Origin of the sequence: Tabrizicola sp., from assembly GCF_034366665.1 — a bacterium.
Classification (GTDB): Bacteria; Pseudomonadota; Alphaproteobacteria; order Rhodobacterales; family Rhodobacteraceae; genus Tabrizicola.
The window spans coordinates 1-54251 of sequence record NZ_JAXMMF010000105.1 but is presented as its reverse complement, the minus strand read 5'-3'; the positions used below and the strand labels follow the sequence as shown (position 1 = coordinate 54251).

62 protein-coding genes and 1 pseudogene (1 of these 63 running past the window's edge) are annotated in these 54251 nt (G+C 65.6%); 35 read left to right on the top strand and 28 right to left on the bottom strand.

The window, feature by feature from the left end; all coding sequences use genetic code 11:
• The 5 genes in view from U1E69_RS14465 to U1E69_RS14445 are tightly spaced (at most 55 nt apart) and all read left to right on the top strand, a layout consistent with a single transcriptional unit that may run on beyond the window.
• Nucleotides 1-56, top strand: partial view of an aminomethyltransferase family protein gene (locus U1E69_RS14465; protein WP_322245076.1) — the 3' portion only. 1081 nt of this gene lie to the left of the window's left edge; the window shows 56 of its 1137 coding nt (coding positions 1082-1137); its start codon lies off the left edge, out of view; its stop codon occupies nt 54-56.
• 55 nt (nt 57-111) lie between these two features.
• Nucleotides 112-738: a dimethylamine monooxygenase subunit DmmA family protein gene (locus tag U1E69_RS14460; protein WP_322245075.1), complete on the top strand. Its 627-nt coding sequence runs from the start codon at nt 112-114 to the stop codon at nt 736-738.
• Nucleotides 735-1697, top strand: a complete 963-nt coding sequence (locus U1E69_RS14455; protein WP_322245074.1) for a PDR/VanB family oxidoreductase — start codon at nt 735-737, stop codon at nt 1695-1697. The genes U1E69_RS14460 and U1E69_RS14455 overlap by 4 nt, the downstream gene beginning before the upstream one ends.
• Before the next feature lie 9 nt (nt 1698-1706).
• Complete coding sequence (locus U1E69_RS14450) at nt 1707-2777, top strand: DUF3445 domain-containing protein (RefSeq protein WP_322245073.1); 1071 nt, start codon at nt 1707-1709, stop codon at nt 2775-2777.
• Complete coding sequence (locus U1E69_RS14445; RefSeq protein ID WP_322245072.1) at nt 2770-3777, top strand: GlxA family transcriptional regulator; 1008 nt, start codon at nt 2770-2772, stop codon at nt 3775-3777. The genes U1E69_RS14450 and U1E69_RS14445 overlap by 8 nt, the downstream gene beginning before the upstream one ends.
• Nucleotides 3778-3814: 37 nt before the next feature.
• Here the strand turns inward: U1E69_RS14445 and U1E69_RS14440 are convergent, their stop codons facing one another.
• Complete coding sequence (locus tag U1E69_RS14440) at nt 3815-4675, bottom strand: DMT family transporter (RefSeq protein ID WP_322245071.1); 861 nt, start codon at nt 4673-4675, stop codon at nt 3815-3817.
• Between the two features lie 126 nt (nt 4676-4801).
• Between U1E69_RS14440 and U1E69_RS14435 the strand changes: the two genes are divergently transcribed.
• Nucleotides 4802-7171: an aminomethyltransferase family protein gene (locus U1E69_RS14435; protein ID WP_322245070.1), complete on the top strand. Its 2370-nt coding sequence runs from the start codon at nt 4802-4804 to the stop codon at nt 7169-7171.
• Between the two features lie 91 nt (nt 7172-7262).
• Entirely contained in the window at nt 7263-7646 is a 384-nt protein-coding gene (locus tag U1E69_RS14430; RefSeq protein ID WP_322245069.1) for a group II truncated hemoglobin, read from the top strand.
• A gap of 34 nt (nt 7647-7680) precedes the next feature.
• Here U1E69_RS14430 and U1E69_RS14425 read toward each other — a convergent pair whose 3' ends face one another.
• Genes U1E69_RS14425 through cbiB form a run of 3 tightly spaced genes read right to left on the bottom strand, consistent with a single transcriptional unit; the run spans nt 7681 to nt 10668 of the window.
• Complete coding sequence (locus U1E69_RS14425; RefSeq protein ID WP_322245068.1) at nt 7681-8586, bottom strand: glycosyltransferase family 2 protein; 906 nt, start codon at nt 8584-8586, stop codon at nt 7681-7683.
• Nucleotides 8586-9743 (bottom strand): lytic murein transglycosylase, encoded by a 1158-nt coding sequence (locus U1E69_RS14420; protein ID WP_322245067.1) that lies wholly within the window; start codon nt 9741-9743, stop codon nt 8586-8588. Before U1E69_RS14420 ends, U1E69_RS14425 begins: the two co-directional genes overlap by 1 nt.
• Nucleotides 9744-9768: 25 nt before the next feature.
• On the bottom strand, nt 9769-10668 hold the full coding sequence (gene cbiB / locus U1E69_RS14415; protein ID WP_322245066.1) for an adenosylcobinamide-phosphate synthase CbiB: 900 nt from the start codon (nt 10666-10668) through the stop codon (nt 9769-9771).
• A 223-nt stretch (nt 10669-10891) separates the two neighbouring features.
• On the opposite strand from cbiB, the gene U1E69_RS14410 reads away from it, so the two are divergent.
• Nucleotides 10892-11245 carry a hypothetical protein gene (locus U1E69_RS14410; RefSeq protein WP_322245065.1) on the top strand — a complete coding sequence of 118 codons (354 nt, stop codon included), beginning with the start codon at nt 10892-10894 and terminating at the stop codon, nt 11243-11245.
• Nucleotides 11246-11323: 78 nt separating this feature from the next.
• Here the strand turns inward: U1E69_RS14410 and U1E69_RS14405 are convergent, their stop codons facing one another.
• Together U1E69_RS14405 and U1E69_RS14400 are read right to left on the bottom strand one after the other, a co-directional pair.
• Nucleotides 11324-11857 (bottom strand): L,D-transpeptidase family protein, encoded by a 534-nt coding sequence (locus tag U1E69_RS14405; protein ID WP_322245064.1) that lies wholly within the window; start codon nt 11855-11857, stop codon nt 11324-11326.
• The gene (locus tag U1E69_RS14400; RefSeq protein ID WP_322245084.1) at nt 11854-13026 is read right to left on the bottom strand and encodes a MalY/PatB family protein; all 1173 of its coding nucleotides are present in this window, start codon (nt 13024-13026) and stop codon (nt 11854-11856) included. The genes U1E69_RS14405 and U1E69_RS14400 overlap by 4 nt, the downstream gene beginning before the upstream one ends.
• Before the next feature lie 205 nt (nt 13027-13231).
• Between U1E69_RS14400 and def (U1E69_RS14395) the strand changes: the two genes are divergently transcribed.
• The 5 genes from def (U1E69_RS14395) (at nt 13232) to U1E69_RS14375 (ending at nt 15970) form a co-directional block, all read left to right on the top strand.
• Nucleotides 13232-13744, top strand: a complete 513-nt coding sequence (gene def, locus U1E69_RS14395) for a peptide deformylase (protein ID WP_322245063.1) — start codon at nt 13232-13234, stop codon at nt 13742-13744.
• Nucleotides 13745-13807: 63 nt separating this feature from the next.
• Nucleotides 13808-14293: a peptide deformylase gene (gene def / locus U1E69_RS14390; RefSeq protein WP_322245062.1), complete on the top strand. Its 486-nt coding sequence runs from the start codon at nt 13808-13810 to the stop codon at nt 14291-14293.
• The gene (gene def, locus U1E69_RS14385; protein WP_322245061.1) at nt 14290-14793 is read left to right on the top strand and encodes a peptide deformylase; all 504 of its coding nucleotides are present in this window, start codon (nt 14290-14292) and stop codon (nt 14791-14793) included. The genes def (U1E69_RS14390) and def (U1E69_RS14385) overlap by 4 nt, the downstream gene beginning before the upstream one ends.
• Complete coding sequence (gene fmt, locus U1E69_RS14380; RefSeq protein WP_322245060.1) at nt 14790-15683, top strand: methionyl-tRNA formyltransferase; 894 nt, start codon at nt 14790-14792, stop codon at nt 15681-15683. Before def (U1E69_RS14385) ends, fmt begins: the two co-directional genes overlap by 4 nt.
• A 53-nt stretch (nt 15684-15736) precedes the next feature.
• The gene (locus tag U1E69_RS14375; RefSeq protein WP_322245059.1) at nt 15737-15970 is read left to right on the top strand and encodes a GlsB/YeaQ/YmgE family stress response membrane protein; all 234 of its coding nucleotides are present in this window, start codon (nt 15737-15739) and stop codon (nt 15968-15970) included.
• On the opposite strand, the gene U1E69_RS14370 is transcribed toward U1E69_RS14375, so the two are convergent.
• The 9 genes from U1E69_RS14370 to U1E69_RS14330 all read right to left on the bottom strand — a co-directional run bounded on the left by U1E69_RS14370 (nt 15963) and on the right by U1E69_RS14330 (nt 21250).
• Entirely contained in the window at nt 15963-16133 is a 171-nt protein-coding gene (locus U1E69_RS14370; RefSeq protein ID WP_322245058.1) for a hypothetical protein, read from the bottom strand. The two genes, U1E69_RS14375 and U1E69_RS14370, sit on opposite strands and share 8 nt — an antisense overlap.
• A gap of 370 nt (nt 16134-16503) precedes the next feature.
• Nucleotides 16504-17139: a trimeric intracellular cation channel family protein gene (locus tag U1E69_RS14365; protein ID WP_322245057.1), complete on the bottom strand. Its 636-nt coding sequence runs from the start codon at nt 17137-17139 to the stop codon at nt 16504-16506.
• A gap of 8 nt (nt 17140-17147) precedes the next feature.
• Entirely contained in the window at nt 17148-17606 is a 459-nt protein-coding gene (rnhA, locus tag U1E69_RS14360; protein ID WP_322245056.1) for a ribonuclease HI, read from the bottom strand.
• A 4-nt stretch (nt 17607-17610) separates the two neighbouring features.
• The gene (locus tag U1E69_RS14355; protein ID WP_322245055.1) at nt 17611-18072 is read right to left on the bottom strand and encodes a DUF3429 domain-containing protein; all 462 of its coding nucleotides are present in this window, start codon (nt 18070-18072) and stop codon (nt 17611-17613) included.
• A gap of 39 nt (nt 18073-18111) precedes the next feature.
• On the bottom strand, nt 18112-18594 hold the full coding sequence (locus U1E69_RS14350) for a hypothetical protein (RefSeq protein ID WP_322245054.1): 483 nt from the start codon (nt 18592-18594) through the stop codon (nt 18112-18114).
• On the bottom strand, nt 18591-19040 hold the full coding sequence (locus U1E69_RS14345; protein WP_322245053.1) for a YdeI/OmpD-associated family protein: 450 nt from the start codon (nt 19038-19040) through the stop codon (nt 18591-18593). Before U1E69_RS14345 ends, U1E69_RS14350 begins: the two co-directional genes overlap by 4 nt.
• Entirely contained in the window at nt 19037-19990 is a 954-nt protein-coding gene (ispH, locus tag U1E69_RS14340) for a 4-hydroxy-3-methylbut-2-enyl diphosphate reductase (RefSeq protein ID WP_322245052.1), read from the bottom strand. The genes U1E69_RS14345 and ispH overlap by 4 nt, the downstream gene beginning before the upstream one ends.
• Nucleotides 19991-20205: 215 nt before the next feature.
• Entirely contained in the window at nt 20206-20634 is a 429-nt protein-coding gene (locus U1E69_RS14335; RefSeq protein ID WP_322245051.1) for a YqaA family protein, read from the bottom strand.
• Nucleotides 20635-20674: 40 nt separating this feature from the next.
• A complete protein-coding gene (locus tag U1E69_RS14330; RefSeq protein WP_322245050.1) occupies nt 20675-21250 on the bottom strand; it encodes an NYN domain-containing protein in 576 nt (191 codons plus the stop codon).
• Between the two features lie 133 nt (nt 21251-21383).
• Here U1E69_RS14330 and folK point away from each other — a divergent pair, with 133 nt between their 5' ends.
• The 12 genes from folK (at nt 21384) to U1E69_RS14270 (ending at nt 31803) form a co-directional block, all read left to right on the top strand.
• Nucleotides 21384-21962 (top strand): 2-amino-4-hydroxy-6-hydroxymethyldihydropteridine diphosphokinase, encoded by a 579-nt coding sequence (gene folK / locus U1E69_RS14325; RefSeq protein ID WP_322245049.1) that lies wholly within the window; start codon nt 21384-21386, stop codon nt 21960-21962.
• An 83-nt stretch (nt 21963-22045) separates the two neighbouring features.
• Complete coding sequence (gene rpoZ, locus U1E69_RS14320) at nt 22046-22399, top strand: DNA-directed RNA polymerase subunit omega (protein ID WP_322245048.1); 354 nt, start codon at nt 22046-22048, stop codon at nt 22397-22399.
• A gap of 28 nt (nt 22400-22427) precedes the next feature.
• On the top strand, nt 22428-24545 hold the full coding sequence (locus U1E69_RS14315; protein WP_322245047.1) for a bifunctional (p)ppGpp synthetase/guanosine-3',5'-bis(diphosphate) 3'-pyrophosphohydrolase: 2118 nt from the start codon (nt 22428-22430) through the stop codon (nt 24543-24545).
• 39 nt (nt 24546-24584) lie between these two features.
• Complete coding sequence (locus U1E69_RS14310; protein WP_322245046.1) at nt 24585-25289, top strand: DUF2062 domain-containing protein; 705 nt, start codon at nt 24585-24587, stop codon at nt 25287-25289.
• 40 nt (nt 25290-25329) lie between these two features.
• Entirely contained in the window at nt 25330-26100 is a 771-nt protein-coding gene (locus tag U1E69_RS14305; RefSeq protein ID WP_322245045.1) for a pyridoxine 5'-phosphate synthase, read from the top strand.
• A gap of 49 nt (nt 26101-26149) precedes the next feature.
• Nucleotides 26150-26563, top strand: a complete 414-nt coding sequence (gene acpS, locus U1E69_RS14300) for a holo-ACP synthase (protein WP_322245044.1) — start codon at nt 26150-26152, stop codon at nt 26561-26563.
• A 115-nt stretch (nt 26564-26678) separates the two neighbouring features.
• Nucleotides 26679-27482, top strand: coding sequence for a signal peptidase I (gene lepB, locus U1E69_RS14295; protein ID WP_322245043.1), 804 nt, complete (start codon nt 26679-26681; stop codon nt 27480-27482).
• A 38-nt stretch (nt 27483-27520) separates the two neighbouring features.
• Nucleotides 27521-28207: a ribonuclease III gene (gene rnc / locus U1E69_RS14290; RefSeq protein WP_322245042.1), complete on the top strand. Its 687-nt coding sequence runs from the start codon at nt 27521-27523 to the stop codon at nt 28205-28207.
• A gap of 167 nt (nt 28208-28374) precedes the next feature.
• A complete protein-coding gene (gene era / locus U1E69_RS14285) occupies nt 28375-29286 on the top strand; it encodes a GTPase Era (protein ID WP_322245041.1) in 912 nt (303 codons plus the stop codon).
• 72 nt (nt 29287-29358) lie between these two features.
• On the top strand, nt 29359-29694 hold the full coding sequence (locus U1E69_RS14280) for a DUF1491 family protein (protein ID WP_322245040.1): 336 nt from the start codon (nt 29359-29361) through the stop codon (nt 29692-29694).
• A 109-nt stretch (nt 29695-29803) separates the two neighbouring features.
• Entirely contained in the window at nt 29804-30523 is a 720-nt protein-coding gene (recO, locus tag U1E69_RS14275; RefSeq protein WP_322245039.1) for a DNA repair protein RecO, read from the top strand.
• Between the two features lie 62 nt (nt 30524-30585).
• On the top strand, nt 30586-31803 hold the full coding sequence (locus tag U1E69_RS14270) for an MFS transporter (protein WP_322245038.1): 1218 nt from the start codon (nt 30586-30588) through the stop codon (nt 31801-31803).
• Between the two features lie 76 nt (nt 31804-31879).
• Here the strand turns inward: U1E69_RS14270 and U1E69_RS14265 are convergent, their stop codons facing one another.
• The 3 genes and pseudogenes from U1E69_RS14265 to U1E69_RS14255 form a co-directional block, all read right to left on the bottom strand.
• The gene (locus tag U1E69_RS14265; protein WP_322245037.1) at nt 31880-32890 is read right to left on the bottom strand and encodes an aldehyde reductase; all 1011 of its coding nucleotides are present in this window, start codon (nt 32888-32890) and stop codon (nt 31880-31882) included.
• 59 nt (nt 32891-32949) lie between these two features.
• A pseudogene (locus U1E69_RS14260) lies at nt 32950-34611 on the bottom strand (acyl-CoA dehydrogenase family protein).
• Nucleotides 34612-34722: 111 nt separating this feature from the next.
• On the bottom strand, nt 34723-35253 hold the full coding sequence (locus U1E69_RS14255) for a DUF3859 domain-containing protein (RefSeq protein WP_322245036.1): 531 nt from the start codon (nt 35251-35253) through the stop codon (nt 34723-34725).
• 54 nt (nt 35254-35307) lie between these two features.
• On the opposite strand from U1E69_RS14255, the gene U1E69_RS14250 reads away from it, so the two are divergent.
• Nucleotides 35308-36078, top strand: a complete 771-nt coding sequence (locus tag U1E69_RS14250) for a sulfite exporter TauE/SafE family protein (protein ID WP_322245035.1) — start codon at nt 35308-35310, stop codon at nt 36076-36078.
• Between the two features lie 76 nt (nt 36079-36154).
• Here the strand turns inward: U1E69_RS14250 and U1E69_RS14245 are convergent, their stop codons facing one another.
• Nucleotides 36155-37753, bottom strand: coding sequence for a phosphoenolpyruvate carboxykinase (locus U1E69_RS14245; RefSeq protein WP_322245034.1), 1599 nt, complete (start codon nt 37751-37753; stop codon nt 36155-36157).
• Between the two features lie 354 nt (nt 37754-38107).
• Here U1E69_RS14245 and U1E69_RS14240 point away from each other — a divergent pair, with 354 nt between their 5' ends.
• The 7 genes from U1E69_RS14240 to U1E69_RS14210 are packed head-to-tail and all read left to right on the top strand — an operon-like array spanning nt 38108 to nt 43472.
• Entirely contained in the window at nt 38108-38809 is a 702-nt protein-coding gene (locus tag U1E69_RS14240) for a response regulator transcription factor (RefSeq protein WP_322245033.1), read from the top strand.
• 12 nt (nt 38810-38821) lie between these two features.
• Nucleotides 38822-40516 (top strand): sensor histidine kinase, encoded by a 1695-nt coding sequence (locus U1E69_RS14235; protein ID WP_322245032.1) that lies wholly within the window; start codon nt 38822-38824, stop codon nt 40514-40516.
• Nucleotides 40513-40935 carry a serine kinase gene (locus U1E69_RS14230; protein ID WP_322245031.1) on the top strand — a complete coding sequence of 141 codons (423 nt, stop codon included), beginning with the start codon at nt 40513-40515 and terminating at the stop codon, nt 40933-40935. The genes U1E69_RS14235 and U1E69_RS14230 overlap by 4 nt, the downstream gene beginning before the upstream one ends.
• Before the next feature lie 18 nt (nt 40936-40953).
• Nucleotides 40954-41868, top strand: a complete 915-nt coding sequence (gene rapZ, locus U1E69_RS14225) for an RNase adapter RapZ (protein WP_322245030.1) — start codon at nt 40954-40956, stop codon at nt 41866-41868.
• Entirely contained in the window at nt 41865-42260 is a 396-nt protein-coding gene (locus U1E69_RS14220) for a PTS fructose transporter subunit IIA (RefSeq protein WP_322245029.1), read from the top strand. Before rapZ ends, U1E69_RS14220 begins: the two co-directional genes overlap by 4 nt.
• A gap of 9 nt (nt 42261-42269) precedes the next feature.
• Nucleotides 42270-42539, top strand: a complete 270-nt coding sequence (locus U1E69_RS14215) for an HPr family phosphocarrier protein (RefSeq protein ID WP_322245028.1) — start codon at nt 42270-42272, stop codon at nt 42537-42539.
• Between the two features lie 48 nt (nt 42540-42587).
• On the top strand, nt 42588-43472 hold the full coding sequence (locus U1E69_RS14210; RefSeq protein ID WP_322245027.1) for a lysophospholipid acyltransferase family protein: 885 nt from the start codon (nt 42588-42590) through the stop codon (nt 43470-43472).
• Between the two features lie 97 nt (nt 43473-43569).
• Here U1E69_RS14210 and U1E69_RS14205 read toward each other — a convergent pair whose 3' ends face one another.
• Nucleotides 43570-44034, bottom strand: coding sequence for a DUF1579 domain-containing protein (locus tag U1E69_RS14205; RefSeq protein ID WP_322245026.1), 465 nt, complete (start codon nt 44032-44034; stop codon nt 43570-43572).
• 11 nt (nt 44035-44045) lie between these two features.
• Entirely contained in the window at nt 44046-44921 is an 876-nt protein-coding gene (locus tag U1E69_RS14200) for a 3-hydroxybutyryl-CoA dehydrogenase (RefSeq protein ID WP_322245025.1), read from the bottom strand.
• A 166-nt stretch (nt 44922-45087) separates the two neighbouring features.
• Between U1E69_RS14200 and U1E69_RS14195 the strand changes: the two genes are divergently transcribed.
• Nucleotides 45088-45906: a DUF6473 family protein gene (locus tag U1E69_RS14195; protein WP_322245024.1), complete on the top strand. Its 819-nt coding sequence runs from the start codon at nt 45088-45090 to the stop codon at nt 45904-45906.
• Nucleotides 45907-45972: 66 nt separating this feature from the next.
• Here the strand turns inward: U1E69_RS14195 and U1E69_RS14190 are convergent, their stop codons facing one another.
• The 6 genes from U1E69_RS14190 to U1E69_RS14165 form a co-directional block, all read right to left on the bottom strand.
• Nucleotides 45973-46899 (bottom strand): electron transfer flavoprotein subunit alpha/FixB family protein, encoded by a 927-nt coding sequence (locus U1E69_RS14190; RefSeq protein WP_322245023.1) that lies wholly within the window; start codon nt 46897-46899, stop codon nt 45973-45975.
• Complete coding sequence (locus U1E69_RS14185; protein WP_322245022.1) at nt 46899-47660, bottom strand: electron transfer flavoprotein subunit beta/FixA family protein; 762 nt, start codon at nt 47658-47660, stop codon at nt 46899-46901. Before U1E69_RS14185 ends, U1E69_RS14190 begins: the two co-directional genes overlap by 1 nt.
• A gap of 144 nt (nt 47661-47804) precedes the next feature.
• Nucleotides 47805-48377 (bottom strand): cob(I)yrinic acid a,c-diamide adenosyltransferase, encoded by a 573-nt coding sequence (locus U1E69_RS14180; protein ID WP_322245021.1) that lies wholly within the window; start codon nt 48375-48377, stop codon nt 47805-47807.
• A 3-nt stretch (nt 48378-48380) separates the two neighbouring features.
• Complete coding sequence (locus U1E69_RS14175) at nt 48381-48584, bottom strand: twin transmembrane helix small protein (RefSeq protein ID WP_322245020.1); 204 nt, start codon at nt 48582-48584, stop codon at nt 48381-48383.
• 104 nt (nt 48585-48688) lie between these two features.
• The gene (locus tag U1E69_RS14170) at nt 48689-49519 is read right to left on the bottom strand and encodes an SDR family oxidoreductase (RefSeq protein ID WP_322245019.1); all 831 of its coding nucleotides are present in this window, start codon (nt 49517-49519) and stop codon (nt 48689-48691) included.
• 24 nt (nt 49520-49543) lie between these two features.
• Nucleotides 49544-50110, bottom strand: a complete 567-nt coding sequence (locus U1E69_RS14165; RefSeq protein WP_322245018.1) for an SH3 domain-containing protein — start codon at nt 50108-50110, stop codon at nt 49544-49546.
• A gap of 176 nt (nt 50111-50286) precedes the next feature.
• Between U1E69_RS14165 and parC the strand changes: the two genes are divergently transcribed.
• Nucleotides 50287-52599 carry a DNA topoisomerase IV subunit A gene (parC, locus tag U1E69_RS14160; RefSeq protein ID WP_322245017.1) on the top strand — a complete coding sequence of 771 codons (2313 nt, stop codon included), beginning with the start codon at nt 50287-50289 and terminating at the stop codon, nt 52597-52599.
• Nucleotides 52600-52683: 84 nt separating this feature from the next.
• Here the strand turns inward: parC and U1E69_RS14155 are convergent, their stop codons facing one another.
• Nucleotides 52684-54042 (bottom strand): cytochrome P450, encoded by a 1359-nt coding sequence (locus U1E69_RS14155; RefSeq protein WP_322245016.1) that lies wholly within the window; start codon nt 54040-54042, stop codon nt 52684-52686.
• Nucleotides 54043-54251 lie beyond the last annotated feature (209 nt).

Here is a 54251-nt window from a genome sequence, read left to right as displayed (position 1 = left end):
CCCACTCGCTGCCCTTCTACGACGTCGACAAGAAGCGCCGCACCGCAAAGGACTGATCTCAAGGGGCCTGCGCATCGGCGTGGGCCCCGTTCTACCCAAGGGAAGTGCCCCGTGAAAGTTGAACTGACCCCCATCGACGCCCCCTCGATCAAGTCGCGGCCGGTCTATGCGCCACTGGAACCGCGTCCGGGCAAGCAGCATGTGATCGTGGCCGACGATGCCGGTGCGGATGCTGTGGTGGGCATGCTGGCCAACGCGAACAATCGTTCGGAAATTCTGGCGGCGACGCATGTGATGTATTGCCCCGGCCCCACCGGGACCGACCTGTCCGCACAGCTGCAGGGTCTGGGAGCCGCCCAGTTCTTCCGCGCGCCGACCATTCCGGCGCTGTTGCCGCGGCTGGTGCGGGTGCTGGCGGACGCGCATATGGGGACGCAGTTTTACCTTGCGGGCACCGAAAGCCTGATTGGCCAGGCCGAACGCGAGATCATGGCGACGGGCTTTCCTTTCGCCTCGATCCAGAAGGAACAGCGCGGGTCCACCCTGCGCCGGGTGCAATGCGTGCACTGCAAAGGGGTCACCGAGAACGTGGCGACCGATCCGTTCAAATGCAGCCATTGCGGGCTTAACCTCTATGTCCGCGATCATTATTCCCGGCGGATGGCGGCCTTCCAGGGCGTCAACATCGACGCCGAGGACCCCGGCCAGGTGCCGGAAAGCGTGGTGAGGTTCAAATGAGCGGGGGCGCAAAACTTCAGGTCCGCGTGGCCGAGGTGGTGGAGGTAAACGAGCTGATCAAGCGGTTCCGCTTCGTGTCGCGCGACGGCTCGGCGCTGCCTCCGTTTTCCGGTGGCGCGCATACCGTGGTCGAGATGGATGACCACGGCACCCGCAGGCTGAACCCTTATTCACTTATGTCCGACCCCGAGGATCGCTCGGGATACGAGATCAGCGTCCGGCGCGATGACGTGGGCCGGGGCGGGTCACTTTACATGCACCGGCATGTCGTGCCGGGGATGGAGATGACGCTTTCCTATCCGGTCAACCTGTTCCCACTGGACAACCGGGCGAAGAAGCACCTGATGATCGCCGGCGGGATCGGGATCACGCCATTCCTGGCGCAAATCGCGCAGATCACCCATTTCGGCGGCAAGTTCGAGCTGCACTATTCGGCGCGTTCCAAGCCGCTGGGCGCCTACATGGATCGGCTGACCTCGGCCCATCCGGATCGGGTGCATTGCTACTTCGACGACCAGAAGCAGATGATCGATCTAGGAAAGGTCTTGGAAAATCAGCCCATTGGCACGCATCTCTATGTTTGCGGGCCGAAAGGGATGATCAACTGGGTGCTGTCGACGGCCGAAAGCATGGGCTGGCCGAAGCAGGCGCTGCACCATGAGGAATTCCTGGCCCCCGGCACCGGCCTGCCGTTCCAGGTGGAACTGGCAGCCAGTGGCAAGACCATCACCGTGGGCACGACGCAAAGCCTGCTGGAGGCGATGGAAGCCGCCGGGGTGGATGCGCCCTACCTCTGCCGTGGCGGGGCTTGCGGGCAATGCGAAACGAACGTTCACAAATGTGACGGCACCATCCTGCACCGCGACCACTGGCTGTCGCCGGAAGAGCAGGCCTCGAACCAGAAGATCATGCCTTGCGTCAGCCGCTTCGAGGGCAAGACCCTCGTCATCGACCGATAGGAGACGACGATGAGCCTCGATTTCAAGTTTGCGCCCGACAACTTCGGTGGCTTCTTCCGGGACGAGACGTTCCGCGAGACCTTCACCTACACCAACAGCAATCCACGCCGGTTTCCGTTCCCGTTCGACCGTGACGACTACATGTATTCCGTCAACATGGAGCCGCATGTCCCAGGCAAAAAGGGCACGGCGTTCGAGCACACCTTCGACGTCGACGAACACTACGTTGCCGAGATGATCGACCGCGCCAAGGTGCTGGCCGAGGACCCGCTCCGCTGCCAGTCGCTGCCGCACATGACCTTGGCGGGCTGGGACGTGCTGGAACTGATCATGGAGACCAAGGCTCGGGACTATCCCCAGTGGTTTTCGCTGACCAAGGACGGCAACCGCTGGCATTGGGTGAACCGGCCCCTGGGTATCGAACAGTCGTTCACATTCCTGGATGAAAGCACGCTGCCCTATCCGCCCTTCGAATACATCATGCGCCAGACACAAGGCGACTGGACGCTGCAGGACGACCGCGACGGGACGCTCTGGATGGACGCGGGGATCGCGACCAGCCAGGCCGACTGGTCGGTGGACTTTGACGTCGGCATGAACTTCATGGAATGGCACGCCCCCGTGCCGCTGGCGCATGAGAAGGGCGTTTTCGACCGGGCGCTGAAGTTCCTCTTGAAGCTGCAGCACGGCGCGCCGGTCCGGCGGTTCAACTGGACGATGACCGTGAATCCGCTGCTGGACACCGCGCCCGAGACCTACCCGAAGTGGGGCCCGATGAAGGCCAGCATCACGCCGGAGAACCTGGGGGCGAAGCAGCACCTGCGGGTCGAACTGCAAAGCCTGTATCGCCTGCCGCGGTCTAACGCGATCGCGTTCGACATCCGCTGCTACCTGTGCAGCTTCGATCAGATCGTCACCGTCCCGAAATGGGCCCGCCGCCTGCACCGCGTGGTGCGCGACCTGCCAGAGGAGCTGGCAACCTACAAGGGCTTCATCCGCAACCGCCCCGCGATGGTCGAATGGCTGTCCAAGCATGACGACGGCGCGCCGACGTCTCCCGGCTGGTGGCCCGATGACTGACCGCGGCGGCCCCCTGCGGCTGGGGTTCCTGATGTTCCCCGGCTTTCCGATGGCCTGCCTGACCTCGGCCATCGAACCCCTTCGCGCCGCCAACGAGATCACCGGCCGGCAGGAGTTCGTCTGGAAGCTGGTCGCCGAAAGCTCCGCGCCCATTCGCTCGTCCGCCGAAATCGGCTTTGATCCCGACGTGACGTTGCAAGAGCTGGAGGCGGTTGACCACCTTTACCTGATCTCGCCCCCCACCGCCGAATACGCCGACCCGCGCCGCAGCCCGGCCAAGCTGCGCTGGCGTGACCGCACCGGGGTGACCCTCGGGGCGTTTTCGGGCGGGATCTTCCCATTGGCGCGGGCGGGGCTGATGGAGGGGAAACCCTGCTCGGTCCACTGGTGCTACGAGGCGGCGTTCAAAGCCGACTTCCCGGGGATCGAGGCGCGCGAGGTCACCATCCTGCGCGAAGGCCGCCGCATCACCGCCAGCGGCGCGGGTGCGGTCTTCGACCTGATGCTGCGCCTGATCGAGGAACGCCTGGGCCGCGACTGCATGACCGAGGTCGCCTGCTGGTTCCAGCACCCCTTCGTGCGCGATGCCGACGCCAGCCAGAAAGTCCCCGTCGCGCGGTCCGGCGGCACGACCGACAACCTTCCCGTGGCGATCCGCGAGGCGATCCGGCTGTTCGAGACCCATGTCGAGGACCCCCTGCGCATCCCCGATGTCGCGGCTGCCGTGGGCCTGTCCGGCCGCCACTTCGAGCGGACCTTCAAGCGTGAAACCGGCCAAAGCCCCCTGCGCTACTACCACCACCTGCGCCTGATGAAGGCGCGGCAGCGGGTGCTTTACTCCAACGACTCACTGAGGGATATCGCGGCCTCGGTCGGCTACATGACCTCCAGTCCGATGATCCGGCATTATACCGAGTTCTTCGGCGTCTCGCCCCGCGACGAACGCCGTTTGACGCAGACCATGCGCCGCGCGCCTGGACGGGTGGAAGCGGCGGAATAGGGCTCGGGCGTAGGGTGGGCGATAGCGCCCACCCTCCTTACGCCCCCAGCAGCCCAAGCGCGGCGATGCCACCGAAAACGCAGGCAATCCCGGCCCATTGCACAGGGCGGACCCTTTCTTTCAGGAACCAGGCCGCAAGGAGCACGGTCAGCACCCCGAAGAGCGACGAGGCGACCGAGGCATATTCCGCGCGCGGCAACCCGCCCGAGGCGGTGACCAGCCCGAGTGCCAGCGCGTCCAATAGACCCATCAGCCCCAAAACGCCGAAGTGCCCGCGCTGCGGGGCCAGTGAGCCTTTGTGCCAGACCATCAGGCCCAGGATCGTAGCCAGGGCGACGACGCGACCGACCAGCATGACCGGAAGCTCGGACCCAAGGCGCGTGGCCTCTTGCGCAAGTGCGAAGGTACCGGCGAAGCCTGCGGCGGACAGGGCTGCCCAGCCTATCGCGACGCCAGGTCTGGCGGCATATCCGTCCGGCGCATCGTCCCCTGAGGCGACGGCGACGATGGTGATGCCGATGACGATGGCCAGGACAGCAAGCCAGTCTCCCCCCGAAACGGGGCGGCCCTGGGCCACGGCGGTCAACAAGATCAGCAGCGGGTAGGCCCCGACCACGGGCGAGACGACGCGCACCGGGGCCAGGCTGAAGGCCTTGTAAAGGCCGCCGATCGCCACCGCAAAGGCCAGCCCCGAGAGCGCCGCGACGCCCCCGGCAAGCCAGGTCATCCGCCCCCATCCCCCCAGCACCATCGCCACCGGCAGAAGGCCAAGCGTCCCGGACCCAAGGACCAGCACCAGGATCGGCAGCAGCGTCGCACCCTGGCTGAGTTTGCGAGCAAGCAGGTCATGGATCGCCCAAAGCAAAGCCGCGGTCAGGCCGAAGCCAAGAGCCAGCATTTCCTCGTCTTCCCCCGTCGTTGTGCTTGTGTCAGGCCGACCCTGACGCTATTCTTGTGGATGAACAAGTTTTATCCTTGTTAAACTTCCCGGCGTGTATCGCTGGGGTTCAAGACGGGGTGGCCCATGCTTGATACGATCTATCCCTCGGTGATTCCCGGTCCGCCGCGACCGTCCAGAATCCTTGCTCCGCAAGGGTTTTCGCGCCACCACGGGCAGGAACGGCATGTCGTCCCCGGTGGTGGGGCTTTGGTGCTGCAGCTTATGGCGGGCGACCGGCTGACGCTGGTGAACGATGAGGGCGGCCAGCCGGTAGAGCTGGTTGCGGCCGCAAAGGACGGGCGGATCGATTCGGCCATTCTGGGACAGGCCGCCAACTCCCTGGCCGAGGGGCTGAAGGCGATGCTCGCCTCGGGCGAGGAAAGCCTCCTGCGGCTGCGCAAAGGGCTGGAGGCTCGGCGGATCGATCTGGCGAAGGCCGGGGCGGTGCGGCTGTTCGGGGCAGAGACCCCGGCGGGGACGCGGGCAGACCTGGTGGCGCTGGACGAAGGCTGGCTGGTCGTCTGCGCACCGGGCCTGCCGATGGCGCCAGAAGCGCAGGACACGGCGACGCCGGTGACACTGCTGGTCCAGCGCGCCAAGCCGCGGATGGTGGGGCATTACGATCTGCCCGATCCGCTTGCGGACCCGATCCTGGACCTGCGGGTCAAGTCGGCGACGGCGGAAAGCTATTTCGTCAAGGCGGGGGACTACATCCAGATCCTCGACGTGGACGGCCGGCAGTGCACCGACTTTCAGTGCTTCGATGCGCGCAAGCTGGACAAGGGTTTGCAGCACGCTTTGGACGTGACGACCAGCCGGACGCTGATGGGTCACGCCTATTCGATGCCTGGGTTGCACTCAAAATACTTCGATCAGGACTGGGTGCCGCTGGTCGAGGTGGTGCAGGACACCGTCGGCCGGCACGACGCCTTTGCGATGGCCTGTGCGTCGAAATACTATGACGACATCGGCTATCCGGGGCATGTGAACTGCTCGGACAACTTCAACACGGCGCTGGCGAAGCATGGGATCGACCCCCGGCCGGGCTGGATGGCGGTGAACCTGTTCTTCAATACGAACATCGATTCACATGGCGTGCTGATCAGTGACGAGCCGTGGTCGCGCCCCGGTGACTATGTGCTGTTCCGTGCACTGACGGACATCGTCTGCGTGAACTCGGCCTGCCCGGATGACACCTCGCCCGCGAACGGCTGGTATCTGTCCGACATCCATGTTCGCACCTATTCGGGGGCTGAGACCTTCAGCCGTTCGATCGCCTATCGCCCCACGCCCGCTTCGGAGCCGAAGATGACCAAGGAAACCGCCTTCCACGACCGGATCAGCCAGAAGACCCGGAATGTGGTCGAGTACAAAGGCTACTGGCTGCCGCAGGCCTATTCGTCCAACGGCGCGCTGGAGGAATACTGGGCCTGCCGTCAGGCGGCTGTGGTGCTGGACCTGTCGCCCTTGCGCAAGTTCGAAGTGACCGGGCCCGATGCCGAGGCGCTGATGAACTGGGTGCTGACCCGCGACATGAAGAAGCTGAGCCAGGGTCAGGTGGTCTATTCCGCGATGTGCTACGACCACGGCGGCATGATCGACGATGGCACGGCGTTCCGCTTGGGCCGCGACAATTTCCGCTGGATCGGCGGAGACGATTACGGCGGGGTCTGGATTCGCGAGCAGGCGGAAAAGCTGGGGCTGAAGGCGATGGTGCGGTCCTCTACGGACCAGCTGCACAATCTGGCGGTGCAGGGTCCGAACAGCCGCGAGATCATCAAGCGGATGATCTGGACCGCGCCGCACCAGCCTACGATCGAGGAACTGGGCTGGTTCCGGTTCACCGTGGGCCGGTTGGGCGGGCCGTCGGGCGCGCCCGTGGTGGTATCGCGGACCGGCTACACCGGCGAGCTGGGCTTCGAGGTCTTCTGCCACCCCAAGGATGGCAGTGCAGTCTACGACGCGGTCTGGGCCAATGGCGAGGATCTGGGGCTGCGGCCGATGGGGCTGCAGGCGCTGGACATGGTGCGGATCGAGGCGGGGCTGATCTTCGCGGGCTATGACTTCAGCGACCAGACTGATCCGTTCGAGGCCGGGATCGGCTTCACGGTGCCCCTGAAGTCCAAGACCGACGATTTCGTGGGCCGCGAGGCGCTGATCCGGCGGAAAGAGCACCCGTCGCGCAAGTTCGTCGGGCTGGAGATCGATGCGAATGTCGACGTGGGCCACGGCGACTGCCTGCATGTCGGGCGGGCTCAGGTGGGCGAGGTGACGTCTTCGATGCGCTCACCCATCCTGGGCAAGAACATCGCGCTGGCGCGGGTCGACGTGGCGCATGCCGAGGTGGGCACGGCGCTGGAGGTCGGCAAGCTGGACGGCCAGCAGAAGCGGCTTCCGGCGGTCATCGTGCCTTTGTCCCACTACGACCCGAAAAAGACGCGGCCGCAGAGCTGACGGTGGGGCCGGACGTTTCGAAAAGTCCGGTTCGGAGCCTTTGAAGGCTCCGGTCCGATTTCTTCGAAGAAATCGGCGAGAGGAGGATGCGATGGAACCGATGATCGACCGGATCGGGGGCGAAGAGAAGGTTCATCTTCTGGTGAACCATTTCTACGATCTGATCGAGACCCTGCCGCAGGGCCGCACGATCATGGAGATGCATCTGAAGGGCCACGGGCTTGCCCATGTCCGGCCCGAGCAGTTCAACTTCCTCTGCGGCTTCTTCGGCGGGCGGCGCTATTATCACGAGCTGCACGGCCACATGAACCTGCGCGAGATCCACGCCCACGTGGAGATCCGGCATCAGGATGCCGAGGATTGGCTGGCGGTGATGGAACGGTCGATGGTCGAGACCGCAGTGCCCGAGAAAGAACGCGCCGAGATCATGGCAACCTTCCGCCGCGCTGCGCTGATGCTGGTGAACGTGGTGTGACGGGTCGCGACGCTTTGCCCGGTCCTGCCCCCCGTCAAAGCCCCCCGGCGCACAGCGCCTGAACCTTCTGCCGGAGCCCAAGGTCGGCAAGGATCACGCGACCGTCCCGCACCAGTTCGTCCCGCAGGTCCAGAGGCAGGATCTGGGTGCGGCGGTAGAACTTGTCGACCTCCTCCGGGGTCGCCTCGGCAAGGAACGCCTGCAGCTCGGGGCGGAACTGATAGGCCCCTTTGCTGATGCGGAACGGCACGGCGGCCAGCCAGGCGGCTTTGTCCTGCGCGTGGAAGTGCAGAAGTTTGATCTCGGGCTGCCAGTCCGGCGTGGCGACGATTTCCTTATTCAGCATCACCGCGTGCAGTCGTGGAAGCAGGCCGGGGACGCGAGTGCGGTATATCGTCTTGCCCACGCTGTGCGACAGCATGCCGTCGCGGATGACCTTGCGATAGGGGCCAAGCGCGAGGCGGCGGCGTGGCCAGTGGTCGTGTCGCAGCGCCCCGCGGAATTCGCGTGCGGTGTAGATGTCGTCGGGCAAAAGCGGGTCGTGCATCGCCTCATAGGGTTCCAGCCGCATGGCGATGGTGTCCGCGGGCGTCTCGTCCAGGATGGTGGCGATTGGGCGCGGGGTCAGCAGGAACTCGTCCACGTCGATGTGGACGATCCAGTCCGAGGTGACCAGCTCGCGGTAGGTCAGGCGGGCGTTCTGGGTCTGGCGGTTCTGGTGCTGCGGCGGGCGCCGCTTGCTGGTGCGCAGCCAGTGGTCCTCGTCACACAGGGTCACAGTCACGCGAGGGTGTCCGACAAGGGCTTCGGGGATCGGCCGGGTGGGGTCGTCGAAGAAGATCCACAGATGATCGGCCCCCAGCGACAGGTGATGGGCGGCGAAGGCGAGGACCTTCTCCTCGGGGGCCTTGACGGTGGCGACAAGGCTCCAGCTGGCCATCAAAGCGCGTCCAGCAGGTTGCGGGTTGGCCAGCCGTCGGCAGGCAGGCCAAGGCGCACCTGCTCTTTCTGCACGGCCATGCGGGTGCCCGCGCCCAGGATGCCGTCGATCTGACCGACATCGTGGCCAAGCGCGGCCAGCTTTTCCTGCAGGGCCTTCATCTGGTCAAGCTCAAGCGCCGGGTCTGGGTTGCCTGCGGCGTAGGGGAGGGCCCCCTCGATCCGGGTGGCGAAATAGGCGGCGGTGGTGACGTAGACGAAGCTTTTGTTCCATTCGAAGAGCACGCGGTAGTTCGGGTAGGCAAGGAAGGCCGGACCGTTGCGGCCCTGCGGCAACAGGATCGAGGCTTGCAGGCCAGGCGCCAGGGGGCCGTTGCGAGGGGTGACGCCCAGGGCAGTCCACTCTTCCGTGGTCTTCTCAACCTCAAGCCCCGTCAGCGCCCAGTCAAAACCCTCTGGCAAGGTGATTTCGGCCAACCAGGGCTCACCCGCGCGCCAGCCGTGGTATTGCAGCATCCGCGCTCCGGACAGGATGGCATCGGCTTGCGAGGTCTTCAGCAGGATCAGCCCGTCGCCATCACCATCGACGCCGCGTTCCAGGATGTCTTTGGGCAGCATCTGGACCATGCCGATCTCGCCTGCCCAGGCACCTGTGGTGGCCAGGTCAAACTCGTCCAGCGCATGAAGCTGGTCCGCAGCAAGGACCTGGGGCTGGAACAGCTCGGGCCTCCGGCAGTCGTGGGCCAGGGTCAAAAGCGCGTTGCGGGTGTTGAAGTCGCCCTGGATCTGGCCGAAGTCGGTCTCGAAGGCCCAGAAGGCGAGGAGGATGCCGCGCGAGACGCCATAGTCGGCTTCGGCGCGGGTGAAGATGTCGTCAAGGGTTTCGGACTTCGACCGGGCGGTCGAAAGCCGCTGCTTGGAGATCAGCGATTGCGAGAAGTCGAGGAAGGTCTTGCGAAAGACGCCTTGCGACCGGTCGGCCTTCAGAACCTTGGGGTCTGGACGCGCCCCGGCAAAGAACTCGGCGGCCTTGTCGGTGGGAACACCGGCGGCAACAGCCTCGGCCTGCATCGCTTGCAGGAATGCCCCGAAGTCGCCGCCACAGGGGGCCGCGACGGCGGGACTGGTCATCAGAACGGCAAGGACGGCGGCGCGCATCGGGGCTCCGGGTGTTTTGAAGACGTTAGGTGAGCGCCACCAGAACGGCAACCGCCAGAAGGACGGCCCAGACCCGCCACAGCGCATCGGCGGCGGCGTCAATGTCGTCAGGGCCCGGGTCGCGGCGGCCTTCGGGCCAGACCCACGGATAGTGCTTGAGGACGCCGTTGTAGCTGCGCGGACCGGAGAGGGCGACGTTCAGAACCGGGGCAAGCGCGCTTTCCGGCCAGCCAGCGTTCGGGCTGCGGTGCTTTGGCGCGTCGCGAAGGATGGGCGCGGGATCAAGCCAGCCGTGGGTCACAGCGATCAGCAGCGCGGTCAGGCGGGCGGGGATCAGGTTCAGGACGTCGTCAAGGCGCGCAGAGGCCCAGCCGAAGTCTTTGTAGCGGGGGGTGAGATGGCCGATCATGCTGTCGGCCGTGTTGACCAGCTTGTAGGCGAGGATGCCGGGCAGGCCGAGAACGAGATACCAGAAGACCGGGGCGACGACGCCGTCCGACAGATTCTCGGCCGCACTTTCGATGGCCGCACGGCTGATGTCGGGGCCTGTCATCTGGGCCGTGTCGCGCCCGACGATCATCGCGACGGCGTTGCGGCCCTCGGGGATCGAGCGGCGGAGCGCGGTGGCCACGGCGCGGACGTGTTCGACCAGGCTTTTCTGCGCGACAAGGATGGCCACGGCAAGCGCCTCTAGCACGCCCTGGTCGGGGATCAGGTGGATCAGCCAGCCAAGGACGAGGCCGGTCAGCACAAGACCGGCGGCGACGAGCGTGCTCTTCAGTTTCAGCTCGCCGTCGCGGTTGAACCGGGCGTCGCACCAGCCGACAAGACGGCCCATCAGGACAGCCGGATGGGGCAGGCGGTTCCAAAGCCAGCGCGGCTCGCCAAAGGCGGCATCCAGCAGAAGGGCGACGATCAGGATCATGCGCAGGGCTATCGGCAGGCCGGGGATGATTCGCAAGCGGTTCCCGAAGTTTGCCGGCATTTCGCTGCGCAGCATGGCCTGGCCGCGGGTAGGGCAACCTGGGGTTGAGCAAATCCGTGTCCTGGGCGACATACACGGGTTACATTTCAGTAATACCCTTGTGGCAGCTTGATTTTTTAAAGGTCCGCCCCAGACTTTCAACGGGGACGAGTTCGAGGCTGCCATGCTTGAGTTTCTGCCGACGTATGTGCGCGAAGGGCTTGAAGCCGCGCGCAAGAAAGACCTGAAGCGCAAGTCGCGGCTTCGGGTGCAGGTGGGCGATGCCGTCTATCCGGTGCTGCGGTTCTGGGACAACGGCTTTGCGCTGGACGCCGATTTCTCGCCCGGAAAGCTGCGGGGCCTGGTCGATGTCTACGACGGGTCGCGTCATGTATTTCAGTGCCTGATCATGGCCTCCAGCATCGACAACGGCGAACTTGTCTGCGATTTCAAGCGGGCGACCGCGGTGTCCGACCGTGCGCCGCTGGACTTCTGGCGGGACGAGAATGCGCCGGTGGGGTACCTGCCGAAGGCCTGAACCGGGCCTCCTCGTGCGCCTTCGGCTTCTCGTCGGGACTTCAGCGAGGAGTGACGAAGTCATCGACGAGCGGTCCGGTCAGGGTCGGATTTCGACCGTTGTGCCCACGGGCGTCACGGCCCAGACCTCCCGCATCTCGGCATTGGTCAGGGCGATGCATCCCGCCGTCCAGTCCCCCTTGATCTTCATCCCGTCCGGCAGCGCATTGGGTTGGCCGTGGATGAAGATGTCGCCGCCGGGGGAATAGCCTTGTTCGGAGGCGCGGGCGATGTCGTCAGGATGGGGGTAGTTCAGCCCTATGGACAAATGAAAAGCGCTTTCAGAATTGCGGCGGTCGATGGCGAATTCGCCCTCGGGCGTCTTGCCGTCACCTTGTCGCAGCTTGTCTCCTTCGGGCGTGAAACCAAGGGCGATACGGTAGCTGCGCACCGCTTTGCCATCCTGGAAAAGCTGCATCCGCCGCGCGGCCTTCTCGATCACGATGTGGTCGATCTGCCCTGTCAGCGGCGGCGGGGGCGGCACCGGCCGCATCGGGCTGTAAAGCGAGGCCGCGATGAAGCCGAAACCGATCAGCAGGCAGAGATAGAGGAAAAGCCGCAGAAGCCGGGTCATTGCAGGTCGGCGAAGGCCCTTTGCAGCCGGGCCACGGCCTCGACGACTTGCGCGCGCGGGCAGGCCAGATTGAAGCGCAGGAAGGTCTCGCCGCCGGTCCCGAAGGCCGCGCCGTGGTTGGTGGCGATCTTGGCCTGCTTCTCGACCCGTTCGATGAACTCGGCCGGGGCCATGCCAGTGCCGGAGAAGTCCACCCAGGCCAGATAGGTCGCCTCCAGCGCCGTGGACTTTACGCCCGGGATATTGGCGATACCTTCGTCGAAAAGCTGACGGTTCCCGTCCAGATAGCGCATCAGCGCGTCGACCCAGGCGGCCCCTTCGGGCGAATAGGCGGCCGTCGCCATGTGCATCCCGAAGGAATTCGGCGAGATCCCCATCGCGTTGATCGTGCCGGCAAAGGTCTTGCGCAGGGCGGGGTCGGCGATGATGACATTGCCGATGTGGGCGCCGGCGATGTTGAAGGTCTTGGTGGTGGCGGTCATCATCACCAGCCGGTCCGCGATCTCGGGCGCGGCATTCGCCATGACGGTGTGCTTTTGCCCGGGGAACACGAGGTCATGATGGATCTCGTCCGAGACCAGGATCAGATCGTGCTTCACGCAGAAGTCGGCGATCTGGCGCAGCTCCTCTACCGTCCAGACCCGACCGCCGGGATTGTGCGGCGAGCAGAGGATCAGCATCTTCTCCGCTCCGGTAAGGTGCTGTTCCCAGGCGCTGGTGTCGACCTGCGCAAGGCCGTCCTGCAGGGTCAGCGGACATTCCGTCACCTCGCGGCCCGCCGCTTTGATGACGCGGGCGAAAGCGTGATAGACCGGCGTCATGAGGATCACCGCATCCCCCGGCCGTGTGTAGCTGTGAATGCAAAGCGCGGTGCCGTTGACAAGCCCGTGGGTGGTGAAGATCCAGTCCGGCTGCACCTCCCAGCCGTGGCGGTTGGCCATCCACCAGCGGATCGCATCCAGATAGGCGCGGTCGTCGCCGAAATAGCCGTAGACCCCGTGGTCCAGCATCTTCTGCAGCGCGTCCTGGACGACCTGCGGCGGCTTGAACTCCATGTCGGCGACCCACATCGCCAGACCCTCATCGGGTTTGAAGCCGTAAAGCGGTTCCAGCATGTCCCACTTGACGCAGTGGGACCCGGCGCGGGCGATGGGGGTGTCGAAGGTCATGTCGGTCGGCCTGTTCGTTGGGATGTTCATCCGATTATTCCATCATTGGCGGGAAGTCATCCCTAATTGCATCGTTTATTCAGAACTATGTCCTGTAATCCTGAAGCCAGCCGGGACGGCGTTCGGTGGGCGGTGGCTGACATTCACGCTTTGACTTCACTGCGTTCCTCTTGCCATGACGGGGCGGCTTTCGTAGATGGCAGACATGATCCGCCCTATCCTGATCCATCCTGACCCGCGCCTCAAGAAGCACTGCGATCCCGTGGCCGAAATCACGCCCGAGATCCGGCAGCTGGCCGCCGACATGCTTGAGACGATGTACGACGCTCCGGGCATCGGTCTTGCTGCGCCGCAGATCGGCGTGATGAAGCGGGTGATCGTGATGGACTGCATCAAGGAGGGGGACCCGGAGCCGATTGCCTTGGTCAATCCCGAGGTGGTCTGGTCGTCCGAGGATCTGTCGACCTATGAGGAAGGCTGCCTGTCGATCCCGGATCAATATGCCGACGTGAAGCGGCCGGCCGAAGTGACGGTGCGCTGGCTGGGGCTGGATGGCGAAGTGCAGGAACGGCAGTTTGCGGGGCTTTGGGCGACCTGCGTCCAGCACGAGATCGACCATCTGGATGGCAAGCTTTTCATCGACTACCTGGGTCCGTTGAAGCGCCAGATGATCACTCGGAAGATGGAAAAGCTGAAGCGTGAGCGGGCGCGGGGCTAAGTCGCAGGGGTGACATTTCCCTGCGACACGGCTAATCGGGCCTGAGATCCGAAGGGACGTTCCATGCTGCTGCCGATCCTGCGCTGGCCTGACCCGCGCCTTTCGCAACTCTGCGTCCCGGCGGTGCTGGACGCCGATCTGCGCGCCCTTGCCGCGGACATGCTGGAGACGATGTATGCCGCACCTGGGCGGGGGCTTGCGGCACCGCAGGTCGGGCGGCTGGTGCGGGTCTTCGTGATGGATGTGGGCTGGAAGACAGGCGACCCGACGCCGTTGGTCTTCGTGAACCCTGAACTGGAGCTTCTGGGCACCCGGGTCCTTGGCCCGGAAGGCTGCCTTTCGATCCCCTGCCCGGTGACCGAGGTCGAGCGAAATGCGCAGGTGCGGGCGCGCTGGACCGATCTGGACGGCGTGGCGCATGACGCGATCTTCGACGGATTTGCGGCGATCTGCATCCAGCATGAGTTTGACCACCTGAACGGCATCCTGACGCTGGACCGCCTTGGATCCGAGGCGCGGGCTTTGGCCGAGTCAGAGGTGCTGGCATGAGCGTTCGTCGCTGCCTGCCCTGGCCGAACCCTGTGCTGCGGACAGCGGCGGCGGATGTGCCAGCGATCACCGATGAGGTCCGCGCGATCTGGGCCGACATGATCGACACGATGGATGCGATGCCGGGATACGGGCTTGCGGCGGTTCAGATCGGGGTGCCCCTGCGGTTGGCGGTCGTCGATTGCTCCGAGGCGCGCGGTCAGGCGGTTCGGATGGCCAATCCCGAAGTGCTGCACGCCAGCGTCCAGTTGCGGGAACATGAGGAAGCCTCGCCCAATCTGCCGGGGGTGTCCGCCGTGATCCAGCGCCCAAGGGCGGTCACGGTCCGCTTTCTGAATGATCAGGGTGTCCTGGAAGAGCGGGATTTCGTCGGCCTCTGGGCGACGTCGGTCCAGCACCAGATCGACCATCTGGCGGGGAAGATGTATTTTGACCACCTCTCGCCTTTGAAGCGGAAGATGCTGATCGGCAAGGCGGAAAAGTTGGGGCGGCGCGGATGAAAATTGTTTTCATGGGGACGCCGGAGTTCTCTGTTCCGGTGCTTGACGCCCTGCACAAGACGCACGAGATCGTGGCCGTCTACTGTCAGCCGCCGCGTCCGGCGGGGCGGGGGAAAGCCGACCGGCCCAGCCCGGTGCAGGCCCGGGCCGAGGCTTTGGGGCTGGCAGTCCGTCACCCCGCCAGCTTGCGCGGCGACGTGGCCGTGGCAGAGTTCGCGGCGCTGGGGGCGGATGTGGCGGTCGTGGTCGCCTATGGGCTGATCCTGCCGCAGGTGGTGCTGGACGCGCCGCGCCTTGGCTGTCTGAACATCCACGCCTCGCTTCTGCCGCGCTGGCGTGGTGCGGCACCGATCCATCGGGCGATCATGGCGGGCGACAGGGAAACTGGAGTCTGCATCATGCAGATGGAGGCGGGGCTGGATACCGGTCCGGTCCTGCTGCGCGAAGCAGTGGAGATCGGGGCCGAGGAGACGACGGCCGACCTGCATGACCGGCTTAGCGCTTTGGGTGCGCGGCTGATCGTCGAGGCGTTGGAGCGGTTGCCCGGGCTGGACCCCCAACCGCAGCCCGCAGAAGGGGTGACCTATGCGGCAAAGGTCGACAAGGCCGAGGCGCGGGTGAACTGGACCCGCCCGGCGGTCGAGGTGGACCGGCTGATCCGGGGGCTTTCGCCGTTTCCGGGGGCCTGGACCGAGGTGCAGGGCGAGAGGGTAAAACTTCTCCGCTCGCGCCTGGCCCAAGGTGAGGGCGCGCCGGGACAGGTCCTGCAGGGCTTCACGGTGGCCTGCGGAACCGGAGCCGTCCAGATCACCGAGGCGCAGCGCGAAGGCAAGCGGCCCATGCCGGCGACCGAGATCCTGCGTGGTCTGATTTTGCCTGAGACACTATAGCGCAGGGGGCATCGGGTTCCCATATTCCGCTGACAGGACGGGGGAGGGACGCCATGCCGCTTGTCGCACTTCTGGTTGTCGGGGTTGCCGTGGGCTTTCTGGCCTCGCGTATCCTGAAGGTGAACCTGGATACCCCGTCGACCATCGCGCTTGGGGTTCTGGGCGCGCTGATCGGCAGCCTGGTTCTGCGCGGACTGACCATGCTGGCCGGGATCGGCGCGGGGTTTGTCGGCGCGCTTCTGGGCGCGCTGGTGCTGATCTGGGCCTGGAAGACCTACGCTAAGTAAGCCGCTTCACGGCGTCCTTCAGCCGGAACGCCGACTCGCCCGCAGCGGACCACAGGCCCTGACCCTGCCAGGCGGCGAACAAGAGCGCCGCACTTTCGCGGGCTTTGACACCTGCCCCAAGGCGCATGGCCAGGGCGGTCTCGACCCCCCATGCGCCAACCATGCGCCCGCTCTGCCAGGTCCGGGTGGCGCAGGTCCGTGGCTATGGACCGGGCATCGAACGGCCCGATGGCCTTGAGCAACCCTTGCGGCCCCTTGTCCGATGTCGCCGCGATGGCTTGCACCGTGCGATGCTCAAGCGCGTCCCAGGCGGCATGACGTGCGGCGCGGATCATCCCCTCGACGCTGCCATAGCGCTGCACCAGGGTCGGGGGTGCCAGCCCCGTCGCCTTACCGACCGACCCGAACGAGACCGCTTTTTCTCCGCCATGCTCCAGCAGTCGCTGGATGGTGGCGAAGACCTGGGCATCGGGAATGGTGCGGGAGCGTGGCATAAGGAAAGGCTAAACGAATGTTTGTTCACCTTGCAAGCCTTAGCGCTTTGGTGCGCCCGGGCTTGGCGGTTGCGACTTGTAGACCGGCAGCCGCCAGCCAAGCGCGATGCTGCCCGCCCGCAAGATGAAGACAATGGCCGAGCAGGTCACCAGCGACAGGCCGTCCCCGAGGCCCGCGAGCCGCGCCAGGACCGCTCCCAGCGATCCGGCCAGAGCGCAGGTCGCGTAAAGCTCGCCCTGTTTCAGGACCAGCGGGACTTCGTTGCAGACCACATCCCGCATGAGGCCGCCCAGACAGCCGGTGATCATGCCCATGACCAGCACGATGGGCCAGGCCTGCGCCTCGGCCAAAGCCACCGCGACCCCGGCGGGGACGGCGATGGCCAGGGCGGCCGCATCGAACCAGAGAAGCGCGCGGTAGCGGCTTTCCAAGAGGTGCGCGGTGAAGAAGACCAGCACGGCGGCGATGGTGGCGACGCCCAGGGTGAGTGGATCGGCGACCCAGAACACCTCACGGTTCAGGATCGCATCGCGCAGCGTGCCGCCACCGACGGCGGTGAGGCAGGCGATGAAGATGAAGCCGACGATGTCCAGCTGCGACCGGCTGGCCGCCAACGCCCCGGTCAGGGCGAAGACCAGCACCGAGGCATAGTCCAACGTGTCGAGAAGCGTCATGCCTCCCATCAGACTGACGCCTTGAACGGGGCCATGCCCGCCCTTGCCAGTTCATCCGCGCGTTCGTTCTCTGCATGGCCCGCATGGCCCTTGATCCAGCGCCAGGTTACCTTGTGGGTCGCCGCGGCAGCCTCAAGCCGTTGCCAAAGCTCGACATTCTTCACCGGACTGCCGCCTGCGGTCCGCCAGCCCTTGCGCTTCCATCCGGCGATCCACTCGGTGATCCCGTTCTTCACATAGGCGCTGTCGGTGACGATGGTCAGCTCGGTCGGGCGGGTCAGCGCCTCCAGCGCCGAGATCGCGGCCAGAAGCTCCATCCGGTTGTTGGTGGTCAGGGGTTCGCCGCCTTGCAGGGTGCGTTCCTTGACGACGGCGCCGTTTTCGCGCGCGACCATCAGCACGCCCCAGCCGCCGGGGCCGGGATTCCCGGAACAGGCACCATCGGTATAGGCGAACAGGTCGGGCATTGCGTCAGGCCTGCAACGGGATGGCAAGGCAGCCAAGGACGACCACGGTCAGCATGACCCGCAGCCGCAGCCACCAGCGCGGCGCAAGGCCCCAGGCCTGGAACATCGCGTCCAGAAGGAGGAGGCCGACGAATCCCGCCGCAAGGAAGATGGCCGAGGTGTCCGAGGCGTCAGAGACCATTATGAACACCCAAAGTGCCGGGATGACCGACAGGGTGTAGGCGATGGCGGCCTCGCGGCCTTCGGCCCTGGTCGCAAAGCCCCACAGGACGCCGGACATGAAGGACAGGATCACGGTGCCATAGGTCAGCCCGACGTAAGACCCCAGGAACATTGGCTGCAGGAACTGACCGGCCCAGGCCGAGAGGCCGGGCGATAGATGCGTGGCCGCCGACCAGAGGAACGGGATCAGCCCGGCAAGACCGAGGAGGAGGGCAGGGCGGGGAATGCGGGTGTCGTCGGTCATGCGGCTGATCTAGCGTGACCGCGCGCGCAAGGCCAGCGTTCAGTCGGGATCAAGGAAGCGGTCGAAGCGCGAGGGGATCGCGGCGGTGATGGCTGACAGGACCGGGGCGATGCGGGCCGAGTCGGCCTCGACCGGTTGCTCGATGAGCTTGATCTCGGCACCGTCGACGAACACCCGCCCCCCGGTGAGGCCCCCGCCGACCATTGGAGTATCGGTCTCTCGCGCCGGTTTTGCGGCGAGGCCGCTGTTGCGTGCGGCCGTGGTGATCGCGTCCAGAGCGTCCAGGCCAACCTTGGCGCGGCGGGATTTGCAGGCGGGGCCTTCGGTCTCATATCCCGTGCAATGCTTCAGGGTCAGCGCGCCGTCGGCATGGATGGTGACCGTGGTATCCCAGGCGTATTCCGGGGGCAGGCTGCCGGAGTCGGTCCAGTATTCGGCCAGGATCGGGGCGTCTTCGGCCTGAACCGGGACGGGCAGGGCGGCGGCAAGGGCGAAGGCGAGGCAGAGGAAACGGGCGGTCATGCAAGGTCCTCGATCAGCTTGGCGATGCGTTTCTGGCGGGTGGTGTCGGTCTTGGCGGTGGCGATCTGATAGAGCAGCCCGCGCCTTTTGCCGGGCGTGAGCGCCTTCCAGGCCGCCAGCACGCCGCCTGATCGCAGGGCGGCTTCGATATCGGGGTCAAGGTCGACGCGGTCGTCCGGGGCGGGGCGGAGGCGGACCTCGACCGGCTCACCCGGCTGGATGCCGATGCGGTCCAGAAGGCTTTGCCCGGTCCAGAGGAAGACCCCCTCGACCACCGGCGCGCGGGAGAGGGCGAGGTTGACGGGATGATCGGCGATCTCGCCTTCGACCCGGCGGCAGGGGCCAAGGTCGGTCAGGGCGGCATCAGGCAGACGCAGGATGGTGTAGGTCGCCCGCCCCCAGGTCAGGGGTTCCACCCGACCTTCGAAGGCGACCCAACCGGTCATGCAGGCTCGCGCAGGATGCGGGGGACCTTGAATTCGATGTCTTCGACGGCGGTCTCAACCAGGTCGAGGGTGACGGTGTAGCGGGCGCGGAAGGCGTCGATGACTTCGTTGACCAGGACTTCGGGCGCGCTGGCCCCGGCGGTGAGGCCGATGGCGCGGGCCGTTGCGAGGGCACGCCAGTCGATGTCGGTCGCGCGCTGGATCAGCATGGAATAGGGGCAGCCCGCCGCCGTGCCGACCTCGACCAGGCGTTTGGAGTTCGAGGAGTTGGGCGCGCCGATCACGAGGAGGGCGTCGATCTTCGGGGCGACGGCCTTGACGGCGGCCTGGCGGTTGGTGGTGGCGTAGCAGATGTCGTCGTGGGCGGGGGCGTGGATCAGCGGGAAGCGGGATTTGAGGGCGGCGGCGATGTCGGCGGTGTCGTCGACCGAGAGGGTGGTCTGGGTGATGAAGGCGAGCTTCGCGGGGTCGCGGACCTGGAGTTTCGCCACGTCCTCGACGGTCTCGACCAGGAGGACCTCACCCGGCGGAAGCTGGCCCATCGTGCCGACCGTCTCGGGGTGGCCGTCGTGGCCGATGTAGATCATCTGGGTCCCGGCGTCGTGGTGGCGGGCGGCCTCGTTGTGGACCTTGGTCACCAGGGGGCAGGTGGCGTCGACGGCGATCATGTTCCGCTGGGCGGCCTCGGCGGGAACCGACTTTGGCACTCCGTGGGCCGAGAAGACGACGGGGCGGTCGGTGGGGCAGTCGTCCAGTTCCTCGACGAAGACGGCTCCCTGGGCTTTCAGGGCGTCGACGACGAACTTGTTGTGGACGATCTCGTGCCGGACGTAGACTGGGGCGCCCCATTTCTGGATCGCCAGCTCGACGATCTTGATCGCGCGGTCCACCCCGGCACAAAAGCCGCGAGGGGCGGCGAGGTAGAGGGTCAGGGGGGGCAGGTCGGGCATCGGCGGGCCTTCGGCTGGGGTTGGGACAGATTTACGGGGCGCAGGGGGCCGCGTCCAGTGCCCGCGCGTGGGCAGTTTGGCGCAGTAAGGAATTTCAACGGGTTGGCTAGGGGCGGTCAGGATCGGTTCACCGTGACCCTCCTCGTGCGCCTTCGGCTTCTCGTCGGAAAGACGCCGCAGCGAGGAGGCCCGCAGGGCTACGACGAGCGGTGCCGTCAAGCCCCGAAGGCCGCCGCGCCAAGCCAGCCAAGCACGATATAGCGCCCGGTCTTGGCGATGGCGACCAGCAGAAGGAACACCGGAAACGGCACCCGAAGCACCCCCGACAGCGCCACGATCATGTCGCCGAAGGGTGCCCAGGACAGCAGAAGAAGCCACAGGCCCCAGCGGCCCCACCACCCCTCCGCCCGGGCCATCTGCACCGGTTTCAACGGAAACCAGCGGTGGTCGCGCTGGTCCGAAAGCCAGCGGCCAAGGGCATAGGTGACGCAAGAGCCGAGCGTGTTGCCGATCGAGGCGACGACGACCAGGGCAAAGCTGTCCCACCCTGCGGCCTGCAGGCCCAGGAAGACCAGTTCGGACTGGAACGGCACCGGCGTCGCCGCCAGAAAGGCCGCAAGAAAGAGGCCTGCAAGGGCGATCATGACCGGGGCCCCCGTGCCCCGGTCACGATGGTTGCAGGTCTCACTTTGCGTCGACCGTGGCCTCTTCGTTGGTCACGGGACGCGGTTCGCGCGGCGGACGGCCGATCACTTCGCGCAACTCGTCCAGCTCGATGAAGTTGTCGGCCTGGCGACGCAGTTCGTCCGCGATCATCGGCGGCTGGCTGCGGATCGTCGAGACGACCGAAACGCGAACCCCCTGACGTTGCAGGCTTTCCACCAGCGGGCGGAAGTCCCCGTCGCCCGAGAACAGCACGATATGATCGACCCGCGCCGCAAGCTCCATCGCATCGACGGTCAGTTCGATGTCCATGTTGCCTTTCACCTTCCGCCGTCCCTGGCTGTCGGTGTATTCCTTTGCGGGCTTCGTGCGCATGGTGAAGCCATTGTAATGCAGCCAGTCCACCAGCGGCCGGATCGGAGAATAATCATCGTTTTCCAGAAGCGCCGTGTAGTAGAAGGCGCGCAAAAGCTTTCCCCGGCGCATGAACTCCATTCTCAGGAGCTTGTAGTCGATGTCGAACCCCAGTGCCTTGGCCGCGGCGTAAAGGTTCGAACCATCGATGAACAGCGCAAGCCGTTCGTCTTTGTAAAACATTCTGTGTCCCCTCAAAGTCGCCGCAAGATCAAACCTAGCCAGTCCAAAGACGCAATCAGGAAATCCAACGGCCAACGTGCAGTAAATAACAGCCGGATGCGGCTACACACAAGAGAACTAAAGGATAATACCGATGGACGAAAGCATGGGGACGCCCGCTTTGGTTGCGCTTGGCGCAAACCTGCCATTTGCAGGCGAACCCCCGGCCGAGACGCTTCGGCAGGCGTTGAAAGCGCTTGCAACAGAAGGCCTTTCAGTTCTTGCGGTTAGCCGGTTCTACGCCACGCCCTGCTTTCCGGCCGGGACCGGGCCGGATTACGTGAACGCGGCGGCGGTCCTGGCGCAGGGCAAGGGAAGTGACGCAACGTCACTCTTGGCGGCCCTGCACGCGGTGGAAGAGCGTTTTGGCCGGGTGCGCAACAAACGCTGGGGAATGCGCACTTTGGACATTGATCTGCTGGCGATGGGCGATTCGGTGCTGCCTGATCCGGCGACACAGGATTCCTGGCGGGCGCTGCCGCCCGAAGCCCAGGTCCAGGCGGTGCCCGACCGGCTGATCCTGCCGCATCCCCGGTTGCAGGACCGGGCCTTCGTGCTTGTCCCGCTGGCCGATGTGGCGCCAGACTGGGTGCATCCCCGCACGGGGCAAAGCGTGGCCGAGATGCTGGCGGCCTTGCCCGAAGCGGATCGCGCGACCGTGAAACCACTTTGATTTTGCCCGATTTGCCGCTTGTCAAGACATTCCACCCGGCATAATAAGGCCACTTCCAGCGAAGCTTCCGATTGGAGTATCCCATGGCCCGCGTGACGGTCGAAGATTGCGTTGACAAGGTCCCGAACCGGTTCGAGCTGGTGATGCTTGCCGCCCATCAGGCGCGAGAGATCCAGGCGGGCTCGCCCGTCACGGTGGACCGTGACAACGACAAGAACCCCGTTGTCGCCCTGCGCGAGATCGCGGACGAGGCGCAGCAGGCCGAAGTCCTGCGCGAGCGGATGATCGAAAGCTATCAGACCCAGATCGAGGTCGACGAGCCCGAGGAAGACCAGATGGCGCTTCTGATGGGCGGCGAGATGGATCGTCCGATGGTCGACGACATGTCGGAAGAAAAGCTCCTTCGCGCCCTGATGGAAGCCCAGGGCGAGTTCTGACGGGGACAAGACCCGTAAAGGGGCGGTGATGATTGACGTCGAAGACCTCATCGCCCTGGTCCGCAATTACAATCCGCGCTGCAATGCCGACCTGATCCGCCGGGCCTATGCCTACGGGTTCAAGATGCACGACGGCCAGATGCGCAAGTCGGGCGAGCCGTATTTCACCCATCCCGTCGCCGTCGCCGCCATCCTGACCGAGCAGCGGCTGGACGACGCCACGATCGTCACCGCGCTGCTGCACGACACGATCGAGGATACGCGGTCAACCTATGCCGACGTCGCCGCGATGTTTGGCGAGGAAGTGGCCGAGCTGGTGGACGGGGTCACCAAGCTGACCAACCTGCAGCTGTCCAACACCGAAAGCCAGCAGGCCGAGAACTTCCGCAAGCTTTTCATGGCGATGTCCCGCGATCTGCGGGTGATCCTGGTCAAGCTGGGCGACCGGCTGCACAACATGCGCACGATTCGCAGCATGAGCCCGGAAAAGCAGGCCCAGAAGGCGCGCGAGACGATGGAGATCTTTGCTCCATTGGCCGGGCGGATGGGCATGCAGTGGATGCGGGAAGAGCTGGAGGATCTGTCCTTCAAGGTCCTGAACCCCGAAGCGCGCAATTCGATCCTGCGGCGGTTCCTGACCTTGCAGAAGGAATCCGGCGACGTCGTCCACAAGATCACGGCCGACATCCTGCACGAGCTGGAAAAGGCGCAGATCGACGCCGATGTGTTCGGCCGGGCGAAGAAGCCGTTCTCGATCTGGCGCAAGATGCAAGAGAAGGACCTGGCCTTCAGCCGCCTGTCCGACATCTACGGCTTTCGGGTCATCTGCGGGTCGGTGGCGGATTGCTACCGCATCCTGGGCGTGATCCATCAACGCTGGCGCGCGGTGCCGGGGCGGTTCAAGGACTATATCAGCCAGCCGAAGAACAACGGCTATCGGTCGATCCACACCACGGTCAGTGGTCGCGACGGCAAGCGGGTCGAGGTGCAGATCAGGACCCGCGAGATGCACGAGGTGGCCGAGGCCGGTGTCGCGGCGCATTGGTCGTACCGTGAGGGCGTGCGGGCGGTGAACCCCTTTGCGGTGGACCCCGCAAAATGGATCGCGACGCTGACCGAACGGCTGGACGAAGGCGACACGGACGAGTTTCTGGAGCACGTCAAGCTTGAGATGTATTCGGACCAGGTGTTCTGCTTCACGCCCAAGGGGGATGTGATCCAGATGCCGCGCGGGGCGACTCCGCTGGATTTCGCCTATGCGATCCATACGCGGATCGGGAATTCCTGCGTGTCGGCCAAGATCGACGGGATCCGGGTGCCCCTGTGGACGCGGCTGAAGAACGGCCAGTCGATCGAGATCATCACGGCGGAAGGCCAGCGCCCGCAGTCGTCCTGGATCGACATCGTGACGACGGGGCGGGCGAAGGCGGCGATCCGGCGGAGCTTGCGCGAGGAGGACCGGGGGCGGTTCGTCAAGCTGGGGCAAGAACTGGCGCGGGCGGCTTTTGACCACGTAGGCAAGAAGGCATCGGACAAGGCGCTGCGGACCGCAGCCAAGATGCTGGGGCTGGCGGACGAAAACGACCTTCTGGCGCGGCTCGGCTCGGCCGAGATGCCGGCGCGGCGGGTGGTCGAGATCCTGTATCCCGAACTGGCGCAGGCCGTGGCCGAGGAAGTGGACGCCAAGCGCCCCGTCGTCGGGCTGACCGCCGATCAGGACTTCCGCCGGGCGCGCTGCTGCCAGCCGGTCCCGGGCGAGCGGATCGTGGGGATCACCTATCGGGGTCAGGGGGTCGTGGTCCACGCCATCGACTGCCCCGCGCTGGAGGAGTTCGAGGACCAGACCTCGCGCTGGGTGGACCTGCACTGGCACTCGGGCCGTCACAAGCCCGTGTTCACGGTCAGCCTTGATCTGACCATTTCGAACGACGCGGGCGTGCTGGGCCGCATCTGCACGCTGGTGGGTGAGCAAAAAGCGAACATCTCGGACCTGCGCTTCACCGACAGGAAGCCGGATTTCTACCGCCTGATCATTGACGTGGACTTGCGCGACGTCGAACATCTGCACATGGTCATGACGGCTCTGGAAGCCGAGACGGATGTGGCGCAGATATCGCGTCATCGGGATTTGACACGTCGGCCATAGGGTCGGACAGCGGGGGCAGGGCCCGGCAGAGAGGCGACGTTGGTTTTCAGACGTAGGGACAAGTTGGGCTGGGGCGCGTGGCTGCGCGAGCAGGTCTATCCGCGCTCGGGCTTCAAGCGTGCGACCCGTTATGTCGTGTATCGGATGCGCCGCCTGCCGGATCAGCCGCACCGCGTGGCGCGGGGGGTCTTCGCCGGGTTCTTCATCGGGTTCCTGCCCTTGCCGGGGCTGCAGTTCCTGGCGGCCTGGGGCATGGCGCGGCTGATGCGCGGCAATGTTCTGGCGGCCCTTCTGGGCACGTTCAACACCAACCCGCTGACGACCCCTCCCTTCACGGTGTTCTCGGTCTGGCTGGGCCACTGGATCCTGGGGATCGAGGCACCGTTGAATGCCAAGTATATCCTCGGCGCGCTGGAGAATGCGGGCCATGACCTCTGGTTCAACTTCATGGCGCTGTTCGGACCCGAGAAGGCGCAGTGGGACGGGCTGATCCAGTTCTGGAATGAGATCTACCTGCCCTGGCTGATTGGCGCGCTTGGCCCGGCCATCGTCATCAGCGCCGTCGCCTATTACGTCACGATCCCCCTGGTCGAGGCCTATCAGAAGGCCCGCGCCGCCACCGCGCATGAGCGGGCCGAGCGGCGCGGCAAGATGCGGGCCAAGCTGGCCGAGGCGGCGGCAAAGCTGAAACGCCGCAGCGAAAAAGGCGGCGAGGACGATGACGACAGCCTTGGCGCGCCCTAGACTGTCTGACAGCGCGGACTGAAAACGCGGGAAGGCCGACATGACCCAATCACTGCAAAAGCCCGGCAAGCTTCGGCTTGGGGTGAACATCGACCACGTGGCCACAGTGCGGAACGCGCGCGGCAGCGCCTGGCCCGACCCGCTGCGTGCTGCGCTTCTGGCCGAGACGGCCGGTGCCGACGGGATCACCGCGCACCTGCGCGAGGATCGCCGCCATATCCGCGATTCGGATATCGAGGCGCTGATGGCGGGGATCGCCATTCCGCTCAACTTCGAATGTGCCGCCACGGCCGAGATGCAGGCCATCGCGCTTCGCCACAAGCCGCATGCCATCTGCCTGGTGCCTGAAAAGCGCGAGGAACGGACAACCGAAGGGGGCCTCGACGTGGCCTCGGACCAGAACCGTCTGGCGGATTTCATCACTCCGCTGCGCGAGGCCGGATGCCGGGTCAGCATGTTCATCAGCCACGACCCCCGCCAGATCGAGGCCAGCGCCCGGATCGGCGCGGCGGTGGTTGAGCTGCACACCGGGCTTTATTCGGAACTCCTTGCCGATGGTCACACCAGCCTGGCCGAGCGGGAGTTGGCCTCGCTGCAGGCCGGGGCAGAGTTTGCCGCCAGCCTTGGGCTTGAGGTCCATGCCGGCCACGGGCTGACCTATGACAACGTCGAACCCATCGCGGCGATCCCGGAGCTGGCCGAGCTGAACATCGGACATTTCCTGATCGGCGAGGCGATTTTCCGCGGTCTGGAAGCGTCCATCGACGAAATGCGCCGCCGCATGGACCTGGCGCGCGGATTGATCGCGTGACACCGGACTTCGGTGTCACCCTCGGACCGCGCGCGGGTGGCGGTGCGCCATGATCCTGGGCATCGGCACCGACCTCGCCAACATCGAGCGGATCGAAAAGACGCTGGAACGCCACGGCGACCGCTTCAAGATGCGGGTCTTTACCGATACCGAGCAGCGCAATGGCCAGGGGGCGCGCTTCGGCCTTGCGGCGACCTATGCCAAGCGCTGGGCGGCGAAGGAAGCGTGCTCGAAGGCGCTGGGCACCGGGTTGCGGATGGGGATCAGCTGGAAGGACATGGCGGTGACGAACCTGCCCTCCGGCCAGCCGGTAATGCATGTGACGGGCTGGGCGGCGGAACGACTGCGCGCGATGACCCCGGCGGGCCACGAGGCGCTGATCCATGTCACTCTGACCGACGATCACCCCTGGGCGCAGGCTTTCGTGGTGATCGAAGCAAGGCCGCTGTCTTCGGCACGGTAGGAAGGTCGCCGCCACCTGCAGGCCATGCCACAGCCGCGCGGTAACAGCCGGTTGCCTTGACTTCGCCCCGTGCTTGCGCGCAAGAAGCGGCAAACCGACAAGAGGCAGGACAGGCATGGCGAGCGGCAACAAGGGCGATGGCGGCATCGTCGAGACGATCAAGACGGTCTTCTGGGCGCTGGTGATCGCAATCGCTTTCCGGTCGATCCTGTTCCAGCCGTTCTGGATCCCGTCCGAGTCGATGAAGGACACGCTGCTGATCGGCGACTTCCTTTTCGTCAACAAGATGGCCTACGGCTATTCGCGCTATTCCTGCGAAATCCCCTTCACCACGATCAGCCTTTGCCCGGTGTCGGGCCGGGTCCTGGCCGGTGAGCCCGAGCGCGGCGATGTGGTCGTCTTCCGGCACCCGACCGCAGGGTCGGACTATATCAAGCGGCTGGTGGGCCTGCCGGGCGACAAGATGCAGATGCGCGATGGCGTCCTTTACATCAACGGCGTTGCGGCGCCGCAGACCCCGGACGGCGTCTTCGAAGAGGTGATGGAGGCGCAAGGTCCGATGCGCAACCGCCCGCGCTGCGAGAACGGCGCCGTGGGCGAGGGTGGCATCTGCACCAAGAGCCGCTTCATCGAGACCCTGCCCGAGGGCCGCCAGCACCATGTGCTGAACATCGACACCGACGGCGCGGGCGACAACACCGACGTTTTCACTGTGCCCGAGGGCCATTACTTCGTGATGGGCGACAACCGCGACAACTCGACTGACAGCCGTTTTCCGCAGGCTGTGGGTGGGGTGGGCTTCCTGCCGGCAGAATTCCTGATCGGCCGGGCGGACCGGATCATGTTCTCGTCGGCAGGGCGCAGCCTGTTCTATTTCTGGACATGGCGCGCCGACCGGTTCTTCAAGGCGATCGAGTGACGAGGGCCGGGTGAGGGTGGGCAAGTGAGGGCGGGCAAGTGAGGTTGGCGGCGGACCTGCAGGCCTTCCAGGGCCGCCTTGGGCACAGCTTCCGCAAGCCCGACCTGCTGGTGCGTGCGGTGACGCATGCGTCCATCGGCTCGGCGACGCGGCCCGACAATCAGCGGCTGGAGTTCCTGGGCGACCGGGTGCTGGGGCTGGTGATGGCCGAGGCTCTGCTGTCGGCCGACACCGGTGCGCGTGAGGGTCAGCTGGCCCCGCGCTTCAATGCTCTGGTCCGCAAGGAGACCTGCGCCGACGTCGCGCGCGAGGTGGGTCTGGGCGAGGTGCTGAAGCTGGGGCGCAGCGAGATGCTGACCGGGGGCCGCCGCAAAGAGGCTCTGCTGGGCGACGCGATGGAGGCGGTGATCGCCGCTGTCTATCAGGACGCAGGCTTTGAGGCGGCGCGGGCGTTGGTCCTGCGGCTGTGGCGCGACCGGATCGCGGCGGTGGAACCTGACGCGCGGGATGCCAAGACCAGCCTGCAGGAATGGGCGCAAGCCCGCGGGATGCCGCCGCCCGCCTACGAGGAAGCCGGCCGCTCCGGCCCCGACCACGCGCCGCAGTTCACGGTGCGGGTCACCCTGGCGAACGGCGCGACGGCCGAGGCGACGGCAGGGTCGAAGCGCGTCGCGGAACAGGCGGCGGCACGATTGCTCTTGGAGCGGGTGGGCGGCGAGGGCTAGCGTGTCGCGATGTCTGCTCGTCGAGCACTTCGTGCACTCCTCGCAAGGCTGCCTCCGCGACGAGTGCACGAAGTGCTCGAGGAGCTTTTCCAGCGGCGCGGAATGCCAACTGGCCTTTTGCGCCCGTTTCGCCTATGGGGACGGCTTAACGAAAGGGTTGCCACGACATGACCACACGCGCGGGCTTCGTCGCCCTGATCGGAGAGCCCAACGCGGGCAAGTCCACGCTTCTGAACCGGATGGTGGGGGCGAAGGTCAGCATCGTCACGCACAAGGTGCAGACGACGCGGACCCGGATCCGTGGGGTCTGCATGGAGGGGCAAAGCCAGATCGTGTTTGTCGATACTCCCGGCATCTTCCGGCCCCGGCGGCGGCTGGACCGCAGCATGGTCAAGGCGGCTTGGGGCGGGGCGTCGGATGCCGACATCATCGTCCTTCTGATCGAGGCGCAGCGCGGGCTGACCGAGGGGGTCAAGGCGATCATCGACCGGCTGAAGGACGAGATGCCGAAGGGCCAGCCCGTCGCCCTTGCGATCAACAAGCTGGACCGGGTGAAGGCAGAAACTCTGCTGGCGCTGGCCGAGGAGGCGAATGCGGCGTTCCCCTTCGCAAAGACCTTCATGATCAGCGCCGAAAAGGGCTATGGCGTGGCCGACCTGCGGGAATGGCTGGCGGCCGAGGTCCCGGAGGGCCACTGGTTCTACCCCGAAGACCAGATCGCCGACCTGCCGATGCGGATGATCGCGGCCGAGATGACGCGGGAAAAGCTGACGCTGCGCCTGCACGAGGAACTGCCCTACCAGCTGACTGTCGAGACGGAAAAGTGGGAGGACAAGCCCGACGGGACCACGCGGATCGACCAGATCGTCTATGTCGCCCGCGACGGCCACAAGGGGATTGTGCTGGGCAACAAGGGCGAGACGATCAAGAGCGTGGGCCAGGCCGCGCGCGCCGATATCAGCGAGTTCCTGGGGCGGACGGTGCACCTGTTCCTGCAGGTGAAGGTGCGGCCGAACTGGCTGGACGAACCCGAGCGCTATTCCGAGATGGGGCTGGATTTCAAGGACGGCGATGCGTGAGGCCGCCGAATTCTTCGAAGAATTCGGGCAAATTCCTGCGAAGGAATTTGGTCCCGGCGGCGGTGCAGCGCAATGAGCGCGCGGCTTGCCTCGGGCATGTGGGTGTCGGCCTACCTCACGCGGCTGCGGCTGGCGGATGTTCCGGCCTATGTCACGGCGAAGGGTGATCCCGAGGCGGGGGCTGTGGTGGTCAAGGTCGCGCTGTTGGACGGGACCGCGCGGGCCTATGAGCGGCGGTCGGACCTGATGACCGGGGCGCGGGCCTGGATCCTGCTGGCCGAGGGGCCGGAGGCTGAGGTGGATGCGTTGGTTACCCGCACCAAGGGCCGTGACCCCGATCTTTGGGTGATCGAGCTGGAGGATCGGCAGGGGCGGACCTTGCTGGACGAAGACGGGCTGGCGGACTGAAGCGACCCCGCCCCGGACTTGATCCGGGGCCTCCCCGTCGCCTGCCTGACCCTGGATCAGCTGCCGGGCGGGGTTGCGCGGGACCCGTGGTCCCCCGATAGTCCCTCGCATGGATTGGCGCGACGAGGGCATTCTTCTGTCCATGCGGCCGCATGGCGAGACCTCGGCGATTGTCGAGGTGCTGACCGCTGCGCATGGGCGACACATGGGCGTGGTGCGGGGTGGGGCCTCGCGCAAGATGGCCGCCAGTCTGCAACCGGGGACCGGCCTGAGGTTGGACTGGCGGGCGCGGCTGGATGATCACATCGGCAGCTTCACGGTCGAGCCGGTGAAATCCCGCGCGCATCTTCTGGCGGACCGGCTGGCGCTGGCGGGGCTTTTGTCGGTCTGTGCCTTGCTGCACGAGGCGCTGCCGGAACGCGAGCCGCATCCGGCGCTGTGGCGCAGGACCCTGGCGCTGATGGATCTGCTGGGGGACGAGGGCTGGACGGGCGCATACGTCCGGTGGGAGCTGTGCCTTCTGGAGGAGATCGGATTTGGCCTGGACCTTTCCGCCTGCGCCGTCACCGGGGCGACCGACGGGTTGGCCTATGTCAGCCCCAAGACGGGCCGGGCGGTGACGGCCAGGGGTGCGGGGGACTGGGCGGACCGGCTGATCCCCCTGCCCGAGGGCCTGGACGGCGAGGGGCCGCTGGCGCCAGAGGCGGTGGCGATGGGCCTGCGGCTGACCGGCTTCTTCCTGGACCGCGAGTTGCGCCCGGTCCTGCACGAGCGGCCCCTGCCCGAGGCACGGTCGCGGCTGGTCGACCTCTTGTCCCGTCCGGCGTGATGCGACGTCGGATGTCGGCTTTGTGACAGACGGAACCGGGGACCCGCCGTCCAAGTGACGCAATGGCCAATCGTTACATTCCGCTGGCGCTGCGCCACAGCCCCACCCCCCGGATCGAGCATTTTGCGCTGCTGTCGGGGCTGGATGCCTCGATCCGGGGGATGCTGATCTCGACCATGCCGCTGGTGGTCTATGACGCGCTGCACGATGCGCAGGCGACGTCGGTGGCGTTCTTCATCTCGGGCGTCGTGGCGCTGATCTGGGGGCTGATGGTGCCCTGGGCGGCGCGCAAGATCCCGCGGCGCTGGACCTATACCGGGGGGGTGTGCCTCTATCTGGTCGGCAACACGCTGGGAGCGATCGGGACGGTCTGGTCGGTGCCGATGGCGCTGATCTGCAATGCGATGGCGACGGTGACGATCTTTGTCTGCCTGAACGCCTATGTGCTGGACTATGTCGACCGCGCGAACCTGGGGCGCAGCCAGTCGACCCAGATGGTCTATGCCGCAGCACCTTGGGCCATCGGGCCGATGGCGGGGGTCTGGCTCTATCACCAGTGGCACGCGCTGCCCTTCATCGCCTCGGGCCTCTTCGCCTTCATCCTGCTGGTCTGCTTCTGGGTCCTGCGGCTGGGCAACGGCAAGCAGATCACCCGGGCCAAGCGGCCTGCGGTGAACCCGCTGGGGTATCTTGGCCGGTTCTTCAGCCAGCCCCGGCTGATCGCGGGCTGGATGTTCGCGGTGATGCGAAGCTGCGGCTGGTGGGTCTACGTGGTCTACCTGCCGATCTTCTGCATCGAGGCGGGCCTGGGCGACAAGGTCGGCGGCATCGCGCTGTCGATCACCAACGCCTCGCTGTTCGCGGCCCCTGCCCTGAACCGGCTGGCGCGGCGGTTGTCGGTGCGGCGGTCGGTGCGCTTTGCCTTCGGGGTCTGCGGCGTGCTGTTCCTGGCGGCGGGGCTGCTGGCCTTCCTGCCCTGGGCCAGTGTGGCGCTGATCATGACGGCGTCGATCTTCCTGGTGACCCTGGACGTGGTCGGCGGCCTGCCGTTCCTGATGTCTGTAAAGCCGTCCGAGCGGACCGAGATGTCGGCGGTGTATTCCAGCTTCCGGGACGTCTCGTCGATCCTGACGCCGGGGGCGGCCTGGCTGGTCCTGTGGGTCGCGCCCTTGCCGGGGATCTTCGTAGCCGCGGGGGTGGGCCTTCTGGCCTCATGGATGGTTGCGGGGCGGTTGCATCCCCGGCTGGGCGTGCAAAGACCGTCGCACGGCGGCCCTTGAAGCCGCTCCTCGATGGTCTTCGACCACTCGTCGCTGGCGGCACAGCGAGGAGGAGACGAAGTCGAACGAGGAGCGGTCAGGCCCAGATCCTGCCGTGCCTGACCAGCCAGTCGGCGGAAGCCAGCAGCGCGGCCTTCGGCGCGATGAACTCCATCCCCATTTCCTTGACCGCCCGTGCGTTCGAGACGCGTTCCAGGTGACCAAGCTTGGGCAGGATTGCCTTGATCGAGGGATCGAAGACCGACAGGAGCCGGACGATGGCCTTCGGCGCCTCGCGCGTCGGAATGCGGCGGGTGGGGTAGGCGGCCTTCAGGGTGCGGCCCATGTCGACGAAGGCCATCGAGCCGGAGGAGGCCAGGTAGCGCCGCCCCTCGGTCTCGGGGCGTTGCAGGGCGCGCAGGTGCATCTCGGCCACGTCGCGGACATCCACCACGGGCAGGCCCATCGGCGGCAGCATCGGGTCGCGGCCCTTGAGGAACCGCTCCACGAGGCCAAGTGAAGATCCGTAGTGTTCGTCCAGGGGCGGCCCAAGGACCAGGCCGGGGTTGATCGTCGTCAGCTTCAACCCGCGGGTCTTGGCGATCTCCCACGCGGTGCGTTCGGCTAGGGTCTTGGACTTGGCATAGGGCGTGGTCGTGGCCAGGTGGACGTCGCACCAGTCGGCCTCGTCCTGCAGGGTGTCGGGCTTGGCCTCGTTGATCACGGCGGCGGTGGAAGAGGTCAGGATGACCCGCGTCACACCTGCTGCGGCGGCGGCCTTAAGGACGCGCTCGGTCCCTTCGACCGCGGGGCGGATCACTGTTGCGGGGTCCTTCGGCTGGGTGATCGGAAAGGGCGAGGCTGTGTGCACCAGGGCCGAGACGCCAAGCATCGCTTCGGCCCAGCCTGCATCGGATTCAAGGTCAGCCTGGACAAAGGAAAGCGTGCCCGCGTGTTCGGTCAGATAGGGGGCCAGGGCGGCGCGGACCTCATCGGCCCGGTCCATCCGGCGCAGGGTTCCGCGCACCGAATAGCCCGCGTTCAACAGCTTGAGCGCCACATGTTTCGCAATGAAGCCGGAGACCCCGGTCAGCAGCACCACGTCCATGCCCGACTCTCCCCTACCCTGCCCAAAGGATTAGGCCGGATGGTCGGCAAATCAATCCCTTACTCCAGCAGGCGCCGCGCGATCACCTGGGCTTGAATCTCGGCGGCCCCTTCGAAGATGTTCAGGATGCGCGCGTCGCAGAGGATGCGGCTGATCCGGTATTCCAGCGCAAAGCCGTTGCCGCCGTGGATCTGCAGCGCGTTGTCGGCGCTGGCCCAGGCGACGCGGGCGCCCAAAAGCTTGGCCATCCCGGCCTCGACATCGCAGCGCTTGTCGTGGTCCTTCTGCCAGGCGCTGAAATAGGTCAGCTGGCGGGCGATCATGATTTCGACGGCCATCATCGCAAGCTTGGATTCGATGCGGGGGAATTCGATCAGCGATTTGCCGAACTGCTTGCGGTCCTCGGCGTATTGCATGCCGGTTTCCAGAGCCGACTGGGCGACGCCGATGGCGCGGGCCCCGGTCTGGATGCGGGCGCTCTCGAAAGTCTGCATCAGCTGCTTGAAGCCCTGGCCTTCGACCTGGCCCAGAAGGTTCGCCCCATCGACGCGGAAGTCGTCGAAGTTGACGGTGTATTCCTTCATGCCGCGATAGCCGAGCACCTCGATCTCGCCGCCGGACAACCCCTGGTCAACGAACGGCGTCTCGTCCGTGCCGGGGGTCTTTTCGGCCAGAAACAGCGACAGGCCGCGGTAGTCGGTTGTCCCTTCGACGCTGCGCGCGAGGACGGTCATGACGTGGGTGCGGGCGGCGTGCGTGATCCAGGTCTTGTTGCCGGTGATGATCCAGTCGTCCCCGTCCTTGCGGGCCCGCGTGCGCAGGGAGCCAAGGTCCGAACCGGTGTTCGGCTCGGTGAAAACGGCGGTGGGCAGGATCTCGCCCGAGGCAAGGCCGGGCAGCCACTTTGCCTTCTGCTCTTCGGTGCCGCCGCAGAGGATAAGTTCGGCGGCGATCTCGGTGCGGGTGCCAAGCGACCCGACGCCGATGTAGCCGCGCGAGAGTTCTTCGCTGACGACGACCATGCTGGCCTTCGACAGGCCGAAGCCGCCGTAGGCTTACGGGATGGTCATGCCGAAGACGCCCATCTCGGCAAGCTCCTGGATCACCTCCATCGGGATCAGCTCGTCCTTCAGATGCCAGTCGTGGGCGCGGGGAATGACCTTCTCGTCCGAGTAGCGGCGGAACTGGTCGCGGATCATCTCCAGCTCTTCATCCAGGCCGGTGGCCCCGAAGGTCGCCCGCCCGTGGTTGTCGCGCATCAGGGCGACGAGCGCATGGCGCGCCTCGGCGGTATTGCCTTGCGCCATCAGTTTGGTCGCCGCCGGGCCGGGGGTCCAGGTCAGGCCAAGATCCGACAGGCGCGCGAACTCGGTCTGGCTCATCGGGATGCCGCCCGCGATCTGGGTCAGGTATTCCCCGAAGCCGATCTGCAGGATCAGCGCCTCCATGTCGCCAAACTGTCCGGCCGTCGCAAGGCGCCCGGCCCAGGCGTCCAGCTGGCGCAGCGCCTCGACGTATGTGGCCAGCCAGGCCATCGCATGCGCCTGATATTGTCTGGCTTCCAGCGCCTGGTTTGACACCTTGCCGCCGGTGGAGACCTGCGCTTTCAGCTGGTCGCGGGCACCGGTGAACAGCGCCTCGACCTGCGGCAGGGCGGCGGCGGTCAGCGCCTGAAGGTCTGAAAGGATCGGGGACTGGGTCATGACTTGTCCGTCAGGCATGGGTCGGCTCCGGCAAGATTCTGCACCTGCGAAGAGGTAGCGCCTTCGCATCCGCAGAGCAACAAGATTTCAAGCAGGATCATCAAGGCGAATGAAAATGTCGCAGGCGATTCACGAGATCGCCCCGCAGGCCTGGGCGATCTGGGGCAGGGTTGCTGGGGGGACGACCTCGAACTCGACCATGTAAAGCCGGGTTTCGCCCGTCCAGGCCTCGAAGCGCCAGGTGCCGGCGATCAGCTCGTCCTCGCGGTCGAAGCGGAAGAAACCGAACTGGTCGGACATGTCGGTGAAGGTCGAGTCCCAGGTTTCGGGGGAAGTGCTTCCGGGCCGGTAGACGCGCATCTCGCCCGAGGCAAAGATGCCGGCGGCCATGCGCGACTTGACCCCGAAGGCCAGTCCGATCTGGGCGGGGACAATACGGGCGTCGGGCCAGTGGAAGTCGATCTCGCCCTCGGGGACATGAAGCCAGCCTGACCGGGTGCCGGGGGCGGGGCGCTGGTTCATCTCTTGCAGGGCGCAGAAGACGCCGACTTTCAACGCGGCGACCGAGGGGGCGGTGACGGGCGGCGCAGGGTCCGCCTTCAGGGGCAGGGCAAGCCAGACAGCAAGGATCAATCCGCGCAGCATTCGATTTTCAACCATCTGTGCTTTCCCGTGCCCGGTGATTGCGCCACAAGGGTTCGGAAAGGGCAAGTCATGTTCGATCTGGTCTCTGGCGGGCTATCTGGACAGGCGTTCGCGGCGGCGCTGACGGTGACGCTGTTCGCGGGCTTCGTGAAGGGCGCGGTGGGCTTTGCCATGCCGATGATCCTGGTCTCGGCTTTCGCGGTGTTTCTGCCGCAAGAGCTGGCGCTGGCGGGGTTGATCCTGCCGACGCTGGTGACGAACATGAGCCAGGCGTTCCGGCAGGGCGTGGGTCCGGCGGCCCGGACGGCGCGGACCTACCGGCGGTTCCTGATCGCGACGGTGATCTGCATCGCCGTCTCGGCGCCCTTTGCGGATGTGATCCCGCGGATGGTCTACCTGCTGATGCTTGGTATCCCGATTACCGCTTTCGCCGCCCTGCAACTGATGGGGCGCAGTCTGGCAATCAAGTTGCACCATCGCGACCGGGCGGAGTGGGGTCTGGGGGTGATCGGCGGGCTTTACGGCGGCGTGTCGGGCATCTGGGGGCCGCCCTTGCTGGTGCTGCTGCTATCGACCGGAGCGGACAAGGTGACGATGGTCCGGGCGCAGGGGGTGGTTTTCCTGATCGGAGCGGTGGCGTTGCTGGCGTCGCACCTGGGGACCGGGATTGCCAATGCACAAAGCCTGGGATTTTCGGCCGCGCTGTGCCTCCCGGCGCTGGTCGGGCTGTACCTGGGCTACGCGGTGCAGGACCGGCTGGACCAGACCCGCTTCCGGCGCTGGACGCAGGGTCTGCTGGTCATCACCGGGCTGAACATGGTCAGGCAGGCGCTTATGTGACCGCTCGTCGTTCGCCTTCGGCGCTCCTCGCTGGAGTTCACCGAGGAGAAGACGAAGTCGCACGACGAGGCGTTGGTCAGCCGATGGCGGCCGCCTTCACGTCGGCGTCGATGAAGGGCACGTATTGGGCGAAGTTCTTCTGGAACATCGCGACCAGCTTGCGGGCCTGCGCGTCATAGGCGTGCGGATCGACCCAGGTGCGGCGCGGGTCAAGCAGGGCATGGGCCACGCCCTCGACCTCGACCGGGACGTCGAAGCCGAAATTTGGGTCCTTACGGAACTCGGCCCCGTTCAGCGAGCCGTCGAGGGCCGCCGCCAGCAGGGCCCGCGTCGCCTTGATCGGCATCCGCTTGCCGGTGCCGTAAGCGCCGCCGGTCCAGCCGGTGTTCACCAGCCAGCACGAGGCACCATGCTTGGCGATCTTGGCTTGCAGAAGCTTGCCGTAAACCTCAGGTCGGCGGGGCATGAAGGGCGCGCCGAAGCAGGTGGAGAAGGTGGGCTGCGGCTCGGTGATGCCACGTTCGGTTCCAGCGGCCTTCGAGGTGAAGCCCGAGAGGAAGTGATACATCGCCTGGGCCGGGGACAGCCGCGCGATGGGGGGGAGCACGCCGAACGCGTCGCAGGTCAGCATGACGACGTGGCGCGGGTGGCCACCAAGGCCGGTGGCGCTGGCGTTCGAAATGGCATCCAACGGATAGGCGCAACGGGTGTTTTCTGTAAGGCTGCGGTTGGAAAAGTCCAATTCCAGCGTCTCGGGGTCGAAGACCATGTTTTCCACCACAGTCGCAAAGCGGTGCGTGGTGGCGTAGATCTCGGGCTCGGCCTCGGGCGACAGGTCGATGGTCTTGGCGTAGCAGCCGCCCTCGAAGTTGAAGATGCCGCGGTCGGACCAGCCGTGTTCATCATCGCCGATCAGCGTGCGGTCGGGCGAGGCGGACAGGGTCGTCTTTCCGGTGCCGGACAGGCCGAAGAACACGGCGGCGTCGACCGGGTTGCCGATGGCGTGGTTGGCGCTGCAGTGCATCGCCATGACGCCCTTTTCGGGCAGAAGGTAGTTCAGGACGGTAAAGACGGCCTTCTTGTTTTCGCCCGCATAGGCGGTGTTGGCGATCAGCACGGTCTTTTCGTCGAAGTTCAGCACGATGGCGGTTTCCGTGCGGGTCCCGTGGCGGGTCGGGTCGGCCTTGAAGGACGGGCAGTTGATGATCGTCCAGTCGGGCGTGAAGCTGTCCAGTTCCTCCCGGTCCGGGCGGCGCAACAGGTGGCGGATGAAGAGGCCATGCCAAGCAAGTTCGGTGACAACGCGGACGTCAAGACGGTGGATCGGGTCGGCCCCGGCGTAAAGGTCCTGGACGACAAGCTCGCGCCCCTGGACGTGGGCCAGCATGTCGGCCTTGAGGGCGGCGTAGGCCTCAACCGTCATGGCGGCGTTGTTGTCCCACCAGATCGTGTCTTCGGTCGCCGCCGTGCGGACCACGAACTTGTCCTTGGGCGAGCGGCCGGTGAACTGGCCCGTCGTGCAGAGGAACGCGCCCCCGCGGCCCAGGCGACCTTCGCCCCGATGAACCGCCGCCTCGACCAAAAGGGACTCGGCATAGTTGTAGTGGGCGACCGCAACACCCGTGATGCCTTGCGTCTCCAGCGTCTGATTGGGGTTCACGCGTCCTTGGGTCATCCTGCAAGCTCCCGTTGCCGCAAATCTGGCGCGGCGGTTCCGAAGGGTCGACATCCGGGCCAATGAATGCCGTGACAGCCCTTGCAAGGGCGGGTCACAACGTGCCTATAGCACGGGAGTTTTGCACAAGAATAGCGCGATTTCAAACGGTTAGCGCAATCATTTTCCCGTTAGCGCCACCATCAGCGTACCAGCGCCGGATGGGGTGGGGAATTGTCGGCAGGATTGGCTAAATTGTCACCCTTGGTCGCATTGTTTCACGGGTGATTCGCTTTTCTGTTGATTATCCCGGTGCAAGTCCCGAAAATCGGCCAAAATAAATAACAGGCAGCAGCAGTTAAGGGAGGCTCGAAGATGTCGCGCATCGCCCTTGTCGACGATGACAGGAACATCCTGACCTCGGTCGCCATGACCCTTGAAGCCGAAGGCTTCGAGGTGGAAACCTACAACGACGGCCAGTCCGCGTTCGAGGCGTTCAGTCGCCGGATGCCGGATATGGCGGTCCTGGATATCAAGATGCCCCGGATGGACGGGATGGATCTGTTGCAGCGGATGCGGCAGAAGACCTCGATCCCGGTGATTTTCCTCACGTCCAAGGACGACGAGATCGACGAGGTCCTGGGTCTGCGGATGGGGGCTGACGACTACGTCAAGAAGCCCTTCAGCCAGCGCCTGCTGGTCGAACGCATCCGCGCGCTGTTGCGCCGGCAGGAGGCGATCAACACCGGCGAGGCTGCGGCCACCGAAGAGACCCGGATGATGGAGCGGGGCGCCTTGCGCATGGACCCCTTGCGCCATTCGGTGACCTGGAAGGGGAAAGAGGTCGCGCTGACGGTGACCGAGTTCCTGCTGCTGCAAGCCCTGGCCCAGCGGCCCGGTTTCGTGAAAAGCCGCGACCAGCTGATGGACGTGGCCTATGACGATCAGGTCTATGTCGACGACCGCACCATCGACAGCCACATCAAGCGCCTTCGCAAGAAGATGCGGTCGGTTGACGACACCTTCTCGGCCATCGAGACGGTGTACGGCATCGGCTACCGCTACAACGAAGAATAACAGCCGCGCGCCATGTCCTCGGCCCCCAGGATCGCCCCCGATGACGTCCGACCCAAGCGGTCGGGCGACGTTCTTTTGGGCGAAGACTGGGTATCGCCCGACGCCACTGTCGAGCGGCTGAAGGAAGGCCGCGGCGGGCGCAGCATCGTCGGGCTGAACCGTTCGCCCATGGCGCGCAAGATCATCGTCTTCAACCTGATGGCGCTGGTCCTTCTTGCCGTGGGGGTTCTGTTCATGAACCCGTTCCGCGACAGCCTGGCCTTGCAGCGGCAACTGGGCATGGTGCGGCAGGCCGAGCTGATCTCGGCCGTCTACGAGGCGCATCTGCGGTCGGGCAACACCGGCTTTGATTTCCGCACGCCGTTGCAGGACATCGAACTGGACCCGGTGCTGGAAGTCTTTGTCTTTGATCCCACTGGGGCGCTGCTGGCGTCGCGGGTGGGGCAGGGGACCGGGACGCTGGTCACTGACCCGGATCAGCCGACGATCCTGACCGACTTCCTGGAAGGTGTCTGGAACATCGTCACGGTGCTGTTCCGCCAGGGCCAGACCGACTGGACCGAGACGATCGACCCCGCCGACAATGCCCGCGCTGCCTTCGAGGGTGCGCGCGGCGGGGATGTGGTGACCCGTGTGACCCGCAACAGCGAGGGCAGCATCTATTTCACCGTCGCCACTCCGATCAGCATCGGCGGGGATCTGGTTGGGGTGGTTGCCGTCACCTCGAACAGCCAGGAGATCGACCGCCTGGTGCGCTATGAGCGGGAACAGATCCTGCAAATGTTCGTGCTGGCCGTGGTGCTGTCGATCAGCCTTAGCCTGATGCTGGCCTCGACAATCTCGAACCCGCTGTCGGACCTTGCGGCGGCGGCGGAAGTGGGCCGTGACCGCGACTCGCGCCGGGTGGCGCCGTCCCGGGTCCGTATTCCCGACCTGGCCGCGCGGCCGGACGAGATTGGCCGGCTGTCGGTCGCCATGCGCGGGATGGTGTCGGCGCTGTACGACCGGATCGACGCCAACGAACAGTTCGCCGCCGATGTGGCGCACGAGATCAAGAACCCGCTGGCGAGCTTGCGATCCGCCGTCGGGTCCTTGCGGTTCGTGAAGAAGGACGAACACCGCGACAAGCTGCTGGACGTGATCGAGCATGACGTGCGGCGTCTGGACCGGCTGGTCAGCGACATCTCCAACGCCTCGCGCCTGGATTCAGAGCTGGTCAAGGAGGAGGAGGAAGAGTTCAACCTTCTCAAGACCCTGTCGAACCTGTGCCAATACCTAAGCCAGCAGGCGGGCGAGAAGGGGGTGGATTTCATCATCGACCTGCCGTCCGACCCGATCGCCATCCACGGGCTTGAGGCGCGGCTGGCGCAGGTCTTCGTGAACCTGGTGACCAACGCAATCTCCTTCTGCGAGGATGGCGATGCCGTGCGTGTCTGGGCGCGCAGGCGCGAAAACCGCGTGCTGATCGTGGTCGAGGATACCGGCCCCGGCATCCCGGAACAGGCGCTGACCAAGGTCTTCAAGCGCTTCTACTCTGAACGCCCGCAGGCCGACTTTGGCAAGCATTCCGGCCTTGGCCTGGCGATCTCCAAGCAGATCGTCGAGGCGCATGGCGGGGTGATCTGGGCCGAGAACATCCGTCCCACCGCCGCCGATCCGACCTCGGAGCCCTTGGGCGCGCGGTTCGTCGTCGGCTTGCCGGTGTGACCGGCGAAACCCTGCACGCCACGGCTGTTGCCGTCGACGGACGCGGTCTGCTGATCCTGGGGCCGTCGGGTGCGGGCAAGTCGTCGCTGGCGCTGCGGCTTCTGTCGCTGGGGGCTGTCCTTGTGTCGGACGATCAGACGCGGGTCGCCGTGGTTGGTGAGGACCTGTCAGCCACCTGTCCCAACCCGGACCTGGCCGGCCTGATCGAGGTGCGCGGCGTGGGCATCCTGCGCGCGCCGGCACAGCCCGACGCTGTGGTCAGCCTGGTCGTCGACCTGGGACAGCCCGAGCCGGACCGCCTGCCGCCGCGCCGCGAGGTCACAATCCTGGGAATTCGGCTTCCCCTTGTGCTGCATCCGCAGAATGACCATTTCCCCGACGCCCTGATGCTTTATCTTCGACACGGTCGTCAGGCTTGACGTTCGCCTGGAATCCGCATGACACCCGACACGACCCATGATCACCGCCTTGTCTTCGTCACCGGCCCCTCGGGTGCCGGGCGCACGACAGCAATCCGCGTGCTGGAGGATCTGGGGTACGAGGGGATCGACAACATCCCGCTGTCACTGGTCCCCCGTCTGGTCGAGGGCGCGCCGCTGGACCGGCCCATCGTCCTGGGGCTGGACGTGCGCAACCGTGACTTCAACGCCACGGCCCTGATCGAGCTGATCGACAGCCTGACCCGCGACCCCCACGTGCAGCTTGAGGTGCTGTATCTGGACTGCGCACCCGGCGTCCTGATCCAGCGCTATTCCGAGACCCGCCGCCGCCATCCGCTGGCCCCGAACGAGACCCCGGCGCAAGGGATCGAGCGCGAGATCGACCTTCTGGCCCCGATCCGGGTTCGCGCCGACCACCTGATCGACACGACGGACCTGACGCAGCACGACCTCAAGGCCGAACTCGCGGCGATCTTCGACATAACGCCGTCGGGGCGGCTGTCCGTCTCGGTCCAGTCCTTCAGCTACAAGCGGGGGACCCCGCGCGGGATGGACATGATCTTCGACTGCCGCTTCCTGGCGAATCCCCATTGGCAGCCCGCGCTGCGCCCGCTGGATGGCCGCGATCCTGCGGTCGAAGCCTTCGTCCGCAACGATCCGCGCTTTGACGAGTTCTTCCGGAAGGTGAGCGATCTGATCCTGTTTCTGCTTCCGGCCCACCTGGCCGAGGGCAAGGCCCACCTCGCCATCGGCTTTGGCTGCACCGGAGGGCAACACAGGTCGGTCGCGATGGCCGAAATGGTCGGTAAGGCGCTTGCAGAGGCGGGCTGGCCGGTGTCAAAACGGCACCGGGAACTGGAACGCAAGGCTGCAGTCCATGAGCCCCAGGCAATGAAGGTAGCAGGCGCTTGATCGGTATCGTGATCGTGGCACATGGCGGTCTGGCGCGGGAATATCTCTCGGCGGTGGAACATGTCGTCGGCCGCCAGGACGGGGTCCGCGCGATCTCGATCGAGGACGACCACGACCGCAGCGCCAAACAGGCGGAAATCTGCGATGCCGCCGATTCCGTGGACACCGGGCATGGGGTGGTGCTGGTGACCGACATGTTCGGCGGCTCGCCGTCCAACCTGTCGCTTCCGGCCTGCGCGACCTCGGGGCGGCGCATCCTGTACGGGGCCAACCTGCCGATGCTGATCAAGCTTGCCAAATCGCGCGATCTGGGTGTTCCTGAGGCCGTGGCGGCTGCACTGGACGCGGGGCGCAAGTATATCAACAGCCTCGACCTCGGCGGCGGGGCTTAAGGGAACTCAATGACCAGCCGCACTTTCCGGATCGTCAACGAAAAGGGCCTGCATGCCCGGGCCAGCGCCAAGTTCGTCGAAGTGGTCGAGGCGCACGAGGCCCGTGCCGCCGTCACCAAGGACGGGATGGAGGTTTCGGGCGATTCGATCATGGGCCTGCTGATGCTGGGCGCCTCACGCGGGACCACGATTGACGTCACGACCAGTGGCGACGAAGCGGAGAAACTCGCCGATGCGCTGGAAGCGCTGGTTGCGGCCCGCTTCGGAGAGGATTATTGAGCAGATATGTCCGGACGCGTGCCGGGCACTGCCGGGGATAGCCGCTTAGTGACAGACCACAGCCAGATCGCCACCGAGACGCCGTCGTCTGCGGCCGGTCGGGCTGACCGCCAGTATGACATGCGGCGGCTGTCCTATGCCGGGACGTTCAAGAATCCGTGGAAAGCCGGGACGATCCGCGCGCTGGAATGGCTGACCGCGAAGGTCCAGCTTCTGCGCCTGATCCGCAGCTTTGAAAAATCCGGCGCCCCGCACGGCGCGCCGTTCTGGCCCAAGGCGATCCGCCATATGGGCATCACGATCCAGACCCCGCCCGAAGAGATTGCCCTGATCCCGCCGACCGGCCCCCTGGTCGTGGTGTCGAACCACCCCTCGGGCCTGGTGGACGGCATGGTCCTGGCCGAGATGGTCAACCGCGTGCGGTCCGACTTCAAGATCCTGACCCGCTCGCTTTTGACCGGCATCCCCGAGGTCGAGGAGTTCATGATCCCCGTCCCCTTCCCGCACGAGGACAACGCGCGCGAGTTGGGCCTGCAGATGCGGGAAGAGACCTTGGCGCACCTCAAGGCCGGAGGGGTGATCATCCTGTTCCCGGCAGGCAAGGTCGCGATGAGCCCCGGCTGGTGGGGCCCGGCGGTGGAAGCGGAGTGGAACGTCTTCACCCACAAGATCGTCAAGTCCACCGGGGCGACGATTCTGCCGATCTACTTCCCCGGCCAGAACTCCCGCCTGTTCCAGATCGCCAACCAGGTGTCGGACACCGTGCGGCAGGGGTTGCTGCTGTACGAGATCAAGCGCTGCCTGTTCAAGCCGACCCGCCCCGTGATCGGTGCGCCGATCCCGGCGGAGGAGCTGAAGAAGTGGGAAGGCAACCCGAGGGGGTTCCTGGCCTGGCTGCGGGAGCATACGCTGGGTTTGAAGGACAAAGCGTAGAGTGGGTGGCAACCCACCGTCTGCTCTGACCATTCCGCGCCGGATGGTGGGTTTCACCCATCCTACTTGCTGATCAGCCCTGCGCTCTCTGGGACGTCTATCTCCGACGAAAGTCCATCGTCCAGTTCGTTTCCCACGTCAGGCCGCCATCCAGAGACATTGCCTGCTCCCAGCGAGGAACTGGCGTATCCGTCGCCAGCCAGAGAAACCGAACCAGAACAGGCCGACCATTCAGGGAATCCTCGGCCAGAAAACTGCCGACGCCCTTCTCGAACTTTCCCACAACCGGAACATCCAGATGATGCGGGTTGTTCGAGGAAAGCCACCAGATCGCCCAGTTTCCGGTCTTGGCATCGAATGAACGTATTGCGATTGCGCGGTACGTCCCGCTTGGAAAGTCGATGATGTTGTCTTCAATGTTGCCGCAGCCGCCCAGAACGTGACGGGTCGTCGAGCTTCCATCGAACTCTTCCCAGTCGTTGCAGCCGACAAGTCTTTCCTTAAGGCGGCGATGTCGAACAAGCCAATCGCCGATCTCGAAGTCGAAGTCCGAAGACATCATCTGGCGTTCCCCTAACGCGTCGGCACCGGCACTTCGCCCCGGTAATCATAGAACCCCCGCTGCGTCTTCCGCCCCAGCCAACCGGCCTCGACATACTTCGTCAGCAGAGGACAAGGCCGGTACTTGGTATCCGCCAGCCCCTCGTGCAACACGTTCATGATCGAGAGACACGTATCCAGCCCGATGAAATCCGCAAGTTCCAGCGGCCCCATCGGGTGGTTCGCGCCCAGTTTCAGCGACTCGTCGATCGACTTCACCGAGCCGACCCCTTCGTACAGCGTATAGACCGCCTCGTTGATCATCGGCATCAGGATGCGGTTGACGATGAAGGCCGGGAAATCCTCGGAGCTGGAGGCGGTCTTGCCCAGTTTCCGCACCACCTCGTGCAGCGTTTCCCAGGTCTCCTGATCGGTCGCGATGCCGCGGATCAGTTCGACCAGCTGCATCACTGGCACCGGGTTCATGAAGTGGAAGCCCATGAACTTTTCCGGCCGGTCGGTGCGGCTGGCCAGCCGGGTAATGGAAATCGACGAGGTGTTCGAAGTCAGGATCGTCGTCGGCTTCAGGTGCGGCAGCAGGTCCTCGAAGATCGCCTGCTTGACCGTCTCGCGTTCGGTGGCGGCCTCGATGATCAGGTCGCACTGGCCAAGGTCCGACAGCTTCAGCGTGGTCTTGATCCGCTCCATCGCTGCGCGTTTGTCGGCGGGCATGACCTTCCCGCGTGAGACCTGGCGTTCGATGTTCTTCTCGATGGTGGCGAGGGCCTTCGCCAGACCTTCTTCCGAGATGTCGTTGATCAGCACGTCATAGCCCGCCAAGGCGAAGACATGCGCGATCCCGTTGCCCATCTGCCCGGCGCCCACGACGCCCACCAGCTTGATCTCCATCGCCTGCACCTCTCGTCTGACGCCTTCGCTTATGCCCCGTGGGTATCGCCCGCGCAAGGCGGGGGGAAATGCCTAGACCTTTAGCCATCCGCCCGATTTTAGCCATTCGGCAACCACCATCCGGCAGGCTTTGCGGCGGGTAGACTGAGAAATGGGTGGTGGGATGATGTCGATTCCGGCGGAAGCAGGGGGGCTGGATTACTTTCCGTGCCGTTATGGCGCGTCGAAGGCCGTGTTCCGGGGGCCGAAGCGCGATCTGACGCAGCCCTATGTGGCGGTGCTGGGCGGCTCGCCCACCTTCGGGAAATACGTGGCGCGGCCCTATCCGGCGCTGGTCGAGGCGGCGCTGGGCCGTCCGGTCGCCAATCTGGCGGGGCTGAATGCCGGACCGGACTTCTACCTGTCCGACCCCGCCGCATTGGACATCGCAGGCCGTGCCCAGGTGGCCGTGGTGCAGGTCACAGGGGCCGAGGCGCTGTCGAACCCGTTTTACAGCGTCCACAGCCGCCGCAACGACCGCTTCCTGGTGGCGATGCCGGACCTGCGCGCGCTGTTTCCGCAGGTGGACTTCACCGACATCCATTTCACCCGCCACCTTCTGCAGGTGCTGGAGCGGAGCGATGCCCAGGCCCATGCGCAGGTGGTGGTGGTCCTGAAGCAGGCCTGGCTCGACAGGATGCGCCGTCTGATGGCGCGGTTGCCACGGCGGCGCATTCTGTTGTGGGTCGCCGATGCGGGACCACCGCTGCGCGCCGAAACCTTGGACCCGGCGCCGCCCTTCATCGACCGGGCGATGCTGGATGCGCTGCGGCCCGAGGTTTCGGACCTGGTCCTGGCCACGCCAAGCCCGGGCGCCCGGGCGCTGCAGCCCCTGGACATGACCTACCCAGAGACCGAGGCCGCTCAGGCCGCCTGCCTGCCCGGGGCTGCAGTGCATGCCGAGGTGGCAGAACGTCTGCTGCCCGCCTTGCAGCGGCTGATGTGAAAAGGGCCACCCGAAGGCGGCCCTTTGATGCCATGCGTAGGGTGGGCGAAATCGCCCACCTTACGCTCAGAGCTTTTCGATCAGTTCCGGCACGGCGGTGAACAGGTCGGCGACAAGGCCATAGTCGGCGACCTGGAAGATCGGTGCCTCTTCGTCCTTGTTGATCGCGACGATGACTTTGCTGTCCTTCATCCCCGCAAGGTGCTGGATCGCGCCCGAGATGCCGACGGCGACATACAGATCCGGCGCCACGACCTTGCCGGTCTGACCGACCTGCCAGTCGTTCGGCGCGTAGCCACTGTCGACCGCCGCACGGGATGCCCCGACAGCCGCGTTCAGCTTGTCCGCCAGCTTCTCGATCAGCGCGAAGTCGGACTGCGAGCCGACCCCACGTCCGCCCGAGACGACGATCCCGGCCGAGGTCAGTTCCGGACGGTCCGAGGACGCAACCTTGTCCTCGACCCAGGCCGACATCCCGCCATCGACCGTAGCCGAGACCTTCTCGACCGGGGCGTTGCCGCCCTTGCCCGCCGCGTCAAAGGTCGCGGTCCGCACGGTCAGCACTTTCTTCGCGTCCGAGGTCTTGACCGTCTGGATCGCGTTCCCGGCATAGATCGGGCGGTCGAAGGTCGCGGCGTCATGCACCGCCAGCACCTCGGAGATCACCATCACGTCCAGCATCGCCGCCACGCGCGGCAGGACCGACTTCGACAGGGCACCCGAGGGGGCGACGATATGCTCATAATCGCCGGCCAGCGACACGACCAGCGCGGCGGTGGGTTCGGACATGCCGTGGCAATAGGCGTGATCATCGGCGAACAGCACCTTCGCCACGCCGTCCAGCGTCGCCGCCTCGGCCGCGGCGGCATCACCGCCCGTGCCTGCGACCAGCACCGTCACCGGCCCCAGAGATTTCACCGCCGTCAGGGTCTTGGCGACCTGGTCGGTCGCCAGTTTCCCGTCAACAACATCGGCAAGAAGAAGAACGGCCATCAGAGCACCCCCGCTTCGTCTTTGAGTTTCGCGATCAGTTCAGCGACCGAGCCGACCTTGACGCCAGCCTTGCGCCCCGCCGGTTCCACGGTCTTCACCACGGACAGGCGCGGTGCGACGTCCACGCCGTAATCGGCCGGGGTCTTGGTCGCCAAGGGCTTGGCCTTGGCCTTCATGATGTTCGGCAGCGAGGCATAGCGCGGCTCGTTCAGGCGCAGGTCGACGGTGATGATCGTCGGCATCTTGACGGTGATCGTCTGAAGACCGCCGTCAACTTCCCGAGTGACCTTGGCGCTGTCGCCTTCAATGGCGACTTCAGAGGCGAAGGTCGCCTGCGACCAGCCCAGCAGCGCGGCCAGCATCTGGCCCGTCGCGTTCATGTCATTGTCGATGGCCTGCTTGCCGCAGAGCACCAGGCCCGGAGCCTCTTCCTTCACTACGGCAGCCAGCAGTTTCGCGACGGCCAAGGGTTCGATGTCGACATGCACGTTGTCGGTGGCCTCGATCAGGATCGCACGATCCGCGCCCATCGCCAGCGCATTGCGCAGCGTTTCCTGGGACTGCTTGACGCCGATGGAGACGACGACAACCTCGGTAGCGATGCCCTTTTCCTTCAGGCGGATCGCCTCTTCCACGGCAATCTCGTCGAAGGGGTTCATCGACATCTTGACGTTGGCCAGGTCAACCCCCGACCCGTCCGCCTTCACCCGCACCTTCACGTTGTAGTCGATCACCCGCTTGACCGGGACCAGAACCTTCATGGCCGCACTCCTCTTCGACGCGCCGCAATAGGCGCACAAGCTCTCGCCCGCCTGTTACCGGATCGGCAAACGTCGCAACAGAGCAAATACGACAGGTTGGCGCGACGCGACGCCGCGTTTTGATCGTGTGGGCCGATCAGGCGGTCAACGCGTCAGACCAGGGACCCAAAGGACGTCATCCTTGCCGTCGTTGTTGGCAATCCGGCCCGCAACGAAGAACCAGTCCGACAGGCGGTTGAGATAGCGGACGGCCTCGGGGTTCACGTCCTCCATCGTCGCGGTTTCCACCACCAGACGCTCGGCCCGGCGGCAGACGGTGCGGCAGAGGTGGAGTTGGGCCGCAAGAACCGAGCCACCCGGCAGGATGAAGCTGCGCAAGGGCGTCAGTTTGGTGTTCATCGCGTCGATCTCGGCTTCCAGCCGCAGGACCTGGCCTTCGATCATCCGCAGTGGCGTGTAGCTCAGCGTCGGGTCCAGGTGCCGGTCCGGCGTGCACAGGTCGGCCCCAAGGTCGAAGAGGTCGTTCGAGATGCGCTTCAGCGCATCGGCCATGTCGCCGGTCGCGTGCAGGCGGGCAAGGCCGACGGTGGCGTTCGTCTCATCCACGGTTCCGTAAGCCGAAACCCGGATCGAGTGCTTTGCGACCCGCGCGCCGTTGCCCAGAGCGGTTTCCCCGGCATCGCCGGTCTTGGTGTAGATTTTCGACAGAACGACCATGATTTACCCTTTCGACCGCAGCCAGGCGAAGCCGGCAATCACCACCACGGCCACAAACTGCACCCCAAGCCGCCAGCGCATGATCTTGTTGGCGTTACGCTTGTTGAACTCACCACCCTTGGCGAAGGTGCCGATCCCGAACAAGAGGATCGCCAGCACCAGCAGGCAGGCGACGAGGGCGAAGATGACAAGCGGGTCGGAAAACATGGCTGCACTCCCTTTCAGCCCCATCTAGGCGCGCCGATGCCAAACGCGAAGCCAAATTTCTTGAGTAAGAAATTTGCCAAGAATTTTACTAAAAATTCTTGGAGTTACCCCTTGGCGATCAGCCAGTCCAAGGCTCGGGTCGGCAACACTCGACGCAAGGCCCCCATCAGATAGGTCGGCGTCGTCACATAATACCGCGCCTTTGGGCGTTTTGCTTCGAGCGCGTGGATCAGCTTGGTGGTGACCGCCTCGGGGCCCAGCTCGAAGGCGTCCTTCTTCGTCTTCACTCCGTAAAGCCGCCCGCGCAGGGTCACGTACTGCTCGCGCCGGGCCGAGTTTTCCCAGTCCACCCACTTTTCAAAGTGCGGCACGGCATTGGCGCGAATCCTTGTCGCGATGGGGCCGGGCTCGATCAGGATGATGTCGATGCCCGTTCCCCGCATCTCGATCCGAAGGACATCGGTCAGCCCTTCCATCGCGAACTTGGTGGCGACATAGGCTCCGCGCCAGGTGGCACCGACAAGGCCCAGGACCGATGAGCAGTTGACGATCCGCCCATGACCTTGCGCGCGCATCACCGGAATCACCCGGCGTGTCAGGTCGTGGTAGCCGAAAAGGTTGGTCTCGAAGATTTCCCGCAGGGCGCCGCGTGGCAGGTCTTCGACCGCACCCGGACAGGCAAAGGCGCCGTTGTTGTACAGCGCGTCGAGGGTCCCGCCGGTGCGGTGCAAAGTCTCGGCCACCGCCGCCTCGATGCTGGCTTCGTCCGCATAGTCCAGCCGGAAACTTTCCAGCCCTTCACCCCGCAGCCTTTCGCAGTCAGCGTCCTGGCGGCAGGTCGCGAAGACACGCCAGCCGCGCGCCTGCAACCCCCGCGCAGCGTCAAGACCGATGCCCGAAGAGCAACCGGTGATCAGGATCGAACGTTGCGTCATCAATGGCTCCGGGCACGCGGCCCGTCACGGAGCCTCGGCGCTGAGGTAGCGCATCGCGACGAAGCCTTCCACCCCGTCGCCCTGGATCACGATCCGGGCCCAGTCGCCACCGACGGCCTGCACCACCAGCGTCGCCTCGCCCGAGGCAAGCTTGCCCACCACTTCGGCCTCGGTCGACGGCTCGGCCCGGACGTTCACCGAGTTGGCGGTGACGTACCAGATCGTGCCCTCACCCCCGGCTGCGACTTCCGGCTGGGGGGCTTCGGCGGCGGCGGGCGGGGTTTCGTTGCCGACGGAGGATAGCGAAAAGACGGGCTCAGCCACGGCTGTCACCAGCTTGCGGTCGGGTTCGACGTAGGGCGCGGGTTCGACAGAAGGCGCAGGTTGGACGGCAGCTACGACCGGCGCAGCCTCTTCCACCGGAGCCGAGGCGGCCAGTTCGGCCACCGGCTCGGCTGCGGCGCGCGACGCGACCGGCTGCGATTCGGAACCGCCAACCGTTTCGGGCTGCACCTTCTTGGCTGCTGCCGCAGCAAGCCCGGGGCGCATCTGGCCACGGTCTTCTCCGGCAATCATCAGGGCGGCGAACATGCCGATACAAAGAAGCAACGTGAGGCGAAGCATGAAGGAATCCGTTTCTGTCGTTGGCGCGGTCTTAGCACAGCCGCCTTACGGGAGTGTAAGAAAAATGCACAACTGCCGCTTTGGTTCCGTAGCCCCGGGATTGCCATCTGGACCCGTGCCCGGCTTTTCCCTACACCACATGCATGAGCGTTGATGACGATGAGCCCAAGATCGAGGGTCCGCAGGGCCTGACCACCTCGGAACCCCTCTCCCGCGCGATCGGAGAGCGGTATCTGACCTATGCGCTGTCGACGATCATGCATCGGGCCTTGCCCGACGCGCGGGACGGCTTGAAGCCGGTCCACCGGCGAATCCTCTGGGCGATGCGGCGGCTGCGGCTGACGCCGACGGGGGGGTTCCTGAAGTCGGCCAAGATCGCGGGCGACACGATGGGGGATTTCCACCCGCACGGCGACTCCGCGATCTACGACGCGATGGCGCGGCTCGCTCAGGATTTCAACATGCGCTACCCACTGGTGGACGGGCAGGGCAACTTCGGCAACATCGACGGCGATAACCCGGCGGCCAGCCGGTACACCGAGGCCCGCGTCACGGCCGCCGCCGAGGCGTTGATGGAGGGCATCGACGAGACTGCCGTTGATTTCCGCCCGAACTACGACGGCCGTCTGGAAGAGCCGGTGGTGTTGCCGGCCGCCTTCCCGAACCTTCTGGCCAACGGCTCCAGCGGCATCGCGGTGGGCATGGCCACGAACATCCCGCCGCACAACCTGGACGAGCTGATCGACGGCTGCCAGGCCTTGCTGGCTGACCCCGGCCTGACCGACGAGGCGCTGGTCGCCCTGGTTCCCGGCCCTGACTTCCCAACCGGCGGTGTGATTGTCGAACCCCGCGAATCGATCCTGGAGGCCTACAGGACAGGTCGCGGCGCTTTTCGCACCCGCGCCAAGTGGGAGGTCGAGGATCTGGGCCGCGGCACCTGGCAGATCGTTGTCACCCAGATCCCGTTCCAGGTGCAGAAGTCGAAGCTGATCGAGAAGCTGGCCGAGCTTATCCAGATCAAGAAGGTCCCGCTTCTGGCCGACGTCCGCGACGAGAGCGCCGAGGACATCCGTCTGATCCTGGAACCCCGCGCCCGCAACGTCGACCCGGACGTGCTGATGGGCAGCCTCTTCAAGAACTCCGACCTTGAGGTGCGGTTCTCGCTGAACATGAACGTGCTGATTGACGGCAAGGTGCCGAAGGTCTGCTCGCTGAAGGAAGTGCTGCGTGCGTTCCTGGACCACCGCCGCGACGTCTTGCGGCGGCGCAGCCTGCACCGGATCGAGAAGATCGATGCGCGGCTGGAAGTGCTGGAAGGCCTGCTGATCGCCTTCCTGAACCTCGACCGCGTGATTGACATTATCCGATACGACACTGACCCAAAGGCCGCGTTGATGGCCGAAGATTGGTCAAAATCGCACATCCGGGCGATGTCGGAAAAGGACTACCAGCCGCCCGCCAAGGGGCAGGGCGTGCTGACCGAGGTCCAGGCCGAGGCGATCCTGAACATGCGGCTGCGCAGTTTGCGGCGGCTTGAGGAGATGGAGCTGAACGCCGAGCGCGACGCGCTGCGGAAGGAACGCGCCGATCTGGCCGACCTGCTGGACAGCGACCGCCGCCAGTGGAAGCGGATCGGCAAGGAACTGGATGAGGTCCGCAAGCTGTACGGCAAGGGCACCATTCTGGGCGCCCGCCGCACCCAGTTTGCCGACGCGAACGAGATCGAGGATATCCCCTACGAGGCGATGATCGACCGGGAACCGATCACCGTGATCTGCTCGAAGATGGGCTGGATCCGGGCGATGAAGGGCCATGTCGATCTGGGCGCCGAGCAGAAGTTCAAGGATGGTGACGGTCCGCGCTTTGCCTTCCATGCCGAGACGACGGACAAGATCCTTCTCGTCGCCGAGAATGGCCGTTTCTTCACGCTTCTGGGTGCGAACCTGCCTGGCGGGCGCGGGATGGGCGAACCTGTCCGTCTGATGGTCGATCTGCCGAACGACACCGGGATCACCGACCTTCTGATCTATCGGGCGGGGCAGAAGTACCTGCTGGCGTCCAGCGCGGGAGACGGGTTCATCGTCCCGTCCGAGGAACTTCTGGCCCAGACCAAGGCCGGGAAGGCCGTCCTGACCACCCGCGAAGGCGTCAAGACCGCCGTCTGCGTTGCCGTTGCGGGGGACACGATTGCCGTGGTCGGCGACAACCGCAAGATGCTGGTTTTCCCGCTGCTGGAGCTGCCGGAAATGGCCAAGGGCAAGGGTGTCCGGTTGCAAAAGTACAAGGATGGGGGTCTGTCCGACGCCATCACCTTCAACAAGGCCGATGGTCTGTCGTGGAAGGACCCTGCTGGTCGGACCCGGACCGAGACCGATCTTCTGGAATGGACCGGGGCGCGGGCAACGGCAGGCAAGATGGCCCCGAGAGGATTCCCAAGGGACAACAGGTTCACCTGAACCGCCGCTCGTCGATGACTTTGTCACTCCTCGCTGACGGTGCCCTTCCGAGGAGAAGACGAAGTCGCACGACGAGGGTTGCTGTCAGGTCCGCTCCACCTTCAGCCAGACCCCACCTTCGGGCCGCAGCGTCAGGATCATCACCGGCTTCGGGGTCTTCCCCGGAACCGGCGTGAACCGGAACCGGGCCAGCAGGGTGGCCAGCACGATCACCGCCTCTTGCAGGGCGAAAGACGCGCCGATGCAGATGCGGGGGCCGTCGCCGAAGGGCAGGTACTGAAAGCGCGGCACGGCCTTGGGGTCGGCGAAGCGGTCGGGGCGGAAGGCGTCGGGGTCGTCCCAGAGGAGGCGATGCCGGTGCAGCGCATAGATCGGCAGGATCACCGTGTCGCCGGGGCGGACCTCACGGCCAGAGAGGGTGTCGGCGGCCATTGCCGTGCGCGACAGAAAGGCGGCGGGGGGGTACATCCGCAGCGTCTCGTCCACGATCCGGCGCACGAGGGGCAGGCGCGCGACATCGGCAACGGTCGCCGAGCGGTCGCCCAGCACTGCCTGCGCTTCCTCCCGCGCGGCCGCCTGCATGGCGGGGTCGAAGGCGCAGAGGTAGAGCGCCCAGCTGAGCGTCAGCGCGGTCGTCTCATGTCCCGCGACGATGAAGGTCAGCAGGTTGTCGCGGAGTTCCGCCGTGGTCATCTGCCGCCCGCTTTCGGGGTCGGATCCGGCCATCAACAGGTCCAGAAGGTCCGGCGTCGGCTTCGCGCCTTCGGCCTTTCGCGCCTCGATGGCACGGTCGGCCAGCCGCTTCGTCTCACGCATTGCCGACCCGGTGAACAGCCGGTTTGGACGTGGCACCCAGGGCGGCGCGCCGAGGACGTCCAGCAGGGACACCTTCGCCGTCGCCCCGATATACTGCTCGATGGCGTCATGCACCGACGCCCGGTCGAACCCCGACCCATCCGAGAACGTGACGTCGGCGATGACCTCGAAGGTCGCCGTCACCATTTCGTCAAACAGGTCCGCCGCCCGCCCCACGGCCCTGTCCAGCCGTGCGACCGAGCGTTCCGCCGCAGCCGTCATCACCGGCCCCAAGGCGCTGACGTTGCGGTGCGAGAACACCGGGGCGGCGGTCCGGCGCTGCCACATCCACTGCGCGCCCTCGGCCACGAAGAGGCTGTCGCCGATGGCGGGTTCCAGGATCAGCTTCGTCACCACCGATTTCGGATAGTCGTCCACTTTGTCGCGCAGCACCTGCTTCAGGCCTTCGGGGTCCATCAGCATGTGCCAGCGCTTGCCGGTGCGGCCCGACAGGATCGGCACCCGTGTCGCCATTTCGGGGATCAGTTCCAGCACGTTGCGTTGGGCGGCGCGGAAGCTGGCCCACACCCCCATCGGTTCGGTGTGCAGGGGAACGCGGGCGGGCAGGGGGGAGGGGGAATCCAGCATTATCCTGGAAACATAGGGCGTCCGGGTCCGTCGGCAAAGCGCGCCCATGCCGCAGGCCCCGGGCTTCGGGCCAATCAGGCTTGAATTTCCCGCCCCGCCAAGCTAAGTCGCCGCCCGTGTAATCTCGGGCCCCGCTTCGGCCCGATCAGGACAAGGGCGGAATTCGCAATGGGCAAGGCAAAGTTTGAACGCAACAAGCCGCACGTCAA

Coding starts and splice junctions, on each gene's coding strand:
- U1E69_RS14330 (WP_322245050.1), bottom strand. CDS start 21,250: ATGTTTTACAAAGACGAACGGCTTGCGCTGTTCATCGATGGTTCGAAC.
- U1E69_RS14435 (WP_322245070.1), top strand. CDS start 4,802: ATGCTTGATACGATCTATCCCTCGGTGATTCCCGGTCCGCCGCGACCG.
- U1E69_RS14315 (WP_322245047.1), top strand. CDS start 22,428: ATGATTGACGTCGAAGACCTCATCGCCCTGGTCCGCAATTACAATCCG.
- U1E69_RS14190 (WP_322245023.1), bottom strand. CDS start 46,899: ATGGCCGTTCTTCTTCTTGCCGATGTTGTTGACGGGAAACTGGCGACC.
- U1E69_RS14270 (WP_322245038.1), top strand. CDS start 30,586: ATGGCCAATCGTTACATTCCGCTGGCGCTGCGCCACAGCCCCACCCCC.
- U1E69_RS14350 (WP_322245054.1), bottom strand. CDS start 18,594: ATGACCGCCCGTTTCCTCTGCCTCGCCTTCGCCCTTGCCGCCGCCCTG.
- U1E69_RS14375 (WP_322245059.1), top strand. CDS start 15,737: ATGCCGCTTGTCGCACTTCTGGTTGTCGGGGTTGCCGTGGGCTTTCTG.
- U1E69_RS14280 (WP_322245040.1), top strand. CDS start 29,359: ATGAGCGCGCGGCTTGCCTCGGGCATGTGGGTGTCGGCCTACCTCACG.
- cbiB (WP_322245066.1), bottom strand. CDS start 10,668: ATGATCCTGATCGTCGCCCTTCTGCTGGATGCCGCCTTTGGCGAGCCG.
- U1E69_RS14305 (WP_322245045.1), top strand. CDS start 25,330: ATGACCCAATCACTGCAAAAGCCCGGCAAGCTTCGGCTTGGGGTGAAC.
- U1E69_RS14265 (WP_322245037.1), bottom strand. CDS start 32,890: ATGGACGTGGTGCTGCTGACCGGGGTCTCCGGCTTCATTGCGAAACAT.
- U1E69_RS14335 (WP_322245051.1), bottom strand. CDS start 20,634: ATGATCGCCCTTGCAGGCCTCTTTCTTGCGGCCTTTCTGGCGGCGACG.
- U1E69_RS14240 (WP_322245033.1), top strand. CDS start 38,108: ATGTCGCGCATCGCCCTTGTCGACGATGACAGGAACATCCTGACCTCG.
- U1E69_RS14420 (WP_322245067.1), bottom strand. CDS start 9,743: ATGCGCGCCGCCGTCCTTGCCGTTCTGATGACCAGTCCCGCCGTCGCG.
- U1E69_RS14205 (WP_322245026.1), bottom strand. CDS start 44,034: ATGATGTCTTCGGACTTCGACTTCGAGATCGGCGATTGGCTTGTTCGA.
- U1E69_RS14425 (WP_322245068.1), bottom strand. CDS start 8,586: ATGGCCAGCTGGAGCCTTGTCGCCACCGTCAAGGCCCCCGAGGAGAAG.
- folK (WP_322245049.1), top strand. CDS start 21,384: ATGGACGAAAGCATGGGGACGCCCGCTTTGGTTGCGCTTGGCGCAAAC.
- U1E69_RS14170 (WP_322245019.1), bottom strand. CDS start 49,519: ATGACGCAACGTTCGATCCTGATCACCGGTTGCTCTTCGGGCATCGGT.
- def (WP_322245062.1), top strand. CDS start 13,808: ATGCTGCTGCCGATCCTGCGCTGGCCTGACCCGCGCCTTTCGCAACTC.
- fmt (WP_322245060.1), top strand. CDS start 14,790: ATGAAAATTGTTTTCATGGGGACGCCGGAGTTCTCTGTTCCGGTGCTT.
- rpoZ (WP_322245048.1), top strand. CDS start 22,046: ATGGCCCGCGTGACGGTCGAAGATTGCGTTGACAAGGTCCCGAACCGG.
- U1E69_RS14200 (WP_322245025.1), bottom strand. CDS start 44,921: ATGGAGATCAAGCTGGTGGGCGTCGTGGGCGCCGGGCAGATGGGCAAC.
- U1E69_RS14440 (WP_322245071.1), bottom strand. CDS start 4,675: ATGCTGGCTCTTGGCTTCGGCCTGACCGCGGCTTTGCTTTGGGCGATC.
- U1E69_RS14345 (WP_322245053.1), bottom strand. CDS start 19,040: ATGACCGGTTGGGTCGCCTTCGAAGGTCGGGTGGAACCCCTGACCTGG.
- U1E69_RS14165 (WP_322245018.1), bottom strand. CDS start 50,110: ATGTTCGCCGCCCTGATGATTGCCGGAGAAGACCGTGGCCAGATGCGC.
- U1E69_RS14450 (WP_322245073.1), top strand. CDS start 1,707: ATGAGCCTCGATTTCAAGTTTGCGCCCGACAACTTCGGTGGCTTCTTC.
- U1E69_RS14195 (WP_322245024.1), top strand. CDS start 45,088: ATGTCGATTCCGGCGGAAGCAGGGGGGCTGGATTACTTTCCGTGCCGT.
- U1E69_RS14445 (WP_322245072.1), top strand. CDS start 2,770: ATGACTGACCGCGGCGGCCCCCTGCGGCTGGGGTTCCTGATGTTCCCC.
- rnhA (WP_322245056.1), bottom strand. CDS start 17,606: ATGCCCGACCTGTTCGCCTATACCGATGGTGCCTGTTCCGGGAATCCC.
- U1E69_RS14410 (WP_322245065.1), top strand. CDS start 10,892: ATGCTTGAGTTTCTGCCGACGTATGTGCGCGAAGGGCTTGAAGCCGCG.
- lepB (WP_322245043.1), top strand. CDS start 26,679: ATGGCGAGCGGCAACAAGGGCGATGGCGGCATCGTCGAGACGATCAAG.
- U1E69_RS14365 (WP_322245057.1), bottom strand. CDS start 17,139: ATGACGCTTCTCGACACGTTGGACTATGCCTCGGTGCTGGTCTTCGCC.
- U1E69_RS14355 (WP_322245055.1), bottom strand. CDS start 18,072: ATGACCGACGACACCCGCATTCCCCGCCCTGCCCTCCTCCTCGGTCTT.
- U1E69_RS14175 (WP_322245020.1), bottom strand. CDS start 48,584: ATGTTTTCCGACCCGCTTGTCATCTTCGCCCTCGTCGCCTGCCTGCTG.
- U1E69_RS14455 (WP_322245074.1), top strand. CDS start 735: ATGAGCGGGGGCGCAAAACTTCAGGTCCGCGTGGCCGAGGTGGTGGAG.
- U1E69_RS14155 (WP_322245016.1), bottom strand. CDS start 54,042: ATGCTGGATTCCCCCTCCCCCCTGCCCGCCCGCGTTCCCCTGCACACC.
- recO (WP_322245039.1), top strand. CDS start 29,804: ATGGATTGGCGCGACGAGGGCATTCTTCTGTCCATGCGGCCGCATGGC.
- U1E69_RS14180 (WP_322245021.1), bottom strand. CDS start 48,377: ATGGTCGTTCTGTCGAAAATCTACACCAAGACCGGCGATGCCGGGGAA.
- U1E69_RS14185 (WP_322245022.1), bottom strand. CDS start 47,660: ATGAAGGTTCTGGTCCCGGTCAAGCGGGTGATCGACTACAACGTGAAG.
- def (WP_322245061.1), top strand. CDS start 14,290: ATGAGCGTTCGTCGCTGCCTGCCCTGGCCGAACCCTGTGCTGCGGACA.
- ispH (WP_322245052.1), bottom strand. CDS start 19,990: ATGCCCGACCTGCCCCCCCTGACCCTCTACCTCGCCGCCCCTCGCGGC.
- U1E69_RS14215 (WP_322245028.1), top strand. CDS start 42,270: ATGACCAGCCGCACTTTCCGGATCGTCAACGAAAAGGGCCTGCATGCC.
- U1E69_RS14235 (WP_322245032.1), top strand. CDS start 38,822: ATGTCCTCGGCCCCCAGGATCGCCCCCGATGACGTCCGACCCAAGCGG.
- def (WP_322245063.1), top strand. CDS start 13,232: ATGATCCGCCCTATCCTGATCCATCCTGACCCGCGCCTCAAGAAGCAC.
- U1E69_RS14400 (WP_322245084.1), bottom strand. CDS start 13,026: ATGACCTTCGACACCCCCATCGCCCGCGCCGGGTCCCACTGCGTCAAG.
- U1E69_RS14255 (WP_322245036.1), bottom strand. CDS start 35,253: ATGGTTGAAAATCGAATGCTGCGCGGATTGATCCTTGCTGTCTGGCTT.
- rapZ (WP_322245030.1), top strand. CDS start 40,954: ATGACACCCGACACGACCCATGATCACCGCCTTGTCTTCGTCACCGGC.
- era (WP_322245041.1), top strand. CDS start 28,375: ATGACCACACGCGCGGGCTTCGTCGCCCTGATCGGAGAGCCCAACGCG.
- U1E69_RS14405 (WP_322245064.1), bottom strand. CDS start 11,857: ATGACCCGGCTTCTGCGGCTTTTCCTCTATCTCTGCCTGCTGATCGGT.
- U1E69_RS14245 (WP_322245034.1), bottom strand. CDS start 37,753: ATGACCCAAGGACGCGTGAACCCCAATCAGACGCTGGAGACGCAAGGC.
- U1E69_RS14370 (WP_322245058.1), bottom strand. CDS start 16,133: ATGGTTGGCGCATGGGGGGTCGAGACCGCCCTGGCCATGCGCCTTGGG.
- U1E69_RS14250 (WP_322245035.1), top strand. CDS start 35,308: ATGTTCGATCTGGTCTCTGGCGGGCTATCTGGACAGGCGTTCGCGGCG.
- U1E69_RS14430 (WP_322245069.1), top strand. CDS start 7,263: ATGGAACCGATGATCGACCGGATCGGGGGCGAAGAGAAGGTTCATCTT.
- acpS (WP_322245044.1), top strand. CDS start 26,150: ATGATCCTGGGCATCGGCACCGACCTCGCCAACATCGAGCGGATCGAA.
- parC (WP_322245017.1), top strand. CDS start 50,287: ATGAGCGTTGATGACGATGAGCCCAAGATCGAGGGTCCGCAGGGCCTG.